Source organism: Luteimonas campi, assembly GCF_051162505.1.
In the GTDB taxonomy this organism is placed as follows: domain Bacteria; phylum Pseudomonadota; class Gammaproteobacteria; order Xanthomonadales; family Xanthomonadaceae; genus Luteimonas.
This window is the reverse complement of the sequence record NZ_JBNWEM010000003.1, coordinates 54,684-107,770: the sequence shown is the minus strand read 5'-3', so window position 1 is coordinate 107,770 and position 53,087 is coordinate 54,684. Positions and strand designations below refer to the sequence as shown.

Annotated in this window: 56 protein-coding genes (2 of these 56 cut by a window edge); 34 read left to right on the top strand and 22 right to left on the bottom strand. The window is 70.8% G+C overall.

Features of this window, described 5'->3' with window-relative positions; all coding sequences use genetic code 11:
- Positions 1 to 1,051 carry the 3' portion of a GGDEF domain-containing protein gene (locus tag ACQYVW_RS10375; RefSeq protein WP_434946957.1) on the top strand. The gene continues 233 nt to the left of window position 1, outside the view, so 1,051 of the gene's 1,284 nt are visible here — the last part of the coding sequence; its start codon lies beyond the left edge, outside the window; the stop codon is at positions 1,049 to 1,051.
- Between the two features lie 7 nt (positions 1,052 to 1,058).
- Here ACQYVW_RS10375 and ACQYVW_RS10370 read toward each other — a convergent pair whose 3' ends face one another.
- Positions 1,059 to 1,640, bottom strand: coding sequence for an SCE4755 family polysaccharide monooxygenase-like protein (locus ACQYVW_RS10370; RefSeq protein WP_434946956.1), 582 nt, complete (start codon positions 1,638 to 1,640; stop codon positions 1,059 to 1,061).
- Between the two features lie 368 nt (positions 1,641 to 2,008).
- On the opposite strand from ACQYVW_RS10370, the gene ACQYVW_RS10365 reads away from it, so the two are divergent.
- Complete coding sequence (locus ACQYVW_RS10365; RefSeq protein ID WP_434933660.1) at positions 2,009 to 3,424, top strand: amidohydrolase family protein; 1,416 nt, start codon at positions 2,009 to 2,011, stop codon at positions 3,422 to 3,424.
- Between the two features lie 174 nt (positions 3,425 to 3,598).
- On the opposite strand, the gene ACQYVW_RS10360 is transcribed toward ACQYVW_RS10365, so the two are convergent.
- Positions 3,599 to 4,138, bottom strand: a complete 540-nt coding sequence (locus ACQYVW_RS10360; protein WP_434933661.1) for a lipocalin family protein — start codon at positions 4,136 to 4,138, stop codon at positions 3,599 to 3,601.
- A gap of 415 nt (positions 4,139 to 4,553) precedes the next feature.
- On the opposite strand from ACQYVW_RS10360, the gene ACQYVW_RS10355 reads away from it, so the two are divergent.
- Both ACQYVW_RS10355 and ACQYVW_RS10350 read left to right on the top strand, forming a co-directional pair.
- Positions 4,554 to 4,979, top strand: coding sequence for an OsmC family protein (locus tag ACQYVW_RS10355; RefSeq protein WP_434946955.1), 426 nt, complete (start codon positions 4,554 to 4,556; stop codon positions 4,977 to 4,979).
- Between the two features lie 122 nt (positions 4,980 to 5,101).
- Complete coding sequence (locus tag ACQYVW_RS10350; RefSeq protein ID WP_434946954.1) at positions 5,102 to 5,920, top strand: MipA/OmpV family protein; 819 nt, start codon at positions 5,102 to 5,104, stop codon at positions 5,918 to 5,920.
- 142 nt (positions 5,921 to 6,062) lie between these two features.
- On the opposite strand, the gene ACQYVW_RS10345 is transcribed toward ACQYVW_RS10350, so the two are convergent.
- Positions 6,063 to 7,379 (bottom strand): Xaa-Pro dipeptidase, encoded by a 1,317-nt coding sequence (locus tag ACQYVW_RS10345; RefSeq protein WP_434933664.1) that lies wholly within the window; start codon positions 7,377 to 7,379, stop codon positions 6,063 to 6,065.
- 293 nt (positions 7,380 to 7,672) lie between these two features.
- On the opposite strand from ACQYVW_RS10345, the gene ACQYVW_RS10340 reads away from it, so the two are divergent.
- Entirely contained in the window at positions 7,673 to 7,999 is a 327-nt protein-coding gene (locus ACQYVW_RS10340; protein ID WP_434933665.1) for a nucleoside triphosphate pyrophosphohydrolase family protein, read from the top strand.
- Positions 8,000 to 8,113: 114 nt separating this feature from the next.
- Here the strand turns inward: ACQYVW_RS10340 and ACQYVW_RS10335 are convergent, their stop codons facing one another.
- On the bottom strand, positions 8,114 to 8,323 hold the full coding sequence (locus ACQYVW_RS10335) for a cold-shock protein (RefSeq protein WP_434933666.1): 210 nt from the start codon (positions 8,321 to 8,323) through the stop codon (positions 8,114 to 8,116).
- A gap of 429 nt (positions 8,324 to 8,752) precedes the next feature.
- On the opposite strand from ACQYVW_RS10335, the gene ACQYVW_RS10330 reads away from it, so the two are divergent.
- From ACQYVW_RS10330 to ACQYVW_RS10315, 4 genes are all read left to right on the top strand, one after another.
- Positions 8,753 to 9,178, top strand: coding sequence for a VOC family protein (locus tag ACQYVW_RS10330; RefSeq protein WP_434933667.1), 426 nt, complete (start codon positions 8,753 to 8,755; stop codon positions 9,176 to 9,178).
- A gap of 187 nt (positions 9,179 to 9,365) precedes the next feature.
- Entirely contained in the window at positions 9,366 to 9,977 is a 612-nt protein-coding gene (locus tag ACQYVW_RS10325; protein ID WP_434933668.1) for a DUF1993 domain-containing protein, read from the top strand.
- A 36-nt stretch (positions 9,978 to 10,013) separates the two neighbouring features.
- Entirely contained in the window at positions 10,014 to 10,394 is a 381-nt protein-coding gene (locus tag ACQYVW_RS10320) for a VOC family protein (protein ID WP_434946953.1), read from the top strand.
- Positions 10,395 to 10,442: 48 nt separating this feature from the next.
- Positions 10,443 to 10,631, top strand: coding sequence for a CPXCG motif-containing cysteine-rich protein (locus ACQYVW_RS10315; RefSeq protein WP_434946952.1), 189 nt, complete (start codon positions 10,443 to 10,445; stop codon positions 10,629 to 10,631).
- 290 nt (positions 10,632 to 10,921) lie between these two features.
- Here ACQYVW_RS10315 and ACQYVW_RS10310 read toward each other — a convergent pair whose 3' ends face one another.
- Both ACQYVW_RS10310 and ACQYVW_RS10305 read right to left on the bottom strand, forming a co-directional pair.
- On the bottom strand, positions 10,922 to 11,779 hold the full coding sequence (locus ACQYVW_RS10310) for a cyclic di-GMP-binding domain-containing protein, MshE-related (RefSeq protein ID WP_434946951.1): 858 nt from the start codon (positions 11,777 to 11,779) through the stop codon (positions 10,922 to 10,924).
- A gap of 38 nt (positions 11,780 to 11,817) precedes the next feature.
- Positions 11,818 to 12,186 carry a response regulator gene (locus ACQYVW_RS10305; RefSeq protein ID WP_434933672.1) on the bottom strand — a complete coding sequence of 123 codons (369 nt, stop codon included), beginning with the start codon at positions 12,184 to 12,186 and terminating at the stop codon, positions 11,818 to 11,820.
- 174 nt (positions 12,187 to 12,360) lie between these two features.
- Between ACQYVW_RS10305 and ACQYVW_RS10300 the strand changes: the two genes are divergently transcribed.
- The 4 genes from ACQYVW_RS10300 to ACQYVW_RS10285 all read left to right on the top strand — a co-directional run bounded on the left by ACQYVW_RS10300 (position 12,361) and on the right by ACQYVW_RS10285 (position 15,714).
- A complete protein-coding gene (locus tag ACQYVW_RS10300) occupies positions 12,361 to 13,488 on the top strand; it encodes a hypothetical protein (protein ID WP_434946950.1) in 1,128 nt (375 codons plus the stop codon).
- Between the two features lie 98 nt (positions 13,489 to 13,586).
- Complete coding sequence (locus ACQYVW_RS10295; RefSeq protein ID WP_434946949.1) at positions 13,587 to 14,450, top strand: RNA polymerase sigma-70 factor; 864 nt, start codon at positions 13,587 to 13,589, stop codon at positions 14,448 to 14,450.
- Between the two features lie 543 nt (positions 14,451 to 14,993).
- On the top strand, positions 14,994 to 15,437 hold the full coding sequence (locus ACQYVW_RS10290) for a carboxymuconolactone decarboxylase family protein (protein ID WP_434946948.1): 444 nt from the start codon (positions 14,994 to 14,996) through the stop codon (positions 15,435 to 15,437).
- Between the two features lie 52 nt (positions 15,438 to 15,489).
- Positions 15,490 to 15,714 carry a hypothetical protein gene (locus ACQYVW_RS10285; protein ID WP_434946947.1) on the top strand — a complete coding sequence of 75 codons (225 nt, stop codon included), beginning with the start codon at positions 15,490 to 15,492 and terminating at the stop codon, positions 15,712 to 15,714.
- 62 nt (positions 15,715 to 15,776) lie between these two features.
- Here the strand turns inward: ACQYVW_RS10285 and ACQYVW_RS10280 are convergent, their stop codons facing one another.
- Entirely contained in the window at positions 15,777 to 16,838 is a 1,062-nt protein-coding gene (locus ACQYVW_RS10280; protein ID WP_434946946.1) for a phage tail sheath family protein, read from the bottom strand.
- A 270-nt stretch (positions 16,839 to 17,108) separates the two neighbouring features.
- Here ACQYVW_RS10280 and ACQYVW_RS10275 point away from each other — a divergent pair, with 270 nt between their 5' ends.
- The gene (locus ACQYVW_RS10275; protein ID WP_434946945.1) at positions 17,109 to 17,462 is read left to right on the top strand and encodes an FKBP-type peptidyl-prolyl cis-trans isomerase; all 354 of its coding nucleotides are present in this window, start codon (positions 17,109 to 17,111) and stop codon (positions 17,460 to 17,462) included.
- Between the two features lie 60 nt (positions 17,463 to 17,522).
- Here the strand turns inward: ACQYVW_RS10275 and ACQYVW_RS10270 are convergent, their stop codons facing one another.
- The 8 genes from ACQYVW_RS10270 to ACQYVW_RS10235 form a co-directional block, all read right to left on the bottom strand.
- The gene (locus ACQYVW_RS10270; RefSeq protein WP_434946944.1) at positions 17,523 to 18,791 is read right to left on the bottom strand and encodes a ComEC/Rec2 family competence protein; all 1,269 of its coding nucleotides are present in this window, start codon (positions 18,789 to 18,791) and stop codon (positions 17,523 to 17,525) included.
- A 38-nt stretch (positions 18,792 to 18,829) separates the two neighbouring features.
- On the bottom strand, positions 18,830 to 20,416 hold the full coding sequence (locus tag ACQYVW_RS10265) for an alkaline phosphatase D family protein (protein WP_434946943.1): 1,587 nt from the start codon (positions 20,414 to 20,416) through the stop codon (positions 18,830 to 18,832).
- Between the two features lie 67 nt (positions 20,417 to 20,483).
- Entirely contained in the window at positions 20,484 to 23,618 is a 3,135-nt protein-coding gene (locus ACQYVW_RS10260) for a TonB-dependent receptor domain-containing protein (RefSeq protein WP_434946942.1), read from the bottom strand.
- Between the two features lie 801 nt (positions 23,619 to 24,419).
- Entirely contained in the window at positions 24,420 to 24,905 is a 486-nt protein-coding gene (locus ACQYVW_RS10255) for a pyridoxamine 5'-phosphate oxidase family protein (protein ID WP_434946941.1), read from the bottom strand.
- 72 nt (positions 24,906 to 24,977) lie between these two features.
- Complete coding sequence (locus tag ACQYVW_RS10250; RefSeq protein ID WP_434946940.1) at positions 24,978 to 27,299, bottom strand: FdhF/YdeP family oxidoreductase; 2,322 nt, start codon at positions 27,297 to 27,299, stop codon at positions 24,978 to 24,980.
- A 141-nt stretch (positions 27,300 to 27,440) separates the two neighbouring features.
- Positions 27,441 to 28,379, bottom strand: coding sequence for a hypothetical protein (locus ACQYVW_RS10245; protein ID WP_434946939.1), 939 nt, complete (start codon positions 28,377 to 28,379; stop codon positions 27,441 to 27,443).
- Between the two features lie 20 nt (positions 28,380 to 28,399).
- Entirely contained in the window at positions 28,400 to 29,449 is a 1,050-nt protein-coding gene (locus ACQYVW_RS10240) for a glycoside hydrolase family 11 protein (protein WP_434946938.1), read from the bottom strand.
- A gap of 546 nt (positions 29,450 to 29,995) precedes the next feature.
- Positions 29,996 to 30,856 carry a type II toxin-antitoxin system RelE/ParE family toxin gene (locus ACQYVW_RS10235; RefSeq protein WP_434946937.1) on the bottom strand — a complete coding sequence of 287 codons (861 nt, stop codon included), beginning with the start codon at positions 30,854 to 30,856 and terminating at the stop codon, positions 29,996 to 29,998.
- A 162-nt stretch (positions 30,857 to 31,018) separates the two neighbouring features.
- Between ACQYVW_RS10235 and ACQYVW_RS10230 the strand changes: the two genes are divergently transcribed.
- Together ACQYVW_RS10230 and ACQYVW_RS10225 are read left to right on the top strand one after the other, a co-directional pair.
- Positions 31,019 to 32,332: a glycoside hydrolase family 2 TIM barrel-domain containing protein gene (locus ACQYVW_RS10230; RefSeq protein WP_434946936.1), complete on the top strand. Its 1,314-nt coding sequence runs from the start codon at positions 31,019 to 31,021 to the stop codon at positions 32,330 to 32,332.
- Positions 32,333 to 32,439: 107 nt separating this feature from the next.
- The gene (locus ACQYVW_RS10225) at positions 32,440 to 32,631 is read left to right on the top strand and encodes a hypothetical protein (RefSeq protein ID WP_434946935.1); all 192 of its coding nucleotides are present in this window, start codon (positions 32,440 to 32,442) and stop codon (positions 32,629 to 32,631) included.
- A gap of 12 nt (positions 32,632 to 32,643) precedes the next feature.
- Here the strand turns inward: ACQYVW_RS10225 and ACQYVW_RS10220 are convergent, their stop codons facing one another.
- Positions 32,644 to 32,895 carry a hypothetical protein gene (locus tag ACQYVW_RS10220; protein ID WP_434946934.1) on the bottom strand — a complete coding sequence of 84 codons (252 nt, stop codon included), beginning with the start codon at positions 32,893 to 32,895 and terminating at the stop codon, positions 32,644 to 32,646.
- A gap of 171 nt (positions 32,896 to 33,066) precedes the next feature.
- On the opposite strand from ACQYVW_RS10220, the gene dbpA reads away from it, so the two are divergent.
- Positions 33,067 to 34,449: an ATP-dependent RNA helicase DbpA gene (gene dbpA, locus ACQYVW_RS10215; protein WP_434946933.1), complete on the top strand. Its 1,383-nt coding sequence runs from the start codon at positions 33,067 to 33,069 to the stop codon at positions 34,447 to 34,449.
- A 25-nt stretch (positions 34,450 to 34,474) separates the two neighbouring features.
- Here the strand turns inward: dbpA and ACQYVW_RS10210 are convergent, their stop codons facing one another.
- The gene (locus tag ACQYVW_RS10210; RefSeq protein WP_434946932.1) at positions 34,475 to 34,873 is read right to left on the bottom strand and encodes a DUF6968 family protein; all 399 of its coding nucleotides are present in this window, start codon (positions 34,871 to 34,873) and stop codon (positions 34,475 to 34,477) included.
- 181 nt (positions 34,874 to 35,054) lie between these two features.
- Positions 35,055 to 35,507, bottom strand: coding sequence for a hypothetical protein (locus tag ACQYVW_RS10205; protein WP_434946930.1), 453 nt, complete (start codon positions 35,505 to 35,507; stop codon positions 35,055 to 35,057).
- 200 nt (positions 35,508 to 35,707) lie between these two features.
- On the opposite strand from ACQYVW_RS10205, the gene ACQYVW_RS10200 reads away from it, so the two are divergent.
- From ACQYVW_RS10200 to ACQYVW_RS10185, 4 genes are all read left to right on the top strand, one after another.
- Positions 35,708 to 35,986, top strand: a complete 279-nt coding sequence (locus ACQYVW_RS10200) for a hypothetical protein (RefSeq protein ID WP_434946929.1) — start codon at positions 35,708 to 35,710, stop codon at positions 35,984 to 35,986.
- Positions 35,987 to 36,083: 97 nt separating this feature from the next.
- Positions 36,084 to 36,458 (top strand): hypothetical protein, encoded by a 375-nt coding sequence (locus tag ACQYVW_RS10195; protein WP_434946928.1) that lies wholly within the window; start codon positions 36,084 to 36,086, stop codon positions 36,456 to 36,458.
- Positions 36,459 to 36,685: 227 nt separating this feature from the next.
- Positions 36,686 to 37,297: a DUF2242 domain-containing protein gene (locus tag ACQYVW_RS10190; protein ID WP_434935194.1), complete on the top strand. Its 612-nt coding sequence runs from the start codon at positions 36,686 to 36,688 to the stop codon at positions 37,295 to 37,297.
- 85 nt (positions 37,298 to 37,382) lie between these two features.
- A complete protein-coding gene (locus tag ACQYVW_RS10185; RefSeq protein ID WP_434946927.1) occupies positions 37,383 to 37,640 on the top strand; it encodes a hypothetical protein in 258 nt (85 codons plus the stop codon).
- A 6-nt stretch (positions 37,641 to 37,646) separates the two neighbouring features.
- On the opposite strand, the gene ACQYVW_RS10180 is transcribed toward ACQYVW_RS10185, so the two are convergent.
- A complete protein-coding gene (locus ACQYVW_RS10180) occupies positions 37,647 to 37,844 on the bottom strand; it encodes a hypothetical protein (RefSeq protein WP_434946926.1) in 198 nt (65 codons plus the stop codon).
- Positions 37,845 to 37,962: 118 nt separating this feature from the next.
- Positions 37,963 to 39,102, bottom strand: a complete 1,140-nt coding sequence (locus ACQYVW_RS10175) for an MFS transporter (RefSeq protein WP_434946925.1) — start codon at positions 39,100 to 39,102, stop codon at positions 37,963 to 37,965.
- A gap of 158 nt (positions 39,103 to 39,260) precedes the next feature.
- Here ACQYVW_RS10175 and ACQYVW_RS10170 point away from each other — a divergent pair, with 158 nt between their 5' ends.
- Entirely contained in the window at positions 39,261 to 40,103 is an 843-nt protein-coding gene (locus tag ACQYVW_RS10170) for a polysaccharide deacetylase family protein (protein WP_434946924.1), read from the top strand.
- Here ACQYVW_RS10170 and ACQYVW_RS10165 read toward each other — a convergent pair.
- On the bottom strand, positions 40,084 to 40,860 hold the full coding sequence (locus ACQYVW_RS10165) for a ThuA domain-containing protein (RefSeq protein ID WP_434946923.1): 777 nt from the start codon (positions 40,858 to 40,860) through the stop codon (positions 40,084 to 40,086). The genes ACQYVW_RS10170 and ACQYVW_RS10165 overlap by 20 nt on opposite strands.
- Positions 40,861 to 40,949: 89 nt before the next feature.
- On the opposite strand from ACQYVW_RS10165, the gene ACQYVW_RS10160 reads away from it, so the two are divergent.
- The 5 genes from ACQYVW_RS10160 to ACQYVW_RS10140 all read left to right on the top strand — a co-directional run bounded on the left by ACQYVW_RS10160 (position 40,950) and on the right by ACQYVW_RS10140 (position 45,058).
- A complete protein-coding gene (locus tag ACQYVW_RS10160) occupies positions 40,950 to 41,321 on the top strand; it encodes a hypothetical protein (RefSeq protein ID WP_434946922.1) in 372 nt (123 codons plus the stop codon).
- A 195-nt stretch (positions 41,322 to 41,516) separates the two neighbouring features.
- Positions 41,517 to 42,635: a GGDEF domain-containing protein gene (locus ACQYVW_RS10155; RefSeq protein ID WP_434946921.1), complete on the top strand. Its 1,119-nt coding sequence runs from the start codon at positions 41,517 to 41,519 to the stop codon at positions 42,633 to 42,635.
- A 215-nt stretch (positions 42,636 to 42,850) separates the two neighbouring features.
- Positions 42,851 to 44,173: a serine hydrolase domain-containing protein gene (locus tag ACQYVW_RS10150; protein ID WP_434946920.1), complete on the top strand. Its 1,323-nt coding sequence runs from the start codon at positions 42,851 to 42,853 to the stop codon at positions 44,171 to 44,173.
- 83 nt (positions 44,174 to 44,256) lie between these two features.
- Positions 44,257 to 44,706, top strand: a complete 450-nt coding sequence (locus ACQYVW_RS10145; protein ID WP_434935210.1) for a GFA family protein — start codon at positions 44,257 to 44,259, stop codon at positions 44,704 to 44,706.
- 139 nt (positions 44,707 to 44,845) lie between these two features.
- Complete coding sequence (locus tag ACQYVW_RS10140) at positions 44,846 to 45,058, top strand: hypothetical protein (RefSeq protein WP_434935211.1); 213 nt, start codon at positions 44,846 to 44,848, stop codon at positions 45,056 to 45,058.
- A 76-nt stretch (positions 45,059 to 45,134) separates the two neighbouring features.
- Here the strand turns inward: ACQYVW_RS10140 and ACQYVW_RS10135 are convergent, their stop codons facing one another.
- On the bottom strand, positions 45,135 to 46,118 hold the full coding sequence (locus ACQYVW_RS10135; protein WP_434946919.1) for a LysR family transcriptional regulator: 984 nt from the start codon (positions 46,116 to 46,118) through the stop codon (positions 45,135 to 45,137).
- Between the two features lie 211 nt (positions 46,119 to 46,329).
- Here ACQYVW_RS10135 and cysG point away from each other — a divergent pair, with 211 nt between their 5' ends.
- The 7 genes from cysG to cysW all read left to right on the top strand — a co-directional run.
- Positions 46,330 to 47,793 (top strand): siroheme synthase CysG, encoded by a 1,464-nt coding sequence (gene cysG / locus ACQYVW_RS10130; RefSeq protein ID WP_434946918.1) that lies wholly within the window; start codon positions 46,330 to 46,332, stop codon positions 47,791 to 47,793.
- A 26-nt stretch (positions 47,794 to 47,819) separates the two neighbouring features.
- Positions 47,820 to 48,797 carry a cysteine synthase A gene (gene cysK / locus ACQYVW_RS10125; RefSeq protein ID WP_434946917.1) on the top strand — a complete coding sequence of 326 codons (978 nt, stop codon included), beginning with the start codon at positions 47,820 to 47,822 and terminating at the stop codon, positions 48,795 to 48,797.
- A gap of 23 nt (positions 48,798 to 48,820) precedes the next feature.
- Positions 48,821 to 49,018 carry a DUF2292 domain-containing protein gene (locus ACQYVW_RS10120; protein ID WP_434935661.1) on the top strand — a complete coding sequence of 66 codons (198 nt, stop codon included), beginning with the start codon at positions 48,821 to 48,823 and terminating at the stop codon, positions 49,016 to 49,018.
- A gap of 81 nt (positions 49,019 to 49,099) precedes the next feature.
- Positions 49,100 to 50,557, top strand: coding sequence for an OprO/OprP family phosphate-selective porin (locus ACQYVW_RS10115; RefSeq protein WP_434946916.1), 1,458 nt, complete (start codon positions 49,100 to 49,102; stop codon positions 50,555 to 50,557).
- Between the two features lie 22 nt (positions 50,558 to 50,579).
- Positions 50,580 to 51,596 (top strand): sulfate ABC transporter substrate-binding protein, encoded by a 1,017-nt coding sequence (locus ACQYVW_RS10110; RefSeq protein WP_434946915.1) that lies wholly within the window; start codon positions 50,580 to 50,582, stop codon positions 51,594 to 51,596.
- A gap of 226 nt (positions 51,597 to 51,822) precedes the next feature.
- The gene (cysT, locus tag ACQYVW_RS10105) at positions 51,823 to 52,686 is read left to right on the top strand and encodes a sulfate ABC transporter permease subunit CysT (protein WP_434946914.1); all 864 of its coding nucleotides are present in this window, start codon (positions 51,823 to 51,825) and stop codon (positions 52,684 to 52,686) included.
- A protein-coding gene (cysW, locus tag ACQYVW_RS10100) for a sulfate ABC transporter permease subunit CysW (RefSeq protein ID WP_434946913.1) crosses the window boundary here: on the top strand, positions 52,679 to 53,087 show its start. 452 nt of this gene lie beyond the right edge of the window; the window shows 409 of its 861 coding nt (coding positions 1–409); the start codon lies at positions 52,679 to 52,681; the stop codon falls past the right edge of the window. The genes cysT and cysW overlap by 8 nt, the downstream gene beginning before the upstream one ends.

The window sequence follows — 53,087 nt, the reverse complement described above, 5'->3', positions numbered from 1 at the left end:
TGCCGTGGGCGGTGCGCGCTTCTTCGGTCGCCGGCCGCCGTTGCTGATCCCGCTGGTGCTGCTGGGCTTCGGCTATGCGGCCGCGCAGGCCGTGGTCGAGGCGGTCTGGGGCACGGTTGCGCGCTATGCGCTGCTCTCGGCGGTATGCGCGCTGTGCTTCGCGGTCATGGTCGGTGCGCTGCTGGTGGGCCTGCGCACCTTCGCCCGCGATCTTCGTGGCGAGGTCGTGGTGTTCGTCCTGCTGATCGGCGGCATCTGCGTGCTGAACGTCGCCAAGCTGGTCAAGCTGCTGTCGGGTGGCCTGGCGGCATTGAGCATGGATGGCCAGTTCCAGATGGTCTTCTACGTGTACATGTGCTCGCTGGCGACCATCATCCCGCCGTCCATCGTATGGCTGGTGCTGCGCCGGCTGACCGACACGCTCCGCAGCGTGGCCGCGCGCGACCCGCTGACGCAGCTGCTCAACCGGCGCGGCCTCACCGAGGCTTTGAACCTGCACTTCCGGCGCAGCAGCGCCGGCGCGCGCCTGTTAGTGATCGACGTGGACCATTTCAAGCGCATCAACGACCGGTACGGCCATCAGGCCGGGGACGCGGCGCTGTGCGCCGTGGCCGATGTGCTGCGGGCGGCAGTCCGCGAGGACGACCTGGTCTGCCGGATGGGCGGCGAGGAGTTCGCGGCGGTCTGCCTGGGGGCCGACGACCGGACCGCCTGGCAGGTGGCCGAGCGCATCCGCTGCGCCATCGCCTCGACGGTGATGCTGCAGGCGCCGGGCCGCGACGGACTGCGCTGCACCGTCACCGTGGGCATCTCGGGGCGCTTCACCGACGAGGCCTCGCTGGCGCGGGCGATGCAGGCGGCGGACGCGGCGCTCTATCGCGGCAAGTCCGCCGGGCGCAACCGGGTGGAGTGGGCGAGGCAGGCAGCCGATGCGCCCTGCCCTCCGGAACACGGACGGGCCAGCTGGCCGGTCGCGCATCCGGAGCGACCTTTGGGCGGCATCGGTGCGGATGTCGTGACGCGGCCCGTGCCCGGCCTGCTCAGCCTGTGAGGCGCGGCTAGCTGTCCCGCCGCAGCCGCAGGTCGATGCACTGGTAGTACAGGTCGTCGGCGTCCTCGGCCGAGGGGTCGTAAGGCGCCTTGTCGAGTTCGGTCATGGCCTGGATGATCTGCAGGGTGCAGTTCTCGCATTCCACGTCGGGCAGTTTGACCTCGACTGAATAGCGCTTGCCGTCCGGTCGATCGTCGTGCCGGCCGAAGTCGTCGATCAGCACGGTCTTGTTGTTGTAGAAGTCGCCCGTGCCGCAGTTGGGCTCGCCCACCCTGCAGGTGCGTCCTGCCGGATTGATGCTGGCGGGATCGCGGAAGTCGTCGTCGCCGTCGTTGTCGAAGGCGATGCGGTAGTAGCCCGGATGCCCGACGTACTCGGTCCAGGCCAGTTCGATGGTCTCGCCGGGCGCGTAGGTGTAGACATTCGTGCCGCGCTCGCCCTCGGGGCGTCCGCAGGGCGCGCTCTTGATCTCGCCGGGCCCGTAGCGCGACTTGTGGGTCTCGCTCATGTCCACGCTGAAGTGGGCGGGGACGCTGCTGGCGCACAGGCCGAGCACGACCAGCAGGCAGGCGGACACCCGGAGGCGCATGGCAGGAATCCTTCGGCGGAAGAGACCCGGACATTACACAATTTCGCCGCGCCCGAGCGCCCGGTGAGGTCGTGTCCTGCAAGGCAAGCGCCCAGGAAAAGTATCAGCTGCAATCGAAACGGTCGTGCTCCCACTCGCCATGCAGCTGCACGGGCAGCGATGGGTGCCGCCGTCGCGTGGCGGTCTTGGGCCGACGCTTCGCCAGCGTGGTCGCGCCGGTATCGAACACCGATGCCGACCGCGGGATGGCGCTTGGGACGCTGTACTGATCGCCGGATCCGGCAAACGGGCTCCAGACCATGCATCGCCATCGCCCGATGCCGCACGCGGCCCTAGAATGCGCGCCCACCTTCCCACCGGATCTCCGCATGCGTTCTGTCCTGCCCCGGGCGTTCGCCGCGCCCCTGCTGCTGGCTGCCGCGCTGGCGCTGTGCAGTACTGCCCTCGCGGCCGCGCCATCGCCGACGCCATCCAGCGCCCTGCTGCTGGGCCGGCTGTTCGACGCCCGCAGCGGCCAGGTGGTGCCGGAGGGCGTGGTGGTGGTGGCGGACGGGCGCATCCGCTGCGCGGGCCCGGTCGATGACTGCAAGTGGGGCCGCGACGCGGCCGTGCACGATTACGGCCGGGCGATGCTGCTGCCGGGACTGATCGACCTGCACGTGCATGCGCGCCCGCACTACATCGGCGCGTTCGTCCCGGCGGGCGTGACCACGGTGCGCGATGCCAACAACACGCTGGCCATGCTGGCCGCGCTTCGGCACAGCGCCGGCGCGCCGCGCATCGTCGCCAGCGGCCCGGCGCTCGATGGCCCGGCCAGCGTGCTGGGCGATGCGCCATCGCCACTGGGCAGCGGGCCGCTGGAGGAACTCATGCCGATCACGGTCGCCGGGGCGGACGACGCCGCCGCCGCAGTGCGTGCGCTCGCCCAGGGCGGCGCGCAGTGGATCAAGCTCTACGACCAGCTGCCGCCCGCGGCGATGGACGCAGCCGTACGCAGCGCGCGCGACGCCGGCCTGCCGGTGATGGCGGACCTGGGCCTGATGCTCACCCGCGGCCTGGACGGCGCGCAGCTGGATGCGCTGCAGGCCGCGCGCGCCGGCGTGTCCACGCTGGAGCACCTGTCGGGCGCGGCCCTGGCCTATCGCCGGCTGGGCGGCGACCCGCTGGCCGCGACGCTGGACGAGGCCCTGCTCGACCGGCTGGCCGGCGAGATCGCAGACAGCGGCATGGCGGTGGTGCCCACCGTCGGCAACTTCCGCCAGTTCGACGCGCCCGGCAGCCTGGCCATCGACGACCTGCCCGGTGCGGCGCGCATGCGCAGCCACTTCGAGGGCTACTGGGATTACCTGGCCAGTGGACTGTCGAGCGAGCGCAATGCGGCGCGCAGCGCGGCCGACCTGCGCCTGGCCGGAGCGCTGCTGCCGCGCCTGGTCGCGGCGGGGGTCGCGGTGGGGGCAGGCTCCGACCTGCCCGCCGCGCCGTGGATGCTGCCCGGCCCCGCCCTGCACCAGGAGCTGCTGGCGCTGGTGGAGGCTGGGCTCAGCCCGGTCCAGGCCCTGCAGTCGGCAACCCACGTGGCCGCCGACATCCTGGGCCGCGACGACCTGGGGCGACTGGAAGCCGGCGCGATCGCCGACATCCTGGTGGTCGAGGGCGATCCGCCGACCGACATCCGCGACACGCGCCGCCTGCGGGCGGTGTGGTTCGAGGGCGGCGAAGTGGACCTGGACGCCGCCTGGGACGGGGTAGTGGACGCGTTGGAAGCCGCGGCCGCGGAGGGCTGAGGCGACGCGCTGTCGCGTTGCGCTGGGCAGGGAGGAGCATGACGCTGCCGGAAGCCGGCAGCGGCTGGCAGTCGACCCTGCCCGCGGCACCGGAACTGGACACGCGCGCGATCGAAGGCGTTGCCGCGGCCGCCCCGCAACATCCAGGTGCGACCCGGCCGCGCCGCCCGCACCTCAGCGCTGCGGCGTGCGGATCAGGCGCGAGGTGTCGTAGCCCAGGCCATTCGCCCTGGCGATGAGCGCATCCAGCTGGTCCTGCGGAAACGCCTGCTCCCGCGTGAGGAACCACAGGTACTTCCTGTCGGGCGATCCGACGATCGCCCAGCGGTAGTCGGGGTCCAGGTCGAGGATCCAGTAATCGCCCCACACCATCGGCAGGAACGACAGGAAGGCGGGGGCGAACCGCACTTCGAGCTTCGAGGTGCTCTCGCCCACCCGGCGTGCGATGGCGCGGGCCTCGATGCGGTTGCCCGCATCGTCGCTGCACTGGTTCACCACGTCGATGCGTCCGTCTTCGCGCAGGCTGTAGCGGGCGGTCGTGTTGGCCGCGCAGTTGCGCTGGAAGAACAGGGGCAGGTGGGCCTGCTCGTACCAGGTGCCGGCATAGCGCGCGAGGTCGACCGAGGGCACGGCTTCGACCTCCTGCGCCTGGGCGTGACCAGGACCGGAGGCCAGCAGCAACAGCGCAGCCAGGGCGAGCATGAGACGGGACATGGCGGGTCCAGTGGCGATGGGACCACGCTGGATCTCATGGCGGCCGTGTCCGAGGCATGAAGAAGCGGGTACGAGGAGCGCCCCGTCCCAGGGCTTCTGGCCGACCGGGACTCGGCGCGAGCAGCCCGGCGCCGCGGGTGTTGCGGTACGGGCCGCGCGGTGCCCGAACCGGGACTGGGGCGACCCACATGTCCGGTGCCGGTCGCATTCGTGTCTCCGTTCGCCGCGGCCGCTGACGCCCTGTCCGCGCGCATGATCGCCGCATGCCGCCACCCGGTGCGGGCAGGCCTCACTGGCGATGCATTTCCGCAGGATCGACCGGATGACGTCTCCAGATGCAGGGCGCGACAAAACTTCGATGGGGTGCCACGCCCGGCATCCCGCGACGATGGCCTCTCTGCGAAGGAACCTGCACATGGAGATTTCAGCCCGCATCCACAGCCGCGCCAGCACGCTCGAGATAAGCGTCGACAGTGCCGGAGCGAGGCGCGCGCTCGCGCTGCCGGCCAAGCCGGACGGGCGCGGCAGCGCCGTCAACGGTGGCGAACTGCTGATGGCGGCACTGGCCACGTGCTATTGCAACGACCTGTACCGGGAAGCCGCACGCCTGGGCATCGGGATCGACGGATGCGAGGTGATCGCCACCGCCTCCTTCGATGGCGTGGGTCTCGGCGCGTCGCGTATCGCCTACTCCGCGCGGGTGGAATCGGCCGCGCCGATCCAGCAGATCGAGCGGCTGCTCTCGGAAACCGATCGCCTGGCGGAAATCCACAACACTATCCGGGGAGGCTGCCCGGTGGAACGTGTTCCCTGGCCCGGGCAGCCTGTCCGCGCCGGATAGGCCCGACGCCTTCGAGCACCAGAAAGCGCACGGTTGCGGCGGGAGCGCTGCGGCGGACGCCCTTCGCACAATCCCATCCATCCTGTCGTAGGGTGCGCGGCCAGTCCTTGCACGAGCCTCCCATGATCAGACTGCTGTCGTCGGCGCTGTTGTCCGGCCTTGCCTGCCTCGCCTCGGCGCAGGAGCGGGGCGACCAGGAGGTCCCTCCCACACGCTCGCCGTGGGGAATCGGCGTGGCGGCGGTGGTGTCCGACAGCCCCTACGCCGGCGAGGGCACGCGGGTGATCCCGGTGCCGCTGCTGTCCTACGAGGGCGAGCGCTTCTACTTCCGCGGCATCACCGCCGGCTGGCGCCTGGTGGACACGCCCGGCTTCGAGTTCTCGGCGCTCGCCCGGGCGCGCCTGGCCGGGTTCGACATCGACGACCTGGACAGCGCGCGGCTGGCGCGCAACGGCGTGGATGCCGCCCTGCTCGAGGACCGCGACCACGGGCTGGACCTGGGCGTGGGCGCGGAATGGAGCGGCGCGGCCGGCGAACTGCAGCTGGAACTGCTGGCCGACGCCAGCGACCGCAGCGGCGGACAGGAAGCCTCGCTGCAGTACGGCTATCCGATCCGGCTGGCGCGCGGCCTGCTCACCCCGATCGCGGGCGTGACCTGGCAGTCCGACGACATGGTGGACTACTACTACGGCACGCTGCCGGCCGAAATCGCGCGCGACGTGGCCGACTACCGGCCCGGCGCCGCCACCATCCCGCACGTGGGCGTGTCGTTCTTCCGTCCGCTCGGCAGCGCCTGGTCGCTGGTCGGCTCGCTGCGCTACAGCCGCCTGCCCGACGCCATCGCCGACAGCCCGCTGGTGGACCGCGGCAGCGACGGCAGCACCTCGCTGTTCATCGGCGTCTCGCGCGGCTTCCGCCCCTGGTGGATGCGGCAGCGCTAGCGAAAGGCATCGCGGTGCGGCGCCGGCGGCCGCGTTCCCGGCCTGCGCGGCGCTGACCGCGGCCGGTGCCTGAAGGCCCCGCCGCAGCGATCGCGGCAAGCCAGCCCGCCGCCGTGTCCGCGATGTGCAGGGGACGCTGCGATCAGCGCGCGTCCTTGACCACCTCGCCGCCCTTCATCACGAACGGCACCTGCTCCAGCAGCGCCACGTTGGCGGTGGGATCGCCGGGCACCGCCACCAGGTCGGCCCAGCGGCCGGCTTCCAGCACGCCGACGTCCTCGCGTCCCAGGGCCTCGGCCGCATGCAGGGTGGCGCTGCGGATCGCCTCGACCGGGCGCATGCCGTAGCGGACCATGACCGCGAGCTGGCGGCCGTTCTGGCCGTGCGGATACACGCCGGTGTCGGTGCCGTAGGCGATCTTCGCGCCCGCCTGGTGGGCGCGGCGGAAGTTCTCGCGCTGGATGTCGCCAACCTCGCGGTCCTTGCGCAGGTTGTCCTCGAGCACGCCGTTCTTCGCACCCTCGGCCTGGGTGTACTCGGTGTTGTAGATGTCGAACACCAGCCAGGTGCCATGCTGCCTGGCCAGGCGGATGCCCTCGTCGTCGATCAGGCTGACGTGCTCGATGGTGTCGATGCCGGCGCGGATCGCGTCCTTGATGCCCGCCGTGCCGTGCGCGTGCGCGGCCACCTTGAGCCCCCACTGGTGCGCTTCCTGCGCGGCGGCGGTCATCTCCGCCAGGCTCATCTGCTGCTGCCCCGGCTCGGTATTGCGCGAGAACACCCCGCCGGTGGCGCAGACCTTGATCACCTTGGCGCCGTACTTGCGCAGCTCGCGCACGCGTTTGCGCACCTCGTCGGGCGTGTCGGCGTTGTAGGGATTGCGCGCCTCGAACGAGGGCGGGAAGAAGGTCGCATCGCAGTGCCCGCCGGTGGCGCCGAAGGAATAGCCCGCCGCCACCACGCGCGGGCCGAGCACATGGCCTTCCTCGATCGCCTGCGCCAGGCCCACGTCGTTCCAGGCATCCGAGCCGAGGTTGCGCACGGTGGTGAAGCCCGCCTCCAGCGTCTGCCGCGCATGCTTGACCGCCAGCATCGACCAGAAGCGGTCGTTGAACTGGTAGCCGGTGTAGCCGCCGTAGGCCGGGTCGCTGTCCAGATGGGTGTGCAAGTCGATCAGGCCCGGCACCAGGGTCATGCCCGGCAGGTCGATGTGGCGCGCGCCGGCCGGCACGCTGGCGGGCGTGCCACGGCCGACCTCGACGATGCGGCCATCGCGCACCAGCAGCGACGGCGAGTCCACCAACCGCCCGCTGCGCACGTCCAGCATCCTGGCCGCAGTGACGAGGACCGTATCGCCGCTGCCTTCCGCAGCCGGCGGCGCCGCCGCGCTGGCCAGCCCCGAGGCAAGCAGGGCACAGGCGAGCAGCCAGCCGCTGCCGTTGCGATTCCAGGCTGTCATTCCCCGCGCCCCCATCTGTGTGCCGGAAGCCGAGTGTAGGAGGTCGCGCAGGGCCGCGTCTGCTTCGCGACGGATCAGGCCCGACGCTTCCCGCTCCGGCGCAGGACCGATGACGCCGGGACGCTTGCCTGCTGCCGGATGATCCGGACACTGGTCGCCAGCACCCGCGCGAGGCGACGGACCGCCTGCAGTCGCTCGCGATACGGGCTGGTGCCGGCGGGCATCGCCACGCTGTTCTGCACCGACAGGCGATCCAACCCATTCCCGACAACCCGATCCAGCCAGGTGGACCCATGCGATTCAGCGATCTGCAGCAGTCAGCGCTTCATCTCAACGCCCTGTACGAACAGCTCGAAACCAAAAAGTGGGGACGCGCCTGGACCACCGGGGAACTGGCGCTGGGCTTCATGGGCGACGTGGGCGATCTGGCCAAACTGATCCAGGCGCATGCCGGCATGCGCGATATCGACGACTGCCAGGCCCGGCTGGGGCACGAACTGTCGGACTGCCTGTGGTCGATCATCGTGCTGGCCAGCAAGTGCGGCGTCGACCTGGAGGCGGAGTTCGTGCGCAACACCGAGGGCCTGGTCGCGCACGTGTCCGGCGAACTGGCCAGGTAGCGGCGTTGTCGCAAGGCGCAGCCTCAGCCCGATCCGGAATCCGAAAAACGGAAAACCCCGGGCGTTGCCGCCCGGGGTTCCGATGCCGCCGACGCGTTGCCGCGCCTGGCGGAATTACGCGACCTGGACTTCTTCGGCCTGCAGGCCCTTCTGGCCCTGCGCAACCTTGAACGTCACCTGCTGGCCTTCCTGGAGCGACTTGAAGCCGCTGCCCTGGATCGATCGGAAGTGGACGAACAGGTCGTCGCCGCTCTGCGGGGTGATGAAGCCGAAGCCCTTGGCGTCGTTGAACCACTTGACGGTGCCGGTCTGACGATCGGACATGGTGTTACTCCTTGGATCAGTTGGGGAAGCACGGCCCGCAACGCGCGAGGCCGGGACTGTATCGAGCAAGGGGTAACGCGAAGCGATGGAGCGGATCGTAGAGAGGGGCCGTTGCCGACCTTGAAGCCAGACCTACCGCATCGGAGTCACGATGTACCGTGATCCCGCCTTGAACAGTGCGCACACCATACACCACTTCGTCGCGGCCCGACGGCCGCGTCGCGTTGCGCAGCGCTTTGCGGCAGCGGGTGTTCATCCTGGCGGCCGCATTTCGCGCGCCTGCCCACCGCGCGCGCGCCAGCGTGGACAACGCAAGGCGCGGCGCACGCACTTCCTCCAGCCCGGCTCGGGCCGGACAATCGCGGCGCAGCCAGGCGCCGCGGCTGGCCCGCACGCGTGCCTGGCTTCCGCCCTGCCCGGAGATTCCTGATGAAGCAGTCGCTTGGCCTCGTGTCCCTGGTCGTGCGCGAGTACGACGAGGCGATCGCTTTCTTCGTCGGCATCCTGGGCTTCCGGCTGGTGGAGGACACCCCGGTGCCGGAACAATCCAAGCGATGGGTGGTGGTGGCCCCACCGGGCGCGGCCGAATGCCAGCTGCTGCTCGCGCGCGCCTCGACACCGGACCAGGTGGCCCGGATCGGTGCGCAGACCGGCGGCCGCGTGTTCCTGTTTCTCTACACCGATGATGTCTGGCGCGACTACGCGTCCTACCAGGCGAAGGGCGTGGTGTTTGCGCGCGCGCCCAGGCAGGAGCCGTACGGCACGGTCGCGGTGTTTCTCGACCTCTACGGCAACCTGTGGGATCTGCTGCAGCCCACGGACGCGCACCTCAGGCTCCGCAGCAGCGTCGAATGACGCGTGGCGAGGGCGCGGAACGCCCGCGTCCAGGCGACCCACCAGATTCGGCAAACCCCGGACCCGCCGCACGGCGTCGACTGTGCACGGATGCATGGAAACCAAGTACTCCGCGAGCGCGGCCGGGGCCAGCGCCGCACGTGTACCACCCTCCACTTTGCCTGCGCAGGCGGTACGGAAACGGCCCATGCGTCCGCGCCGCATCGCGCGCTACACTCCGGCGCGCGAACAACGGCGGCACATCGGGATGGCAGGTCACGGGATCGCGGAAATCAAACGCGTCTTCATCACGCGCCTGGATACGCTGGCGCATATCGTCGATGTTGGCGAGAAGCATCTGCCCGATATCGATGCCGCGCTGCAGGAACGCCTGGCGCCGGACATGTTCCCGCTCGGCACCCAGATCGCCTTCGCCTGCAACCAGCCACGCGGCTTCGCGCAGTGGTGCGCAGCCCAGCCGATCGAGAACCTACCCGTCGAGGTCGGCTCCGCGCAACTGGCGCGCGCGCACATCGAGCACACCCGCGCGATGGTGGACGCGGTGTCGGCCGAGGATGCGATCCTGGATACCAGCAAGCGCATCGTGGTCGGTCCCGGCCTGTACTGCGAGCTGCCGGCGCGCCAGTACGTCGACGACTTCCTGCTGCCCAACCTGTACTTCCACAGCGCGACCGCCTACGCCATCCTGCGCGGCCTCGGAGTGCCGCTGGGCAAGGCGGACTACATGCACTTCCTGGTCCCGCATGTGCGCAGGGAAGAGGTGCCGGAGCCCGAAGGCCTCGCGTCCGAGGCATCCTAGGCGCCGCAGGGCGCAGCACCTGCATCGGAGAGCGGCATGAAACGCGTCACCGGCATCGGCGGCATCTTCTTCAAGTCGCCCGACCCCAGCGCGTTGAGCCGCTGGTACCGGGACCACCTCGGCCTGGACGTGAGCGACTGGGGTGGCGCCGTGTTCCACTGGGGCGGCGAGGACAGTGCGCCGGGCATGACGCTCTGGAGCCCGTTCGCGCAGGACACGGGCTACATGGCACCGAGCTCGGCGAGCTTCATGATCAACTTCCGCGTGGCGGACCTGGATGCACTGCTCGCCGCGCTGCGCGACGAGGGCTGCGATGTCGTCGACCGCACCGAAACCTCCGAGCAGGGCAAGTTCGGCTGGGTGATCGACCCAGACGGCAACAAGGTCGAACTGTGGGAGCCGCCGGCGGGACAGTAGCCGGGCGCAGCCGTGCCCCACCGTACCGGACCATCGCCGGAGAGCGCCATGCTGGACTACCAGGACGTCGAATGCCCCTACTGCAGCGAGGTCATCGGCCTCGCGCTCGACCTCAGCGCCGGCGCGCAGCGCTATGTCGAGGACTGCCAGGTCTGCTGCCGGCCGATCACGGTCGTGCTGGACGTGGAGTCCGACGGCAGCTGCCGCGTGCAGGTGCTGGCGCAGGACGAGACCTAGGCCGGATCCGACCCCCGACACGAGATACGGCGGCGGCCCGCTCCAGGGCCTCGTCCACGCAGGCGATCTGCGCGCCTCGCCGTTCGCCGGACGCAGGTGCGCCGGGCGGACGTCGATGCCCTGACCGGAGTACCGCCCTGCTGGCACGATCGCCAGCCACCGCCGCACCATTACGGAGATTGTCGGGACAGCGCGATACGCGCCCGACTGCAGGCGCCGCCGACCAGGCGTGGCAGGACCTGGCGAGGCGCATCCGGCAGCGCCTGCCGTGCCGGCGATGCACGTGGCCGCTAGGCAGGCCGCCCCACCAGCAGCACGAACGCACCCAGCTGCGAACCCATGCCGATCGCCAGGCTGCGCCCGCGGTCGGCGGCGAGGCTCGCGGCCGTGACCGACGTGTCCGGCGGCAGCGCGCGATAGGACGCGTCGTCGTCGACCAGCACGTCGCGCACCAGGTAGCCCATCAGCACGTTGACCATCTCGCCCAGCGCATCGAGGGCGAGCGCGTCGTCGCAGCGCGCTGGCTCGATGCCGAGCAGGGCGCACGCGAGTGCGCGCGCGGTGCACAGATCGCTGGCCAGGCCGATGTCCAGCGGCTGGTCGCCCTGCACGCGGACGTTGGCCACGCAGGCCCAGCCGTCCAGGTCGTCCGGGGACAATGCCTCGGCCGGCAGGCACTGGCTGCCAAGCATGCGCGGGAACAGCCGGGCGCACACGCCGATCGCGCTGTTGGCGAGGTCCCCGACCGGATGGCTGGCCAGCTCGCTGTCCAGCGCATGGCGGGCCCGCTCCTGGTCGGCGCGATGCTGCGCCAGTTCCGCCTCCAGGCGCCGCGCATCGACCATGCCCTGTTCCAGCAGCACTTCGCCCAGCAGCTTGCGTCCGGCCTTCTGCGCATCGAGCAGGGCGGCCAGCTGCGCCTGGTCGAGCACGCCCATTTCCAGCGCGATGTCGCCGAAGCGCCGGTCCTCGGCCCGCTGGCGCTGGTGGATGCGCCGCGCTTGGGCGGTGTCCAGCATTCCGTGGCGCACGGCCAGCTCGCCCAGCAGCGGGTTGGAGGCGCGCTGCGCCTCGATCGCGGCCAGCAGCTGCGGGGCGGTGATCACACCGCGCTCCAGCAGGAACTGGCCCAGGAATTTCGCTGCCATCTCGTGCCCTCTGTTCGGAAAGTCGTTCGGGTCGCCGCTCAGGCGAGCACCTGGTGGAGCACGCGCTCCATCGCCTCGGGGTCGATGGGCTTCTGCAGGTAGGAACGGGCGCCCAGGCGCAGGCACTCCTCGATGTCGCTGCGCGCGCCCAGCGAGCTGAGGATCACCACCTTCGCCTCGGGATCCAGTTCCAGGATGCGCGCCAGGGCCTCGCGGCCGTCGCATTGCGGCATCACCAGGTCCAGCAGCACCAGGTCCGGGCGCAGGGCCTGGTAGCGCGCCACGGCCTCCAGGCCGTTGCCGGCCTCGCCCACCACCTGGAATCCGGCCTCCTCGAGCTGTCCGGCGGCCAGCATGCGCAGCGCGCGCGAGTCGTCGCACAGCAGCACGGTCGATCCTGCGGTCATCGATGTCTCCTGGTCATGGCGCGGGGCGCTCGCCTCTGTTGCCGTTAGCGGCGCGGGCGCGGGCTCCTTGAGGACCATCGTTGCTGCGCCGCGGCATCCTCGTCGCCCCCTTGTGCCGCTTATGATCGGCAGGCGCCACGCCTGCGCCGTCCGTCCCGTTGTTCGGAGCTGTCCATGTCGGGTCCCTGCTTCATCCGCATCGCCAGCGCCGTGTTCGCCGGTGGACTGGCGCTGGCTTCCGGCTGTACGCCGCCCAGCCCGGCAGCGGCACAGGTGGATGCGAACGAGATCGCGCCCGCAGCGGCCAAGGCTTCGACGCCCGGTGGCGGCGGCGATCCGCCCGCGACGGACGCCAGCGGACAGGCCAGCGCCAGCCGCGAAGCCGGCAGGCCTGCGACCAGACCCTTCGCCTTCGAGGACGGGGATACCGGCGCGCCGGGGCCGGCCAGCTGCAGCCTGGACGGTGTCTCACTCCCGCCCGACGCGCGCGTGTTCGCCGCAGGCGCGTACTCGGGCAGGCGTGCGAACTTCCAGATCGACCAGAGCGGGCACGAGGCCACCACCATGCGGGTGGCGGTCAACCATCCCGACGCACCCGTCGCGCTGCTGCTGGGCGCGTACGAGCCGACCGTCTGGAGCGTCGGCTGGACACCGGGCACGCGCATCGTCGCGGTGGTGGCGACCGGCTACCACCGCCAGCACGTGACCGGCCTGCCCGCCGGCGTGCCACTGCTGGTCAGCACGCACAAGGACCGCGGACCCTGCGGCTACGCCTACGTGGGCGGCGATGGCATGGCGCGGCTCAATCCGCTGGCGCGAGAGGTGTTCGGCCGGCCCGTGGACACCGCCTTCGCCGCGCGCGACGGACAGGTCCTGGTCGGGTCGCCGCTGGCGGGTGCGCAGCTGGAGACGGACGCCGCTGCGGTACCGCCGGAGTCGTTCCGGCTCAGGGATGCGCCGCTGGCCGGCCAGACCGGGATCGATGCCGCGCTGCGCGCTGGCATCCTGCGCGCGGCCACGCCCACCGACGTCGCGGCCTGGCACGCGGCGAACCAGCGCCAGCGCGGCCCCGAGGACGTGCCGCCGGTGCACGGCGCGCGGACCCCCGGCCCGCCCCCGGTGCCACACCGCGCCTACACGGTGCTGAAGGAATTCCGCATCCCGGCGGGCCTGTACGGCGCTCACTCGGCCACGTTCTACATCGCGCCCGGCGTCGCGCAGCCGACCGGCAACCCGGGCCACTCGGCTGTCCACGACATCGCCTCCGGCAGTTGCCGCGGCGCGACCTGCGGCATGCGCTGACGCGCAGCTGGCGGCGCATGGCCTCGGCTGCGCGAAGCCCGGGCACGTCCTCCCGGCGGCGGCTGTCACGCGCGCGCACCCTCGCCCGTCCCACCGTCATGACCCCGCACGAACAGAGCTTCGAAACCCACCGCCCGCGCCTGCTGGCCCTGGCCTACCGCATGCTCGGCAGCCGCGCCGATGCCGAGGACGCGGTGCAGGACGCATGGCTGCGCTGGCGCCAGGCGGATCCGGACGCGATCCGCGACGCCAGCGGCTGGCTGGTGGCCACCGTCACCCGGATCGGCATCGACCGGCTGCGCCTGGCGCAGGTCGCGCGCACCGACTATGTCGGGCCATGGCTGCCCGAGCCGCTGGTCATCGACGAGGCGCCCGGGCCGGCACGTCGCGCCGAGCTCGCCGAGCAGGTTTCGCTGGCCTTCCTGGCGCTGCTCGAACGGCTCGGCCCTGAGGAGCGCGCGGCCTTCCTGCTGCACGAGGTCTTCGACCACGACTACGCCCGCATCGCGGCGATGCTCGGGCACACCGAGGCCAACTGCCGGCAGATGGTGCACCGGGCGCGCCAACGGCTGCAGGCCGGACGCCCGCGCTTCCCCGACGTGGCACCGGAGCGGCACCGCCAGTTGCTGGAGCGGTTCCTGGAAGCCTCCGCCAGCGGCGACAGGGAGGCCATCGCGCGCCTGCTGCACGCCGACGCGCGCCTGCTCTCGGACGGTGGCGGCAAGGCAACCGCGGCATTGCGGCCGCTGCACGGCGCCGATCGCATCGCGCGGCTGTACTGGGCCGTCGCGCGCCGCACCCCGGCGCAGGCGCAGTGGCGGATCGGCCTGGTCAACGGCGAGTACGCCGGCCTGCGCTTCCTGCACGGGCAGCTGCAGATGATCACCACGATCGTCGGCGACGGCGATCGCATCGCCGAGGTGTACAACCAGATGAATCCGGACAAGCTGCGGCTGCATTGAGGCAGGGCCACGTCGGCGGCGAATCAGGTGGGAAGCCAGTGCAGCCGAATCGAGGCGCCGTCCCTTAGCCCCAGCCTGGAACGGCCGCGCCTGCATGGAAGCGGAGCCATTCGGCAGCGAGCCGCGCCGCGGGCGGAGCCATTGCGGTGAAATCGAAGAGGCCGCCACGTCCCGCTGCGGCTGCATCGAAGCCGAGCCACTCCGGCGGCGAGCCGCGCCGCGGGCGGGAGCCATTGCGGCGAAATCGAAGAGACCGCCACGTCCCGCTGCGGCCGCATCGAAGCGGAGCCATTGCGGCGGCGAGCCGCGCCGCGGGCGGGGAGCCATTGGGGCGAAATCAAGGAGGAGGCTGCCGCCCCGGGCGGCAGCCGGGGGACATTCGCCGCAATGGCTCCCCGATCGCGGCGCGGCCCTCTCCGAAGCATGGCCCGTCAGAAGCACGGCCTTCCGAAGCGAAGTGGCCAACAGCAGCCTGTCACGCCGCGGGTTTCCCGCCCGTCCTCCCGGGAAAGCGGCCACGTGGCCGCCATCCCGGAGATCCGCATGTCGCAGCACCCCCGCGTTCCCTACCCCAAGCTCGCCCCGAAGGCGTTCGGCGCCATGCTCGCGCTCGACGAGGCCCTGCACGGCGGCCGCATCGAGCCGCGCCTGGCCGGCCTGGTGAAGCTGCGCGTCTCGCAGATCAACGGCTGCGCCTACTGCCTGGACATGCACGCCCGCGAGGCGCGTGCAGCCGGCGAAGACCAGCGCCGCCTCGACACCCTGGCCGGCTGGCGCGAAAGCCGGCTGTTCGACGCGCGCGAGCGTGCCGCGCTGGGCTGGGCCGAATCGCTGACCCGGATCGAGGCCACGGGCGCCGCGGATTCCGATTACGCGCCCCTGCTGGATCATTTCGACGAGACCGCCATCGCCGAACTGAGCTTCCTGGTGGTCGAGATCAACGCCTGGAACCGCCTGGCGGTGGGGATGCGCACCCCGCTGCCCTGAGACACGCACGACTGCACAACGTCGTGACATGGCCCGCGGCAGCATGCGGGCCATGAAGGACAAGGCCGACATCGACGCCGCCCTCGCCCGCCTGGCCACGCGCCTGGAGGAACTGTGCGGCGAACTGCCGCAGGACCAGGTGCTCAAGGCATTCTCGGGCGAGACCGCGCCGGTGACCGAGCATGTTCCCCCGGAGCACGAGGCCTATGTCGAGGACCGCATCCACGCGATGCTGGCCGCCGCCGGCCTGATCCAGGACGACTCGCCAGGCGGATGACGGATACACGCGGCGTGGCCGTGCCGGGTTCCTGTTCTGGAGTCCGGCACGCCCCGGGCACGTCACGCCGTGCGGCAGGCGCAGCGGAAGATGAGGAACTCGGCCGGCCGCACCAGCGCCACTCCCACCTCGCAGACCAGGCGGCCGCCCTCGATGTCCGCCCCGGTCATCGTGGAGGTGTCGCAGCGCACGAACATGGCCTGTTCCGCCTTGTTGCCCTGCAGTGCGCCCTCGCGCCACCGGGCGACGAGGAACTGTTCGACCGCTGCGCGCACCCGTGCCCACAGCTCCGGGCCGTTGCGCTCGAACGCCACCCAGCGCAGGCCGTGCTCGATGCTGGTTTCGAGCTGGTCCACGAAGCGGCGGACCGGGACGTATTTCCATTCGGGATCGGGCGACAGCGTCCTTGCGCCCCAGACGCGGACGCCACGACCGGGAAACTGCCGCAGGCAGTTCACGCCCTGCGCGTTGAGCCGGTCGCCCAGGGTCGAGGCGACCTCACGCTCCAGTCCCACCGCACTGGCCAGCAGCGCGTTCGCCGGCGCCTTGTGCACTCCACGCTCGCGGTCGGTGCGGGCGTACACGGCACAGACGAAGCCCGAGGGAGGCAGCAGCCGGCCGACGCCCGGTCCCTCCGCCGCGGCCTGCACCCACGGGTAGTAGAGCGCGCCGCGACTGCTGTGGATGCCCGCGGCAAGGGCGCAGGCCGCATCGGGATCCGCACCAGGCGGCGCGTCGAGCACCGCGAAGCGTCGGGCTCCGGCCCGCTCCGCTTCCTCGACCAGGACACGGCAGACGCCCGCCGCGTCGGCGCACCATGCGCTGGCGCCGGGCGCGGCGATGACGCCCACCTCGTCAGGCAAGGTGGCCACCGCGAGCGCCTGCGCGTAATCGGACGCCGCGGGTGCGTCCGGGATGCCTTCGTTCCCGCGCGCCGCGGCCACGGGCAGCACGTACAGCCGGCTTCCGCCTTCGGCGAAGTACGCGCGCACGGCGTGGGCGAGGTAGTGCGGCGTGGGCCCGGCACGGAACATCAGATCGGCGTCCCCGCCCCAGGTCCGCGCGAACTCGTCGAAACTCGCGAGCGGCACCGGCGCCGCGCCCGTCGCGGGTGCTGCATGCACGGGGCCCAGGAATGCACAGGCGGACCGTTCCATAGTCCCGATCGGCGCGGGGCGGCCGACCTCTTCGACATACACGCCCGGGGCGCGGTACTGGGGCATAGCCTTCTCCATCGCGCTGGGCGCCCGGGGGATCACGGAGAAGCGGAAGCCGCAGGGCCAGCAGTGCCGGTGGGATCTCCACATCCGCGGCATGGCGGTCGGCGGATCGCCCCTGCGTCGGCCGTCGCCGTGCGGCGACTAGACTGTGCGACCCTTCCGATGGACATCACCATGGCACTCACCACCACCGCTTCCGGCCTGCAGTTCGAAGACACCCGCCTCGGCGACGGCGACGAGGCGCGCGCCGGACACAACGTCACCGTGCACTACACCGGCTGGCTGTACGAGGACGGACAGCAGGGCGCGAAATTCGACTCGAGCAAGGACCGCGACGAGCCCTTCATCTTCCCGCTGGGCGCCGGCATGGTCATCAAGGGCTGGGATGAGGGCGTGCAGGGCATGAAGGTCGGCGGCCAGCGCACGCTGATCATCCCGGCCGGGCTGGGCTACGGCGCGCGCGGCGCCGGCGGCGTGATCCCGCCCAACGCCGCGCTGAAGTTCGAGGTCGAGCTGCTGGGCACCTGAGCCGCGCGCCGTTCGCGACGCCAGGCAGGCGCTGGCGGGGCCCGTCCCGTCCGCGCCTGCCTATCGCGACACGTAGGGACCATGCACCGACGTGACCCGCATCGATTCGTCGCGGTCGTCGAGCATGAAGACGTGATAGCTCTCGCCACCAGGCGCGACGCGTACCACCACATGCCCCTGGGTCGCGGCCGCCGTGGCACTGCCGTAGGTGGTGGTGGCGGTCGCGGCCGACAGGTGGGTGATGAAGATATCGCGCGCACCAGGCCAGACCCGGGTCGAGGTCATGCGCCGATAGGTGTTGACGGCCGGATGGCCATCGGCGCGGGCGGTGACCACGATCACCCGCGGCTGCAGGGCCGCGAGGAACGACACGCTGTTGGCATCCCAGCTGGCGTGATGATTGGCCTTGAGCACGTCGACCGGGCCGCTTGCCCGCGCGACCGGCGTTTCCACATCCAGCCAGGCGGGCGCATCGGCGCTCGTCTCCTCGTCGATCGAGGACAGGTCGCCACCGCTGAAATAGTCGAAACGGCCGTAGCGCAGGCGGAAGGCGATGCTGAGCTTGTTTTCGTCGAACTGCGGCCCCGCGGCCGCGTCGTGGCCGGGCGGCGCCAGCCAGCGCGTCGCGCTGCCCGCTCCGGTCCAGAGTTCGCCATTGGCGTAGAGATTGCGCACTTCGAACTGCGGATAGGCGGCAGGCTGGTGCAGCAGGCGGATCTGGTCGTTGCGGCCGGGCTGGAAGCGCTCCATCACCAGGCCACGATGACGCACCTGCCAGTCCACGAAGCGCCGGTAGTTGGCCATGGTCGGCGTGTCGATGCGTCGCGGCGCGTCGTAGCCCGGCCAGCCGCGATCGATCAGCCGGCCGATGGGCAGCAGCTCGGCCACCTGGGTGATGCCGCTGAGGCGGTAGTCGCCGAGGCGGCTGGGCGGCGACTGGGCGTCGATGACGCCCATGTGGTCGCCGTGGAAATGCGAGAGCAGCGCGTAGTCGAGACCGCGCGCGCCCCGCGGCAATGCGCGTCGCACATGGCGGGCGACCCATTCGCCAGGCGGCCGCGTTGCATCGGGGCGGGTGGGAAACGAGAACGGCGGCCGCTCGGTGGTCCTGCCGCTGGCGTCCTTGAGCAGGCTGGTGCCATCGGGAAAGACGAAAAGCAGCGCATCGCCGCGCCCGGTGTGGATGTGGTGGATGTCGAGTTCGCCTGTCGACCAGGCCGGCAGCGGCTTGCCGACCTGCGCCTGCCGGGTAGCGCCGCCCTCGGCATGCGCCAGCGCCCAGGCCGGAACCGCGCCAGCCAGCAGTGCCAGCATCAGCGCCAGGCGCATGCCAGACCAGGCATTCCGTGGCCTCGTGCGCAGCCGGCTCATGCGTGCTGCACGCCGGGGCGGCCGTGTTCGGTCACCAGCTTGGCCACGATGCGCTTGTCGCCGCCGGGCACGGACACCTGCTCGACGGCCACCACATCGGTGCGCCACTGCTTGGCATCGAGTTCGAACAGCTGGTAGCCACGCTGGTTGTTGAGCAGGGCGGTATGCGGGTTCCGCGACGGCACCTGCTCCCAGCCGGCCGGGATGTCGTTGCCGTCGCCACCGGAGGCGATCGAGCTGGCGACGTATTCGGTCGCCACCGGCGCGCTGGCGAGGTCGTCCGGGTCGGACGGCACCACGCCGGCGTGGTGCTTGTGCACGTCGCCGGTGGCGATGATCACGTTGCCCATCCCTTGCGCCGCGATCCGGTCGACGAGGCGCTGCCGCGCCTGCGGATAACCGCTCCAGGAGTCGGTATTGAGCGGGCCGGCCGGCCGCGAGTCGGGGTATACGAAGGGCATCAGCATCACCTGCTGCGCCAGCAGGTGCCAACGCGCATCGTGCGCGAGCCCCTCCGACAGCCAGCGCTCCTGGGCCGGCCCGATCACCTGCCCGTCCCCGCCCTCCTCGCCCGCACGGCAGGGGCGCTGCCGCGCCAGCAGGGTGGCGTCGCAACGCTGCTTGCTGCGGTACTGGCGGGTATCGAGCACGTGTACGCGCAGCAGGCCGCCGTAGTCGAGCCGGCGATGCATGGTCAGCCCGTCGGGCCGCGGGAACTGGGCCCGGCGCACCGGCATGTTCTCGTACCAGGCCTGCATCGCCGCGTGCCGCCGCAGCAGGAAGACCTCGGACGGCACCCCGTCCTGGTCCAGCGCGGCGGTCCAGTTGTTGTCGATCTCGTGGTCGTCCCAGCTGCAGAGGAAGGCGGCGGCCGCATGCGCGGCCTGCAGGTCGGGATCGGTCCGGTACTGGGCATGGCGGCGACGGTAGTCGTCCAAGCTGTAGATCTCGCCGCCGACATGGCGGCGGGCGATGCGTGCGCCCTCGACCTCGACCGCGGGCCTGCCCGCGCCTTCGTAGATGTAATCGCCGTAATGGAACACGGCGTCGAGATCGTGTTCACCCGCCAGATGGCGATAGGCGGTGAAGTATCCCGCTTCCCAGTGCTGGCACCCGGCCACGCCGATGCGCAGGCGATCGACGCGCGCACCGGCAAGCGGCGCGGTGCGCACGGTGCCGACCGGACTGCTCGCGTCGGTCCCTGCGTGGAAGCGATACCAATAGCGGCGGTGCGGACGCAGCCCCTCCACCTCGACATGCACGCTGTGGCCCAGCTCGGGTCGCGCCAGCGCCTCGCCCTGCCGCACGATGCGGGCGAAGCGGTCGTCCTCGGCCACCTCCCAGCGCACCGGCACCGCGACCATGGGCATGCCGCCATGTTCGGCGAGCGGCTCGGGTGCGAGCCGGGTCCAGAGTACGCAGCCATCGGGCAGCGGATCGCCGGAGGCGACGCCCAAAGCGAACGGATCGCGCGCAAAGCGTGGCGCGGCCAGCAGCGTGCCGGCCGGGCCGAGTCCGGCGAACACCGCCATCGCGCTGGCGCCGAGCAGGAACTTCCTGCGGTTGAAGCAAGTGGAGTTCATGGCGTATCGGTTCCGGTCGTGTGCCGCGGGCGCATCGCAGCGACGCGCCCGCGGCCGGGATCAGCTGTCAGAAGCGAGCGCGCAGGCCCAGCGAGGCGCGGCGACCGCTGGTGATGTAGATCTGGCTGTGGTGGCCGCGGTCGGCCAGGCCGGTTTCGCCGTTGGAATACACGGTGTGGCGGTTCTGGTCGAACAGGTTGTTGACGCTGAAGAAGGCGTCGAGGCTGAACCAGCCGTCGCGGGTCCGCGGCACCAGGGTGTAGCTGCCGGACATGTTGACTTCGAGATAGTCGTCGAACGGCTGCTTCTGCCGCATCACGACGCCGTGCGCGTTGGCGACGTTGCCGGTGAGGCCACGATCCTTCTCGTCGCTCCAGACGGTATTGAGGTTCAGGCGCACCCGCCCGTGCCGCCAGCCGAAGCCGAGGTTCGCCACCTGCTGGGCCACCCGCGGCATGACCACGGAGGGATTGGTATGCGTGTACGAGCCGCGCACGGTCAGCCCGCCCAGCGCACCGGGCAGATAGTCCATCGCGTGGTTGAACTCGAACTCATAGCCGCTGACGCTGATGTCGTCCTCGAGATTGGCGCGCGTGGACACCAGGTCGATGGCTTCGTCGCCGCCGTAGCCGAACTCTTCCGGCGTCATGTTCACGTCGCTGATCAGATCCTTGATCCGGTTGTGGAACAGGCCGAATCCGACCAGGCCCACCGGCTCGAAGTACTTCACCAGCCGCAGCGACAGGTTGTCCGAGTACTCGGGCATCAGGTTGACGTTGGGCGCGCTGAGCACGTTGCCGTCCTCGGTTCCGTAATCGACCGACCAGACGCCGGCGAGGTCGCTCACTTCCGGACGCAGGATCGTGCGGCTGTAGCCGAGCTGCAGGTCGAAGCCGTCGCTGAAGCTGTACTTCATCGACGCGCTGGGGAAGAAATCGTTGTAGCTGGACGCGTTGCGCCGGCGCGGATTGGTGAAGTACTGGTATTCCAGGCCCTCGATCGTGGTGGCCCGCCCAGTGGCGGCGTTGACCGCATGGCCGGCGGCCGCCAGCTCGCTCGCGCCGAGCGGGACGAAATCGTAGCTGGTGGTACGGGTCTGCTCCCAGCGCAGGCCGCCCTGCAGCTTGAGCTTGCCGGTCAGCTCCGCCGTGCCCATGAAGTAGGCGGCGTTGATGTGCTCGTCCATCCTGTTGTCGTTGGCGATGTTGGCGTTGTACCAGCGCGCCGGCGTGATCGCGTGCAGCCACTGCTCCGGGTGGGCCCGCATCAGCTCGTGGATCCTGCCGAGGCTGTAGACGTAAAGATCGCCGCCGCCGAGGGTGCGCACTTCCATGCCCGACGAGCTGCTGTGCCAGACGTTCTCGCTCTGCACCGCGCGCAGGAACGCGGTGTTGTCCATGGGCCCGTTGTAGGTCCAGATGTTGGCGTCGGAGGTGTTGCCGAAGGCGTAATCGGCGCGGGTCGACTTCAGGCCCGTCTTCCAGGTGACCGGTACCTGGCCGATGTCGCTGTAGAACTCGAGGTTGAGCACGCCGCCGCGATAATCCAGGTCGGCGCGGCTGCCGCTGGTGGTGCGGACCGAGGGCCGGGTCGAATTGCCCAGCGCGCCGGCGTAGGAGCCCAGGCGGTAGCTCTCGGGCAGCGACCAGTCCGGGCCGTCCAGCTGCTGGATCTGCCAGTCCTGGTGCATCCAGCTGCTGCGCGAGGCGCTGTAGTTGCCGCTCGTCAGGACATCGTTGAGCACGTCCGAGACCTGGCCCTTCTTGCCCGAGTCGTAGCGGCTTTCCGAACGCGCGGAGAACAGTGTCCCGTCGAGCTTGAACCGCTCGTTCTGCCAGACGAAGCCGGGCATGAAGTTGCGCGAGTAGCCCAGCTTGTAGGTGTAGGTATTGTTGGTGTTGAGCGTGTTCGCGCCCTGGGGGTAGCGGGTTGTCCAGTCCATCGAGGGGTCGCCGCTGGAGGCGCGGGAGTTGGAGAACGTGGGCGTGATCGTGTTCGGATCGATGTCGCCGCGACTGACGCTGGCGGCCAGCGACAGGATCAGCTCGTCGCTGGCCTTGAAATCCACGCCCAGCTGGGCGACGCGGCGGTTGTATTCGCGGTCGTAACCGGCGCCCGCGATCGAGGTGACCGCATAAGGATGGGGGCTGGTCGCGGCCGGCAGGTAGTTGCGGCCGGCGGTGATCTGGGCGTGCTCGACCAGGCTGGTGACGCTGCTGACGCCGGCGGCGATGCCGAGCCGGCCATCCATGAACACGTCCGAGTAGTTGATCGTGGTCGCGGGCAGGAACTTCGTGTCGTAGCCGCCTTCCATCCAGCCGGTGTTCTTGCTGTCCCAGAGGCCGTCGTGGGTATTGCCGGCCACCGAAACGGTGATGCGGCGGCCCTTGGCGTCGAAGGCGCGCCTGGTGCGGATGTCGATAGTGCCGGCAGGCGCGTTCGCATCCATGTCGGCGCTGGTGGTCTTGTAGATATTGATCGAGTCCACGCCGGCAAGCGCCGATTGCTCGAAACTGAAGGTGCGCGAGCTCGACGAGTTGGCGTCGATTCCGGGCAGGCCGATGCCGTTGAGCGTCACGCCGGTGTACTTGGCCGGCAGGCCGCGCAGCGAGATGTTGCGTGGCGCGTCGTCGGCGACCACGTCGAAGTCCACGCCCGGCATGTACTTGAGGAACTCGCCGGGGTTGGCATCGGCGATCTCGCCGAAGCTGTCCGCCGACAGGGTATTGGTGATGTTCATCGATGCGCGCTGCTCCATGATCGCGCGCGCGTCGCCCTCGCGGGCGCCCACCACCTGCACCACGTCCAGCGATACGGCTTCGGCGTCGGCCTGCGAGCTGTACAGTTCGAAGAGGGGTTCGCTGGTCTCGCCATCGCGCACCGCCACGTGCTGCTGCACCGTGCCGAAGCCGGTGTACTCGACCGTCAGCAGATGCTCGCCGGCCGGCAGGCCGCCGATCCGGAACTCGCCCCGCTCGGCAGAGGTCGCCACCTGCCGTCCATCGAGCTTGATGCGCGCATTGCGCAGGTATTCACCGGTAGCCGGATCGTAGACGCGGCCGAGGATCGCTCCGGTCCCGGCTGCATCGGCGCTACGCCCTGGCGAAGGGGACGAGGTGGCCAGGCCCGCCTGCGCCTGTGCCTGGGCCTGCGCCGGCAGGCACAAGGCGACCATCACCGCGCTGGACAGCGCAGTCTTCATCAATGCTGACATGGGGAAGTGGTTCTCGATCTCGTGGAGGGGCTGGCGGTGGATACGCGCCGGTCCGGACGCGTCTCCACCGCAGGAGTGCTTCCTGCACACGCGTGCGCTCCACCATCTGCGGCCAGCGCGCGCGGACGTCACCCGATCAGCGGATCGCTCCCCGATCCATCGCATGACGCGAGGCCGCAATGATGGGCAGGCCGGATGACAGAGCCTTTACACGGCAGCCGGTCGTCGATCGGTTGCGGTCGCATTCCCGATTGCCTGCGTCCGGTTGAAGATGCGTGCGCTGCCTCGCAGCTTGCGGCGGGTGACCGCATGCATGTCACTGCACCGTTGGCCTTTTCCGCTGCGACCGTTTCGCCAGGCCAACTGGAGACGATGTCGTGCCCTGAGGCGGGTTGGCGGACGCGCCGTCCGCTTTCACTTGCCGGCAGATCGGGCGCCGCCGTTCGACGATCTGCTCCCGCCGGTCCGGGGGAATCCGGGATAGATCGGCCCCGCGCGCCAGACCTGTTCGAAATCGTCGCGAAAGCGCGCGTCGACCAGCTGCTGTGCATACGAACATGGGAACGACGCAGGATCGCGCATGCGGGGACCTGACCCCTAGTGCTCGCGCGCGACGCATCGTGGCTGCCGTCGCGGACGCGCTGCTCAGGCCAGGCGGGGCCAGGCTTCCGGGCGATGGCCAGGCGACCAGGCCACTCGACCATGCAAGGCGCCTTCGCGATTCAATAGAGGCGCTGCGCCGCGGAGGCCGCGGAGACACCGGCCCGCGCAGCGCATTCGGCCAGGCGCTCAGCCCAGGTCGACCTTGGCCACCTTGTCCTGGTAGTCCTTCTTCGGGTCGATGCCCATCAGCATCTTGACCCCGGCCAGCAGGTTGTTCTCGTTCAACCACACTTCGCCCTGGTCCGGGTCGAGCCGCAGCAATGCCAGCTTGGGATCGTCCTTGCCGGTGTACCAGGCCGCGACGAAGGGATTCCACAGGCGCTCGACCACGGCGCGATCGGTATCGACCTGCAGGCTGCCGCCGATGCTGGCGAACAGCGAATGGTTCTTGGCGGCGAAGGCCGCCACGGCGCGGCACGGCGCGCCGACGTGCTGCACCAGGGCATTGTCGACCGAGGTGAAGAACCAGATCGGGCCGTGGCCTTCTTCTTCCAGCTGCGCGGTCATGGGCCGGGTATGGCCATCCTCGTGGCCATCGACGCCGAGCATCACGGTCATGTCCGACTTCAGTGCCTTCCAGAATTTCTGTTCGAGTTCGGCGGGGTCGCTCATCGTGGCTCCAACGGTGGGGATGGACGTGCAAGCTAGCCCCTCTACCGGTTGCGACACCGTGAACGCATTGCGTCAGTGCGGCGCAGGGCCGGCCGGGACGGGCGCGCGACCGTCGTCGCGGCGGATGCGGACCGGGATGCTCTTGCCCGCCGGCACATGCGCGTCGATGGCATGGTGCTGGACGGCCAGCAGCGGATTGCATTCCGGGTAGTAGCCGACCACGCATCCGGCCGGCAGGTCGAAGCGGGTCACGCGTAGGCCGCCAACCGCGCGCTCGATGCCGTCGTCGTAGTCCGCCGCCAGCGTCACCAGCTCGCCTTCCTTCAGCCCCAGACGGCGCATGTCCTCTTCGCCCACGAGCACTACCCGCCGGGTGCCCTCGATGCCGCGGAAGCGGTCGCGGTAGCCGTAGATGGTGGTGTTGAACTGGTCGTTGCTGCGCAGCGTCACCAGCCTGAGGCGTTCGCCGCCCGTGTCCAGACCGCTCGCATCCAGGGTCGCGGGCACGACGAACTCGGCCTTGCCGCTGTCCGTATCCCACTGCCGCGCGCGCGCGGGGTTGGGCCGCGGGAAGCCACCCGGGGTATGCAGGCGCGCGTTGAAGTCGCCGAACTGGTCGGGGTAGGTAGCCTCGATCGCCTCGCGCACGCGTGCGTAATCGTCCACCCAGTGCCGCCACGGGACGCGGGAGTTGGGCGGCAGGGTGGCCAGCGCGATGCCGGCGACGATGGCGGGCTCGGAGCGCAGCGTCGGCGCTGCCGGCTCATGCGTGCCGAGCGAGGCGTGGATGCACGCGGTCGAGTCTTCCGTGGTGACGGTCTGCGCACCGCTGGCCTGGACATCGCGCTCCAGCCGGCCCAGGCACGGCAGCAGCAACGACACCTCGCCGCACACCAGATGGCTGCGGTTGAGCTTGGTGGCCACCTGCACGCTCAGACGCAGGCCGCGCCACGCCGCCTCGAGACGCCGCGTCTCCGGCGCCGCGCGCACGAAGTTGCCGCCCAGTCCGATGAAGCCGCGCACGCTTCCGTCGATCACGCCCTCGACGGTGCCGACCGTGTCCAGGCCCTTGCCATGCGGCGGCTCGAAACCGTATTGCGCGGCCAGCCGGTCCAAGGGCACCAGCTCCGGCTTCTCGCTGATGCCCACCGTGCGCTGCCCCTGCACGTTGGAGTGGCCGCGCACGGGGCAGATGCCCGCGCCCGGGCGGCCGATGTTGCCGCGCATCAACAGCAGGTTGCAGAGCATGCGCACGCTGGTCACGCCGTGCCGGTGCTGGGTGATGCCCATGCCGTAAACCACGATGGCCGAGCGCGCCCGCGCGTAGACGCCGGCCGCACCGGCGATCGCACCGCGGGCCAGGCCGCTATCGCGCTCGATCTCTTCCCAGGTGGTGGCGCGGACGCTGGCTTCGAAATCCGCGAACCCCAGCGTATGCGCACGCAGGAAGTCCGCATCGACCACGCGGGGCCCGCCGGTCCGGCGCGCCGCGTCGTCGAGCTCGAACAGCGCCTTGCACAGGCCCTGCACCAGCGCGATATCGCCGCCCACGCGCACCTGGTGGTAGTCCGACCCGATCCGCGTGGCCGACGCGGTGAGCATCTGCGCGGGCTCCTGCGGATTGGTGAAGCGCTCCCAGCCGCGTTCGCGCAGCGGGTTGAATACCACGATGGGCACGCCGCGCCGGCTGGCTTCCTGCAGCTGGTGGAGCATGCGCGGACTGTTGGTGCCCACGTTCTGCCCGAAAGCCAGGATGCAGTCGGTATGCGCGAAATCCTCCAGCAGCACCGTCCCCACCGGCACGCCGATGCTGCGGGGCAGCCCGACCGACGTGCTCTCGTGGCACATGTTGGAACTGTCCGGCAGGTTGTTGTTGCCGTACAGCCGCGCCAGCAGCGCATACATGTACGAGGTCTCCAGCGAGGCGCGACCGGAGGCGTAGAACACCACGCCCTCGCGCGGCAGCGCCCGCAGCTCCCTTCCGATCAGGGCGAACGCCTCCTCCCACGGGATTGGGACGTAGCGGTCGCTGCCCTGGTCGTAGCGCATCGGCTCGGTCAGCCGGCCCTGGCGCTCCAGATCGTGGTCCGGCCATTGCAGCAGGTCGGAAACCGTGTGGCGAGCGAAGAAGCTGGCGTCGACGCGGTTGGTATCGAGCTCCCAGAACGTCGCCTTCGCGCCGTTCTCGCAGAACTCGAAGCGATGCGGATCGCGCGGCTTGGCCCAGGCGCAGCTCGCGCACATGTAGCCATCGGGCTTGTTGTGCCGCTGCAGCTGGGCGATCGCCGGCAGCTTGGGCACGCTGGAGTCGCCGCCGAAGCGGAGCAGCGAGTGCACTGATCCCCAGCCGCCAGCGGGATGTCGATAGCGCTTGAAACGGGGCTTGCCCGGCATCTGCGTCTCCCTGGTCGCGCACCATGAGTACCGCACCCGGGGTCCAGCGCGGATGAAATCTCGAGATGCGGCAATGCACAGGCGCGAGCATCGCGCGGCCCATGGCGTCGCGCTTCGCGGCCACCGCGGTCGCCGCTGCGCCTATCCCGCGACGGGCGCGCAGCCGGCGGCCGCCTGTGCGGAGGTCATCGGCAAGGGCGGCAGTTCCGCGGCCAGTTCTCGCTCCGCGATGCGGGTGCGTGCCTGTCCGCTGAGCATGCGCAGTTCTTCGACGACGTCCCGGGCTAGCCAGCTCACCGAATCGTCCGGATGCGTCGCCAGGGCCTCGACCGCAGGCACATGCCGCTGGTTGCCGGTGGCGCGCAGCGCGAGCAGTGCGTCGAGCACCACACCGGTGTCGCGGTCGCGCAGCAGCGGCGCGGCGCGATCGGCGGCGGAGGCATGACGCGTCCGCGCCAGTTCCACCAGCGCCTGCTGGCGCTCGATGGGCGTGGCGCCATGCAGGCCGGCGGCCGCTTCGGCCACGTGCAGCTCGATCAGACTGTTGTCGCCGCGCACCGACGCCACCTGGGCGAGCACGCGCCTGAACGTTGGATCCTGTTGCTCGAGATAAAGTGCCGCCAGCGCGGTGTCCGGCAGCACGTCCGGATTCGCCGCCAGTTCGAACACGCCCTTGCTGGCGATGGCCACGCCCTCATCGTCCGCATGCCGGTCGAGGAACTCTTCGAGTTTCTCGCGCATGCTGCGGCGATCGTTCCAGGCCAGGGTCAGCAGGTCCTTGACCTGTTGGTCGACGTCGGCAGGCGCCGCGATGGCCAGGCCGGGAGTGGTGTGCGGCCCACCGCGCGGGTGCGCCGCCACGGGCGAGCCGGCGGCCGCGCCACGCACCGGGGCCGGCGACGCGAACGCCGCTGGCCTGCGCTTGAGTTCCGCCTCCAGTTCCGCGATCCGCACGGCCAGCGCAGCGTCGCCGTGCGGGCAACGACTCGCGTCCCCACCCGCCAGCGCCATGGCGAGTGCGCCTGCACCCAGCCCCATCGATGCCGCGATCGCAAGCGCGGGCAGGGATGCTCGGAGCACGGCCACGGCCGGTACTCGACTCAGAGGTTGCCGAAGCCGATCGCGCCGGCGCAGTGCAGCCACTCGCTGCGGCCGTTGCCGCCACCGCACTGGCCGTTCTGGTAGACGCCGGTGTTGTAGGTCTGGTCCTCGGCCTGGCGGACCGCGCCATTGACGCTGAGGTAGTCCACCTGCACGTCGCGATTGCCGCCATCGTTGGAGAATTCGACCAGCGACCCGCCCGAGGCCGAAGTGGTGGCGGTGTAGTTGGCCATGCTGGTGGTCAGCGTCCAGCTCGCGATGGTGGCGTTGTTGACCTTGAGCGAGATCGTCTCGCCGCCGGCGGTGCCCCGCGCGCGCACCACGATGGTCTTGCTGCCGGTGTTTCCACCGCCGCCACCGCCGCCGCTGCCGGAACTCACGGTGATGTCGCTGCTGCCCTGGCTCTGGTAGCCCTCGGTGGCGAACACCATGTAGTCGTGGTTGCCCAGATTGAGCCCGCGGCTGGCCCAGTAGTTGAAGTGGTTGGCCACGGTGATCGTGCCGGAGATGTTGCCGAAACCGCGCTTGGGATTGCGCACGCTGAAGTACTGGTAGAACGTGCTGTTGTTGCCCTCGATCGATGGCGCGTTCTGGCGCAGGCAGCGGCGCACGTTGTAGGTGGCGCCATCGCTCTGGAAGCTGCCGTAGTCGACGCCGCCCGCGCAGCTGGCCGGGTTGTAGGAACCGTAGCTTTCGATCACGTAGTACTCGATCAGCGGATTGCGGGTCCACCCGTACAGCGCCAGGTAGGAGTTCTGGCTGTTGTTGACGCCGTAGTAGCCCGAGTAGTTGATCACCCTGGGACCGCCGGGATTCCAGCCCTTGCCGCCCACCCAGTTGTTGGTATTGCTGGTCCACTGCGACTGGTAGCGGCCGCCGGGCTGCAGCGTCATGGTGGCGCTGCCGGAGTCCTTCCAGAAGGTGTAGTAGTAGCCGTCGTGCGTGCCGGTGCCATTGCTGCCGAGCGTCTGCGCCTGCGCGGTGCCGGCCATGCCGATGGCGCAGGCCAGGATGGCGAGGGCAAGGCTGTCGCGGCGATTGAGCTTCATCATCGTGATTCTCCAGATGCGGGGTTGGCCATGGCGGCGCGGGTGCGCCGGAGCATGGGACCGTTGGCGGGATTGCATGGAGGATGGATGCCCTGCGGAAGCAGGACCGGGGGCATTGCCGCGCCGACAGGCGGGGCCGTTCCACCGGGACGTCGCCGGGAAACGCGATGGCACCGCGCCTGACGGCGCGGGACTGGATGCTCTCAACACGACAGCCCCTCCCTGGGTACTGCGAGTGCACACGCCCTGCTGCGTCCAAGCTGAATGGTAGCGCTACCATTTCAGCGCGCGAATTAATAGCAGGAAGCATCGCGCACTAACGCGAACTGGTTCGCGTTTCAGCACATCGTGGCCTGCGCGCGGGCGATGCGGGCCGATACTGCGATGCGATCGCCGTGCGCGGCGATGTCGGATCGACGTCGGCCAGCGCTGTCATGTGCACCGCAGCAAGCCGAGCGCGACGCGCCGCGCAGCGAGGCCGCACGACACCGGCGGATCGAAGCCGCGCCTGTTGCTCGTTGCGGCTGCGCGCGCTTTGTCGTGCCGCTAGCGGTAGGGCCTCGGCCCGCGCCAGACCAGCTCGCCGCGGCGATACACCTGGTGCATGGTGATGACCTGGCGCGCATCGCCAATCGCCTCGAGTTCCGGCGCGTCCGGTGGCAGCAGCCGACAGGGGCCGGACTCGCGTCGCAACGCCGTCTCCAGCGGACAGATCATGTAATCGCGGGTGCCGGGCAGCGGGATGAAGACCTCCGTCATGCCCTGGTCGCGCCATTCGCGCAGGCGGCGTTCGCTGGCCAGGTCGTAGTACACCTGGTAGCCGCCCACTTCCATGCTCGGCTGCGCCGAGGGGCTGTCGCGCCGGCGGCTGCGGTCGTTGTCCGGGCCGCTGGTGGGGCCGGCATGCACCGGTGCGGTCTCGCGGGGCAGCATGCCCGGCGGCTGCCCCCAACGGTGCTGCGGGCGACGCGAGGCCGGCGACGGCGCGGACGGCGGCGCCACGGCCGCCTGCGGGCGCGGCGCTGCGCTCGGCTGTGCAGGGCTGGGGGACGGGCGCTGGGCCTGCGCGGGATCGCTGGCCACAGGCGGCACCGGCGCCTCTGCGAGCGGGACCGGCGTGGACTGCAGCCGCGACGCGGCCGGCGGCGCAGGCGACGCGCGCTCGGGCGAAGCGGGAGCGGCGCGCGTGGGCAGGGGCTGCGGCGGCGTCTCGCCGATGAAGTCGACCAGGGTCACGCTGCCGCCCGAGGCGCCTTGCGGCGTACTGGTGGTGATCGGCGGCGCCAGCAGCGCCAGCAGCAGGCAGGCCAGATGCAGCAGCACGCTCAGAAGCGCGGCGATCCAGGACTGCAGGCGTTCGATCCGGGGCTCGGCCCTGGCATCGGCCAGGCGCGGCGCTTGGCTCATGCCACCGGGGGCGGTTCGGGGAGATGGGCCTTCATGCGGATCTGGGGGACGGCCGGCGGCGCAGCATCGTAACGCGTCGCGCCGCCACCCGCGCGCCGGCGGCGGGCGATGGCGCACAGGCCGTTAACATGCCGGTCTCCCACCGGCTCGAGCGGAGTGAACATGCGTGCAGTGATGGCGTGCCTGCTGGCGCTCGGGTCCTGCCTGGCGACCGTGCAGGCGGACGATGCCCTGCAGCCCGGCCCCTCCGAGGTCCGGGTGGTGCAGCACGACGGCGCCTGGCGCCTGCTGGTGAACGGCCAGCCCTACCAGGTGCGCGGCGCCGGCCTGTCGGGGGGCGATCTCGAGCAGCTTGCGGCGCGCGGAGGCAATTCCTTCCGCACCTGGAGCACCGGCACCGACGAAACACAGGTGCGGGCGATGCTCGATCGCGCGCATCGCGCCGGGCTGACGGTGGCGATGGGCCTGGCCGTGGGCAAGGAGCGGCACGGCTTCGATTACGACGATGCCGACGCGGTGGCGCGGCAACTGCAGCGGCTGCGGCAGGAGGTGCGGTTGTACCGCGACCATCCGGCCGTGCTGATGTGGCTGGTGGGCAACGAGCTGAACCTGGAATCGCGCAACCCGAAGGTCTGGGATGCGGTCGGGCGGATCGCCGACATGATCCACGAGGAGGATCCCCGCCATCCGGTCATGACGCCGCTGGCCGGCTTCGACCGCGCGCTGATCGATCTGATCAAGGCGCGCGCGCCCTCGCTCGACCTGATCGGCGTACAGCTGTACGGCGACCTGGACGCGCTGCCGGAGAAGCTGCGCCAGGCGGACTGGACCGGCCCCTACGTCGTCACCGAATGGGGCCCGACCGGCCATTGGGAGAGTCCGCTCACCGCCTGGGGCGCGCCGCTGGAGGACGATGCCTCGCGCAAGGCCGCGCTGCTCGAGCGCCGCTACCACGACATCATCGCCGCCGATACGCGCCAGTGCCTGGGTTCGTACGTGTTCCTGTGGGGGCAGAAGCAGGAACGCACGCCGACCTGGTACGGGCTGTTCCTGCCAAGCGGCGAGTCCACGCCGGGCGTCGATGCGATGCAGCGGCTCTGGACCGGGCGCTGGCCGGACAATCGTGCGCCCTCGATCGGGCCGGCGACGATCGACGGCAGGCCGGGCGCGGACAGCGTGGTGCTGGCGCCCGGTGGCGTCCACGAGGCGGCAGCGCCGGGCGACGATGCCGATGGCGACCCGCTGCAGTGGCACTGGTACGCGCGCGAGGAAAGTACGGCCACCTCCATCGGCGGCGATCCCGAGGCCGTGCCGGCGCACGTGGACATCCACGCCGAGGTTTCGCCCGACGGGCGGTTGCGCTTCACCGCGCCCAGCGCGCCGGGCCATTACCGGCTGTTCGTGGAGGTTCGCGACGGACAGGGCCATGCGGCCTACGCCAACCTCCCGTTCCGGGTCGAGGGCGGCGCACGCTGAGCCGATGCCGACCGCCGGCCGCGCCGGAAGGTCGCCACGGCGGTTCACGCCTGGCGACGCGGGCGCCGGCTAGGGTGCGGTTTCGTCCGCTTTTCACGGAGAACCGCATGGCGTCCCCACAGCGCGAGATTCCGGGACAGGTCCCGCATCCGGCCCGCGATCCGATTCCGGACCGGCCCACCGACCCGATCCCCGACCGGCCCATCGATCCGGTCCCGGACCGGCCGACGGATCCGGTTCCCGACCGCCCCATCGACCCGGTCCCCGACCAGCCCATCGATCCCACCGTCCCCAGGTAGGCGCGGCCGGCCCTACATCGGCGGCTCGATGACCTCGTCCAGACGGTCGGACGGCACCATGTAGCCGCCCTCCTCGACCGCCGTGCGCACCTCCAGCAGCGCGCCCTCCAGCGCGTCGAGCTCGCCGGCGTCGGCAGCGCCCACCAGCTGGATGCAGCGGTCGTTGAACCATGCCCAGAACTGGCGGAACGTCCTGCCATGCCAGTGGTGGTGGCTGATGCCCTGGTGCAGTTCGCCCACGGCGATGATCAGTTCGTTGCGCATCGCGCGGCCTCGAATGCTTCCCGGAGCGTGGATTGTGGGCCGGAACAGGCCGGGCGTCGCGGCCTGCCTGCGGCGGATGTGCCTGGTCGGTGGCCTTCGGCGGTCCACGCCGCGCGGGGCGCATCGGCCCCCGCGCGGCGCCGGGCCTCCCGCGACCTGCGATCATGGCGCATGAGTACAGCCCCCGCCTTCACCATCCTCGACCTGCCGCCCGCCCTGCTGCTGGGCATCGACGCGCTCGGATACGCGGCGATGACGCCGGTCCAGGCGCAGTCCCTGCCGGTCATCCTCTCGGGCCGGGACGTCATCGCCCAGGCGCCCACCGGCAGTGGCAAGACCGCGGCCTTCGGGCTCGGCCTGCTGTCGCGCGTGGATGCCGCGCGCGTGCAGACTCAGGCCCTGGTGCTGTGTCCCACGCGCGAACTCGCCGACCAGGTCGGCAAGCAGCTGCGCCGGCTGGCGACCGGCATTCCCAACCTCAAGCTCTCGATCCTGTGCGGCGGCATCCCTCTGGGCCCGCAGCTGGCCTCGCTGACCCACGATCCCCACGTGGTGGTCGGCACGCCCGGACGCATCCAGGAACTGGCGAAGAAGAAGGCGCTCCACCTGGGCGGGGTACGCAGCCTGGTGCTGGACGAGGCCGACCGCATGCTCGACATGGGCTTCGAGGAGGCGATCGGCGACATCGTCAGGCGCCTGCCGAAGGAGCGGCAGAGCCTGCTGTTCTCGGCCACGTTCCCCGACGCGATCCGCACCATGGGCAGCGCGATGCTGCGCGACGCGGTTGAGGTCAGCATCGAGGGCGGCAGCCAGCCGGCGACGATCGAGCAGTTGTTCTTCGAGGTCGACCCCACGCGGCGTGCGCCGGCACTGGCGGCCCTGCTGCTGCGCCATCGCCCCGAATCGGCGGTGGTGTTCTGCAACACGCGCGCCGACACCGTCGAGGTGGTCGGCTCGCTGTCGCACTATGGTTTCTCCGCCCTCGCCCTGCACGGGGACATGGAGCAGCGCGATCGCGACGAGGTGCTGGTGCAGTTCGGCAACCGCAGTTGCAGCGTGCTGGTGGCCAGCGACGTGGCCGCGCGCGGCCTGGACGTGGAAGACCTGGGCGCGGTGGTGAACTACGAGTTGCCCACCGACGCCGACACCTATCTGCACCGCATCGGCCGCACCGGGCGCGCGGGCCGCGACGGGCTGGCGCTCAGCCTGTGCGCGCCGCGCGAACTGCCGCGCGCGCGCATGATCGAGGAACGGCAGCGGCAGGCGCTGCGCTGGGAAACGCTGCAGCCGTTGTCTGGCAAGGCGAGCAACGTGCCGGCCGCGGCCATGGCCACCCTGCGCATCGACGCCGGCCGCGGCGACAAGCTGCGCGTGGGGGACATCGTCGGTGCGCTCACCGGCGAAGCCGGCCTGCACAAGGACGCGATCGGCAGGATCGACGTGTTCGCGACCCGCAGCTATGTCGCCATCGGCCGCAAGCACGCGGCACGCGCCCTGTCGGCGCTGCGCGCGGGCAGGATCAAGGGCCGCAGGTTCCGCGTCAGCCCGCTGTAGCACGTCGCCCGGGCACGGTCCCGGCTTAGTCCGCCGGGTCCCGGTCGCGGCGCCGCAACGTCAGAGACGCGCGCACCTGCTCCTGGTCGGGCAGCTGCGTGCGAACGTCGTAGGGGAAGTCGAGGAACTGCAGGCGGACGCCTTCTTCGCCGGCGAGGAGCTCCAGATCGATCCGGACCGACTCCAGCGCCAGCTGCAGCGCCTGGAACGCGTCGATGCCGCATGCATCGTGTACGCGCACCTGCTCGCCCTCCCGCCAGCGCACGGGGCAGCGCCAGTCGGTGCGGGCGACCGTCTCGACATCCTGCACCGGAGCGCCGATCTCGATGTGCAGCGGCGATGGCTGCCCGTGGCGGATCACCGTCATCTCGCGCACGGCGATGGCATGGACGAACGCAGTGGGGATGCGCGGCAGCGTGGACATGCGCACAGGATGCCTGGACGGGTCGCCGATGATGCCAGTGGACGCCACTGCCAGGGCACGGCCGGCGACACGCCCGGCCCCGGCATTCAGCCGCGAAGACGTCGAGGCGCCGGGCGCGCGCCGTCGGCGCGATCATCGCCGCGGCGACATCCGCCCCGTGCCCGCCCCCGCCACGCGCGCACTACTCCGCGGCAGCCGCCGGTCCGGCGGCAGCGGCCACGAGCTCACACAGGTGGTTCATCACCGACTTCTTGCTGGCGATCTGGCCACCGGCGATGGAGAACTGCAGCGACACGTTGACCCCGCCCGCGTCCAGCGGCTTGACGTAGATGCGCAGCGGCGCGCTCGCCCCGCCACCTTCACCGCCCTTCACTGGATTGGCCGCGCGGATGTAGCCGTTCTTCTCCTGCACCGCGAGCACGTGCAGTCCCTGCTCCTCGATCTTGTCGCGGACGCGGTGGAGCGCGGGCAGGTAGGCCACGCCAGCGACATCGGTCTGGGTGGCGTAGGTCTTGCCGCTGCCCCAGGAGCCATCCACGGTGAAGTTCTGCTGGCAGGCCTCGGTCGGCGACGCCCACAGGGGCGCGGCGACCACCAGTGACAGGGCGGCGGAAATGAGTCGTAGGTGCTTCATGCATCGTCCTTTGCGTTGGCGGGAATCCTTCCCTGGGAGCCATGGCGGCCCTGCGCGCGGGAATCCCCGGTCGTCCGCGCGCGGGGCGAGTATAGGCCGGCCGGCGGCAGACACGCGAGCAGCGCGCGCCCGTAGAATCCTGAGCAAGGCGCCACTGCCCTTGGCATTGCGTGGCGGAGCACTTCCCTGGAGACAGCCCGATGCCCGCCGACCCGCCTTACCGTCCCATCAACTGCGATTTCCACGACATCCTCGAAGCCACGGCAACGCGTCGCATCCGCGCGCGCATCGAGTTCGTGCACGAGGGCGGGGGGCACCGGAGCGTCGAGTCGCGCATCGTCGATATCGGCGGCCGCAACGGCGCGGAGTACATGACCCTGGAAACAGGAGAGAGCGTGCGCCTGGACCGGATCGTGTCGGTGGACGGGGTCCGCCTCGCGACGTTTCCTGGCGACGGGTCCACCGCGCCGGACGATTGACGCTCGCGTCGGCGCTGTCCACGGTCGCCAGTGGGCTGCCTGATCCCCTGATTACGTCCGGATCGACGAGCAGGCGGGAGTTCCTGCGCCCGTTTGCATGCGGAAGACCGGCCGTGCGGCCGGTCCTTTCCCGACGCTCTCCTACGACTGCCTGGGACTCGTCTTCTTTGCAGACTTCTTCGTCGCCTTTTTCGGCGCCTTCCTGGTGGCCTTCTTCGTCGCTTTCTTCGTCGCCTTCTTCGTCGCCTTCTTCGTCGCTTTTTTCGTCGCCTTCTTCGTCGCCTTCTTCGTGGCCTTCTTCGTGGCCTTCTTGGTGGCCTTTTTCGCCGCCTTCCGCCCACCCTCCTTGCCGCCACCGTCCTGCTTGTTGACGGTCGCCCAGGCGATGCGCTCGGCGGTGTCGGTGGACCTGCCGCGGGCCTTCTCGCTCTCCTCGATGTGCTCGGCCTGCCGCTTCTGCTTGTCGGTGTAGCTGGACTTGTCTCCGCGTGGCATCGTCTGTCTCCGGTTCCGGCCGTCGCGACTCTGCGGGTCCGGCTGTGAAACCTGCGGCAAGCGACTCGGCGCCACCCACGTCCGCAGCCGCATGCGCAGCGCCGCCCGCCGGTTTCCATCGTTCGGGACCGGCCGTGTTCAGTTGTCCTGCACGGCCGCGTGGCTAGACTCCAGTGTTCCCCCTCCGCCGGACCCGCACCGACGATGCGCCGCTACCGCATGCCCCTGCTCATGGCCTTCGCAGCCCTGGCGCTGGTCGCGTGCGGCAAGGATCGGCTGCGTTCGCAGGCGCCTCCGCTGGGCGAGGTGTTCGGGGCCGAGGACACCTATTCGCGCAGCTATCCCGTGGCCCCCGCCGTGGCCTGCGAGGCCACCCGCCGCGCCTTGCTTGGACAGGGCTACATCATCCGGCGGATGGACGAGGACTCGCTGGAGGCCGCAAAGCACTTCCAGCCCGATTCGGACATCCACACCCAGCTCGACGTGCGCGCCACCTGCGTGCCCCGCGTGGACGGCAGCGCCATCGTCTTCATCAATGCGGTGCAGGAGCGCTACGCGCTCAAGAGCCAGTCGAGCTCGGCCAGCGTCGGCGTGAGCATGATCGGTTCGGTGTCGGTCCCGGTGCCGATCGGCGGCGGCAACGCCAACCTGGTGCGCGTGGGCAGCAATACGGTGCAGAACCAGGAGTTCTATACCCGCCTGTTCGATCGCGTCGGCTTCTATCTCCCCGGCACGCCGGGCAAGCCGGCCGCTCCGGCCGCGCCGCCGCCCGAACCCGAAGGCCCGCCCGACCCCGTGCTGCCGGACGCAGGCTGAGGGCAGGCGCGGCTGCGTCGAACGGGTGGACGAGGGGCAAGACCGCTTCACCTGCCAATGCGCGGGCCTGCGCGATAGTCCTGGCATGACGCTCGAGACCACCCTCTACCTGGTTTACCTGGAGGCCGGCGATGCGAGTCCGGCACCGGACCCCAGCCTGCGGCCACTCGCGCAGAACCTGTACCTGGCCGAATCCACGCGCAACCGGTCCCAGCTCTACCACGCGCTCAAACGTCGCCTGCAGCCACGGCGCCTGCTGGTGGCCGCGCTCGACGGGGATCCCAAATTCAAGGACATGCAGCCCGGCACGCACGCCTGGCTGCGCGCACGGCATGCGCGCTGAGCGCGCTCAGGCCGACGGCGGCGGCGAGGCCGTCAGCAGGCTGACGGTGATGCCCGCCCGGCGCGCGCGCTGCGCACAGGCGCTGGCATAGTCGTTGGCCGCGGCGACGTCGATGAAATAGCCGTCGATGATGCAGTCGCGGGTGACCGCCCAGCCACCCTCGACGTCGGGTTTCACTTCGATCCTGATGCTTGCGGGACTCACCGGCACACCTCTCGCGGATGCTTCCGCCGTTTGCGGGCGGCGCATCGTAGGCGCGGCAATGTCAACGCGCCGTTGCCGATCCAAGAAGAACGGATGACAACGTGCCGCCGGGCACGGATCAGCCGGCGCGGCGCCCGATCCGCGCACCCAGGGTGGCGGCGACCGCCAGCGTGGCCGCCACCAGCAACAGCGCCACGGTGAGCGATGCGCCCTGCGCCACGAAGCCGATCAGGGCCGGGCCGGCCAGCACGCCGGCGTAGCCCAGGGTGGTGACGGCCGGGATCGCCAGGTGTTCGGGCATGCGCCGCTGCTCCCCGGCCAGGGTGAACATCACCGGCACGATGTTGGCGCAGCCCACGCCCAGCAGCGCATAGCCGACCAGGCCGAGCCCCAGGCCTGGCGCCAGCATCGCCAGCGCCAGGCCCGCGGCGCCCAGCCAGCCGCCCGCCAGGACGGTCCACGTGCGCCCTGCCCTGGCCACCACGGAGTCGCCGGCCAGCCGGGTCGCGGTCATGGTGAGGTTGAACACCACGAAGGCCCAGCCGGCGCGTTCCAGTTCGACACCCTTGACCTCGTGCAGGAACACCGCGCTCCAGTCGAGCATCGCGCCTTCGGCCAGGAAGCTGACGAAGCACACCAGGCCGATCCCCAGCACCACGCCGCGCGGCACCGCGAATACCGCCGCCCCGCCCGGCGCACGCTCGCCGCGCCAGGCGCGCGAGGACACGGCCGCCAGCAGCAGCACCACCGCCGAGACCGCCAGCGTCGCCGCGAGCACCGGTGCACCCGCGCCCAGCATCAGCGTCACCGCCACCGCACCGGCGAGGCTGCCGATGCTGTAGTAGGCATGGAAGCCCGACATCATCGGCCGCGCGGCTTCGCGCTCGACCACCACCGCCTGGATGTTCATGGTGCAGTCCATCGCACCCATCGACGCGCCGAGCAGCAGCAGCACGCCGCCCAGCAGCCAGGCATCCGACACGAAGGCCAGCAGCGGCAGCAGCGCCAGCATCAGCAGCGACGAGGCCAGCATCACCCGCCGGCAACCCTGCCGCGCCGCGAGGGCGCCGGCCAGCGGCATCGCCGCCAGCGAGCCCAGGCCCAGGCACAGCAGCACCAGGCCCAGCTGCGCGTCGTCGAGGCCGGCGCGCAGCTTGGCGAAGGGCACGATCGGCGCCCAGGTGGCGATGACGAAGCCGGGGATGAAAAAGGCGGCGCGGGTCGCGCGCTGCTGCGCGCGGCGTGGATCGGAGGACAAGGACGGCACCGGCTGCGGAAAGCGGCACACGATAACCGCGCACGCGACCTTGCGAAACGCCCGCCTGCAGGACAGACCGGGCCCTCGACCGGAACCTGCGCGCATCGCGGCGCGGTCTGCGGCACCATGCGGGCTTCGGCAAAGAAAAGGGGATCGCCATGCGCACTGCACTACGCACCGTCCTGGCCTGCACGACGCTGGCCCTGTCGCTGGCCGCAACGGCGGCCTTCGCATCCGGCCGTCCTGCGTTCGCCTGGCCGCAGGGACAGCGCGCGGCAGTGAGCCTGGCCTATGACGATGCCGTCCCGACGCACCTGGACGTGGCGATCCCGGCGCTCGACCGGCACGGCCTCAAGGGCAGCTTCTACCTCACCCTGGCCGCCGCGCCGGTGCGCGAACGGCTCGAGGCCTGGCGCGCCGCCGCACGCAGCGGCCACGAGCTGGGCAACCACAGCCTGTTCCACCAGTGCTCGGCGCGCGGCCCGGGGCGCGAATGGGTGCAGCCTGCGCAGGACCTGGACACCACCAGCGTGGCGCAGATGCGCGCCCAGCTGGAGGTCGCCAACACGATGCTGCGGGCGATCGACGGCAGCACCGAGTTCACCTTCACCGCGCCCTGCGGCGATCGCATGGCGCGCGATGGCGACTACATCGGCGAGGTGGCCGGGCTGTTCGTGGGCATCAAGCTGGTGGGCGGCACGGTGGTCCCCGACATGTGGACCCTGGACCCGGCGGCGGTGCCGGTCACCGTTCCGGTCGATGCGCGCGGCGCGGATCTCATTGCACTCGTGGAGGAGGCCGGCCGCCTCGGGACGATGGTCAATTTCACCTTCCACGGCATCGGCGGAGACCACCTGTCGGTCAGCCGCGAGGCGCACGACGAACTGCTGGCCTTCCTGGCCGCGCATCGCGACCGCTACTGGACCGACACCTTCCGCAACCAGATGCGCTGGGTGCGCGAACAGCAGGCCCGCGCGCCGCTCAGTCGGACGTCGCGCTGATGCCGCGGCCGGTGGCCGCCCACCACAGGCCGCCGTACAGGTGCTGCAGGTAGGCCGCGTCGTCGTAGGCCGCCGGTGGATGGCCGAGCGCGGTCACGAACACCCGGCCACCGTCGTAGGCGTGGTACCAGGCGACCGGGTGTTCGCGCCCCATGCCGCGGGCGACCTGCCCCGGCCAGATCCGGGTCGGGTCGTAGCTGGACTCGTCCACCGACAGCACGGTACGCAGGCCATCGACCAGCGGCGGGCCGAACTCGTACCACTCGTCGCTCCAGATCCAGCGCGCGGGCAGGCCGAACGTGGCCGGGAAGGACGCGTCCTCGATCCGCACCGTCGCCGTCTGCACCATCGGGTGGATGCGGAACGCGCGCCCGATCATCCGCTCGAACCACGGCCAGTCGCCCGGCGGATTGAAGATCAGCGCGCGATGCACCGCGACAACGCCGCCGCCGGCGCGTACGTAGGCCTCGAGCGCGCCTCGCTGGCCCTGCGCCAGCGCATCGCCGGGCGTGTTGAGCAGCATGATCGCCGCGTACGCCGACAGGTCGCCGTCAAAGGGTGCCGTGTTCCAGCTCCAGTCCAGATCGAAGCCGTGCTGGCGGGCCATCTTCTCCACGCGCGGCTTGGCCACCACGGTGTAGTCGTGGTGGTAGCGGTTGGGCACGGCCAGCACCAGTACGCGGAACTGGCCCTGGGCGAACGCCGGCCAAGCCGGCAACAGCAGCGCGAGCGCCAGCAGCAGAACGATCTTCCTCATGCCCGCATGATAGCCAGCAGCGGCCGCGTCTTCGCGAGGCCTTCGCGCCGGATTGCGATCATGCGGCAGCCCCCACGCCGACACCCCCAATGAGCACCCGCCGCAGGCGTCGCACCGCCAGTTCCTCCGCCCGCCTGCTCGAGTTGGGCATGCTGGCGCCCGCGATCGCCGGTACGCGACTGTCGCGAATCGTGCTGGAGGGCGCCACGCCCTCGGCGCAGGGTCGCAGCGAGCTCTTCGCCATGGTGCTGGAGAAGCAGGTCGCCTTCGCCCAGTCCTGGTCCGCGATCTGGACCGAAACCCTGCGCATGCAGATGCAGTTCGCCACGGCGTGGATGTCGTCCATGCCCACGGCCGCGCAACATGCGCGCATCGCCCATGCCGGACTGCAGCGCATCGCCGACCAAGCGCTGTCGCCGGTCCACCGGAGGGTGGTGGCGAACGCCCGCCGCCTGCGTTAGGGCCGCACCGCGGGCCTTGGCAGCGCGGCAAGCGGGTGGACAGTTCCGGCAAGGACCGGGCAGGCGGGCCGAGATGTCATGCGGCCCCGGTGCGGCACCTGGCCGGATCCCGCCTCCTGCCCCGGTACACTGCGGGTCCGGCTGGAACATCCATGTGCGGTGGCGGTCGAAGAGCGCGGCAGACAGGGGGAGGCGGTGCACGCGGACAAGCTTCATTGGGTCGTCACGCTCAACCGGCGCAACCGGTCGCTGTTTTTCGCGATCGGCCTACTGGTGCTGGGCACGCACCTGGTCTACCTGCAGGCCGGGCCGCTGATGTGGACGCTGCTGGCCCTGCAGCTGCTGGTGTACCCGCAGCTGGTGTACTGGCGCGCCGCGCGTGCCGCCGACCCGTTGCGCGCCGAGCTGCAGAACCTGCTGATCGACGGCCTGCTGCTGGGCGTCTGGATCGCAGTCTGGGGCCTGCCGCTGTGGATCAGCTTCATGCTGTTCGTCGGCGTGTGCCTCAACGTGGTGATCTTCATGGGCATGCCGGGCCTGTGGAAGGGCATGGCGTCGCTGGGCGCCGGCGTGGCGCTGGTGGCGGCGGTGCACGGGCTGGAGTTCCGCCCGCATACCGAACTGCACACCTCGCTGCTGTGCATCGTGCTGCTCACCAGCTACCTGTTGTTCTTCGCCAACGACGCCTATCGCCGCGGCATCAAGCTGCGCGACAGCCGCCAGGAGCTGGGCGAGCGGCTGGCGCAGATCACCCTGCTGCAGTCGCGGCTGCAGGAGCAGGCCGAGCGCGACCCCCTGACCGGGCTGCACAACCGCCGCTTCCTCGACCAGGCGCTGGAACGCGAGCTCGCGAACTGCATGCAATCCGGGTTGCCGTTGACCCTGGTACTGATCGATATCGACCGCTTCAAGCGCATCAACGACACCTATGGGCATCCGGCGGGCGACGAGATGATCCGTCGCCTGGCCGACCTGCTGCGCGAACGCGTGCGCGACGCCGGCCTGATCGCCTGCCGCTATGGCGGCGAGGAGTTCCTGATGATGTTGCCCGGCACGGCGGTGGTCGAGGCCCTGGAGATGGCCGAGGAACTGCGCGCGACCTTCGAGTCCCTGCAGGTGGTTTCGGCCGGACAGGTGATGCGCACCACGCTCTCGATCGGCGTGGCCGGTTGCCCCGAGCACGGCCGCGACGCCCAGCCGCTGGTGCTGCGCGCCGACCAGGCGCTGTACGAGGCCAAGCTGCGCGGCCGCAATCGCGTCGTGCTGGCCAGCGATGCACGCGCGTCCACGCGCGCCCGGCCCACCCCCGCCTGACGCGCGGCCTGCGGCCGGGCGGCCGCCATCCCGCAGCCACGCCGCACGCGTCGGCCGCCTGCTGACCCGCTACGGCGATGCTTGTCGCGAGGAACATCCCAACGATGGTTTCCATCCGCATCGACGCTGCGCTGCAGCGGGAGCCCGCGCACGGCGAAAGGCATACTCGCGCGGCGCTGGCGCCGGCACGTGCGCCGCACCTTCCGGGGACCCACATGAAATTCCATCTGGCGGCCGTGCTCGGCCTGCTGCTGGCCGCCTGCCAGCCCGCCCCGGACGAGGGCGCCACTGCCCCTGCGCCCGTGGCCACCCACGATGCCGATGCCGCGCGATCGATCGTCGATGGCGCACATCTGGACGCGGTGCTGCAGGCCATCGTCGACGAAGGCCGCGCCGTGGGCGTATCGGCCCTGGTGCACGAACGCGGCCGCGAGACCTACTTCGGTGCCTTCGGCATGGCCGACCGCGAAGCCGGCCGGCCGATGGCTCGCGATACGCTGGCCCAGGTCTATTCGATGACCAAGCCGGTCACCGGCGTGGTGCTGATGTCGCTGTACGAGGAAGGCCTGTTCGAACTCGACGCGCCGCTGGCGACCTACCTGCCCGAATACGCCGACGTGCGCGTGCACGCGGGCGAGGATGCGCAGGGCCAAGCGATCCTGGTGGCGCCCGACCGTCCGATCCTGGTGCGCGACATCCTGCGCCACACCGCCGGCTTCGCCGCCTCGTTCGAGGACGATGCCGCCGCGCGCCTGTTCCGCGAATCGGGCGTGGATTCGCGCGACATCACCCTGGCGCAGATGTCCGAGCGCCTGGCCGCGCTGCCGCTCGCCTACCAGCCGGGCACGCGCTGGCTGTACGGCATCTCGGTCGACGTGCAGGCGCGACTGGCCGAGGTGCTGGCCGGCAAGCCCTATGCGCAGCTGGTGCGCGAACGCGTGCTCGAGCCGCTGCGCATGGCCGAGACCGCCTACCACGTGGCGCAGGATCGCCGCGGACGCATGGCCGCGATGTACGAATACGCGGACGGCCGCTTCACCCGCCTGCCCGACTCGCCGGCGCTCGACCACGCCTATCGCACATGGACGCTGGAAGCGCCCGGCGGCTACGGGCTGGTCTCGACCCTGGACGACTTCATGCGCTTCGGCCGCATGCTGCTCGACGGCGGCAGCTTCGATGGCGTGCGCGTGCTGGATGCGCAGACCGTACGGCTGATGGCCACCGACATGCTGCCGGCCGGGATCACCGACCGCTCGTGGCTGCCGGGCAAGGGCCAGGTCGGCTTCGGCATCGACTTCGCCGTGCGCCACTCGCCACCGGCCAGCGCGGAAGAAGCCTCGGGCGCGGTCGGCGAGTTCTTCTGGGATGGCTACGCCAATACCCTGTTCTGGGTGGATCCGGCGCACGACCTCGTCGCGGTGCTGTTCACCCAGTCGATCCCGCCGGGCGGTACCGATCTGCACAAGCGCTTCCGCGACGCGGTCTACCGCGGCGTAGCGGAGGCCTCCGCCGCGGATCGCGGTCCAGCGATGCCCTAGTCGCCCGCGGCGAACCCGCCCGGCCTGTCGATCCGGGCCGCGCTCGCCCGTCGTGGCGGGACATTCCTGCGCAGGAGACCTGCATGATCCAGTCCCGTACGGGCAGCTGCCACTGCGGCCGCATCCGCTTCCGCTGCGAGGTGGACCTCGCGCCCGAGGGCCAGCGCTCGCCCCAGTTACGCCCGGGCACGTGGTACGCCTCGACCCTGCGCTGCAACTGCAGCTATTGCCGCAGGATCCGCATGTGGAAGGCGCACGTGCCGTCGGAAGCGTTCGCCCTGCTCACGGGCGAGGCGGCCCTGGGTCGCTACCGCTTCGGCACCTGCGCGATCGAGCACTGCTTCTGCCCCGACTGCGGGGTCAACACCTTCAGCCGCGCCGACTTCGAGGTGATGGGCGGGGCCTTCGTCTGCGTCAACCTCGCCTGCCTGGACGATGTCGCGCCGGCCGAACTGGCGGCGGCGCCGGTGCGCTACGAGGACGGCGCCGCGGACGACTGGGATTCGACGCCGGCTTTCACCTCGTATCTGTAGCGACCTGGCGCGTCCGGCAGGCGCCGATGCGGAGCGGCGCCCGCGGCGTACGCGGCGCTTAACGCCGCAGGCCTGCTTTCTTCACGGAATTCTCCCGATGCGGCGCTAGCGTTGACGCTCCGTCACAGGAGCACCGTGGATGACACAGACGCTCTATGCACAGGATGAAGCCGGCAACCGCCACAAGGTGATCCAGCGCCTGGAGGCGCCTGAGGGCGGGGGTACCGCTCCCGACCACGGCGCCGCACGCTTCGTGTACACGCTTGCCGACGGCAGCGCGGTGCGGCGCGTGGACAACGACACCTTCCAGATCGTCAGTACCGGCGCCTACATCTCGGCCGTGCAGGACTGAGCGCCGCGGGCATCGCCACCTGGCGATGACGTGGCCGTCGCTGCGCGGCACGACAGCGCGCGCCGGGCCCGGTGCGCTAGATGGTGATCGCCTGGCTGAGTTCGCGCCAGCTCGGAGGACGCGGCCAGTCGGCATCGAGATTGCCCTCGATCACGCGGCGCAGGTCGCGGCGGTCGAGTTGTGGCGCCACGCCGTGCAGCAGGGCCAGCGCATAGTCGCGCAGTACCCGTCCGCGCGGGATCACCGCCCAGGTGATGCATTCGGGGATCTCGGCCGGCGCCTCGAGGATGCGCAGGTCGTCGTCCTCGCGCGGCCCCACCGCCATCTCGGCCAGCAGGCCGGCACCGAGCCCGGCGCGCACATAGGTCTTGATGAGGTTGGCGTCGCGCGCGGTCATCGCGATCTGCGGCTCGACGCCAGCGGCGGTGAAGGCGCGGCGCATCGACGAATCGCCGCGGGTCGAGGATTCGTAGCTGATCAACGGGTGCCGCGCCAGTTCCGCCAGCGTCGGCGCGCGCTGCAGGGCCGCGAGCGGATGCGACAGGGGCAGCAGCAGCACGCGCCGCCAGCGGTACAGCGGCACCGGCAATCCGCCCGACGGCGTACTTCCGGCGGTGCTGATCAGGGCCAGGTCGGCGCCGTCGTGCAGCTGCTGCAGGACCTCGGCGTCGCTGGCGGCCTGCAGGTCGACGTCCACGCGCGGGAATTCGCGCCGGATCGCGGCAATAATCGGCGGCAGCACGTAGCGCGCCTGGGTATGGGTGGTCGCCAGCAACAGGCGCCCGCTGTACTCGCCGCGTTCGTTGGCGGCGTAGCTGCGGATGTTGGCGGCTTCGGCCAGGATCCGGCGCGCGTGTTCGAGCACGCGCTCGCCGGCCGGGGCGATGGAATCGAGACTGCGCCCGCGCCGCACGAACAGCTGGAAGCCGAGTTCGTCCTCCAGTTGCTTGAGCTGCTTGGACAGCCCGGGCTGGGTCGCGTGCACGCGCTCGGCTGCCAGGGTGATGTTGAGCCCGGAGTCGGCGATGGCGACCAGGTAGCGCAGCTGGGTCAGGGTCATGGCGGCGGTCCGCGACCTGGTTTCGGCCGCAACTTCATCCTTTCATCATGATGGAAAGATGGAAGAGGCGATCATAGTCGCGCCCGCACGGGCTGTCCACGCCGCGCCGCCATTGGCTTATGCCCAGCTGGAATAAGCGCAGCACCCGTCGCCATTTCCGCAGCTGGCGGGGCACTCGCTAGCGTCGCCACATCCCGACCCGCCTGCGCCGATGCCTGACACGCCCGCCACCGCCCGGCTGTTCCCCCTGTTCGCCGACCTGCGCGGCCGCGCCGTGCTGGTGGTCGGCGGCGGCGCGGTGGCCGCACGCAAGGTCGAGGCGCTGGCGGGTACCGGCGCCCAGGTACGGGTCGGCGCCCCTGCCCTGTCGCCGGCGCTGGCCGCGCTGGCGGCCGAGGGCGGGATCCAGCACCTGCCCGGGCGGTTCGACACCTCCTGGCTCGACGGCGCCTGGCTGGCGATCGCCGCCACCGACGACGCCGCCGTCAACCGCGCCGTGGCCGAGGCCGGCGAGGCACGCGGCATCTGGGTGAACGTGGTCGACGATGCGGCACTGGCGCGCGCGCACCTGCCCGCGCGGGTCGAGCGCGGCCCGCTGCAGATCGCGATCTCCAGCGGCGGCGGCGCGCCGATGCTGGCGAGGCTGGTCCGCGAGCGGCTGGAAGCCCAGTTCGACGACTCCTTCGACGCGCTGGCCGGCCTGCTCGCCCGCCACCGCCCGCGGATCACGGCGCGCTGGCCGGACACCGCCGCGCGCCGTCGCGCCTTCGAGCGGCTGCTGTCGGGCCCGCTGCAGGGCCTGCTGCGTCGACACCGGCACATCGAGGCCGAGCGCGAGCTGGAGCGGGCCCTGGCGCCAGCGTCCGAGCCGACCGCACAGGCAGTGGCGTCCTCGCGGGGCTCGGTCGCCCTGGTGGGCGCCGGTCCCGGCGATGCGGGCCTGCTCACGCTGCGTGCGCTGCGCCTGCTGAACGAGGCCGACGTGATCCTGTACGACCGCCTGGTCAGCGAGGACGTGCTGCAGCTGGCGCGTCGCGATGCCGACCGTATCGAGGTGGGCAAGCGCGCCGGCCACCATGCGGTGCCGCAGGAGTCGATCAACGCGCTGCTGGTCGAACACGCCGCCGCCGGCCGGCGCGTGGTTCGGCTCAAGGGAGGCGATCCGTTCGTGTTCGGACGCGGCGGCGAGGAACTCGAAGCCCTGCGCGCGGCCGGCATCGCCTACGAAGTGGTGCCCGGCATCACCGCCGCGGCCGCCTGCGCGGCCTATGCCGGCATCCCGCTCACCCATCGCGACCATGCGCAGTCGGTGCGCCTCGTCACCGCCCACGCCAAGGACGGACCGGACACCCTGGACTGGCCCGCCCTGGCCCAGGAGCGGCAGACCCTGGCCTTCTACATGGGCGTGGCGCGGCTGGACGTGGTGCAGGCGCAACTGATCGCGCATGGGCGCGCGCCGGACACGCCCTTCGCGCTCGTCGAGAACGGGGCGCGTGCCGACCAGCGCGTCGTCCACGGCCGGCTAACCGATTTGTCACACCTGGCGCGGCACCACGCCGTACAGTCGCCTGCGCTGCTGATCGTCGGCGAAGTCGCCGCGCTGGCCGGCGCGCTGCACTGGTTCGGCGCCGCACCGCTCGGCACAGGCGAGGTTCCGCTCGCCGACGCCGCCTGACCGCCCACCCGCATCGAGACCCGACCATGGCCCTCTACGACAGCATCCTCGACACCATCGGCAACACCCCGATCGTGAAGCTGCACCGCATCGCGCCGGCGCACGTGACCCTGTACGCGAAGGTGGAATCCTTCAATCCCGGCGGCTCGGTCAAGGACCGCCTGGCGCTGGCGATCGTGCTCGACGCCGAGGCGCGCGGCGTACTCAAGCCCGGCGACACCATCGTCGAGGCGACCTCGGGCAACACCGGCGTGGCGCTGGCGCAGGTGGCCGCGGCGCGCGGCTACCGCTTCGTCGCGGTGATGGTGGAAACCTTCTCGATCGAGCGGCGCAAGCTGATGCGCGCCTACGGCGCCAAGGTGATCCTCACCCCCGCCGCCGAGCGCGGCACCGGCATGGTGAAGCGGGCGAAGGAACTGGCCGAGAAGCATGGCTGGTTCCTGGCCTCGCAGTTCACCAACCCGGCCAACCCCGCCTACCACCGCCAAACCACGGCGGCCGAGATCCTGCGCGATTTCGCCGGGCGGCGCCTGGATTATTTCGTCAGCGGCTGGGGCACGGGCGGCACCCTGACCGGCGTGGGCGAGGTGCTGAAGGTCGCGCGTCCGGAGGTGAAGATCATCGCCACCGAACCGGCCGGCGCTTCGCTGCTGGGCGGCAAGGAATGGACGCCGCACAAGATCCAGGGCTGGACCCCGGACTTCCTGCCCGATGTCCTCAGCCGCACGGTGCACGACCAGTTGCTGCCGGTGACCGACGACGAGGCGCTGGACACCGCGCGCCGGCTGGCCGCGGAGGAAGGCGTGTTCGTCGGCATCTCCGCCGGCGCCACGGTCGCGGCCGCACTCAAGGTGGCGGCGGACGCGCCCGAAGGCTCGGTGCTGCTGGCCACCCTGCCCGACACCGGCGAACGCTATTTCTCGACCCCGCTGTTCGCCAATCTCGTCGAGGGTTCCGACGACGAATGGCTGGCCGGAATCGAGGGCGCGCGCGACGCCGCCTGACCCGTCCCGCCGAGGGCATCGCCATGAGCCTGTCCCCCACTCATCCCCGCAACGCGGCGCCCGGCCCAGCCGAACACGGCGAACCGGCGGCGATCAGCGAAGCCGAGCGCGCCGTCCTCGACGCCGTCCGCGACCTGGCCTATGGCCAGGTCGAGGTGGTGGTCCACTCCTCGCGCATCGTGCAGATCACGCGCAGCCAGAAGCTGCGGCTCGGCGACTGACGCCAGCCGCGATCCCGCAGTTCCACGGTGCCGACCGGACGACCGGAGGCGCTTTTCCCGACGACATCCGAGGAAAACGCCATGCGATCGTTCAACCCGCCGCCACCCGGCACACCCACCGCCCCACGCCGCGCCGCCCTGGCCCTGAGCCTGGCCCTGCTGTCCGTCCCGGCCTTCGCGCGGCAGGCGCCGACCGCCGACGAGATCGCCGAGCGCCTGCGCATCGTCGAGCGCAGGCTCGGCATCGCGCCCGGCGATACCGCCGCGCAGTCCGATCTGGCCGAACTCGACCGTCGCCTGCGCGCGGTCGAGCTGGGGCTCGAAGACCGCGACCGCCAGGCCGCGGCCGCCGTCGCGGCCACGCCGGCCCCGGCCCCGGCGATCACCCTTGCCGCCGACAAGGGCGCTTCGATCCGCAGCGCCGACGGCGCGGTGCAGCTCAGGCTCGGCGCACTGGCGCAGGCCGACCATCGCGTCTTCATCGACGACGACCAGCGTCCGCAGAACGATTCCTTCCTCTGGCGCCGCATCCGCCCGACGCTGGAAGGCAGCTGGGGCGACCTGGTCGGCTTCCGCATCACGCCCGAGTTCGCGGGCGACAGCGCCTCGATCGTCGACGCCTACGTCGACCTGAAGCTCAGCCCCGCGGCCACGCTGCGCCTGGGCAAGGTCAAGGGTCCGATCGCGCTGGAACGGCTGCAGGGGGGCGGCGCCACCGCCTTCATCGAACGCGGCTTCCCGACCGAGCTGGCGCCCAACCGCGAACTGGGCGTGCAACTGCAGGGCACGCTGGCGGATTCCAAGCTGAACTACGTCGTCGGCGTCTACAACGGCGCGCCGGACGGCCGCGACAGCCCCACCACCAATCCCGACAGCGATTACGAACTGGCCGGCCGCCTGTTCCTCGAACCGTGGAAGGGCGGCGACACTGCGCTGTCCGGCCTGGGCTTCGGCGTCGCGGCCAGCAGCGGCGACAAGCACGGTGCCGGCAACAGCTTCCTGCCGCGCTACCGCACGCCGGGCCAGGCGACGTTCTTCAGCTACCTGGCCACCGTCGCCGCCGACGGCCGGCACACGCGCTGGTCGCCACAGGCGTACTGGTACGCCGGTTCGGCCGGCGTGCTCGGCGAGTACATCCGCTCACGCCAGGACGTCGTGGACACGGGCTCGGGCAGCCGCGCCGCGCTCGAGCACAGCGCCTGGCAGCTCACCGGCAGCTGGGTGCTGACCGGAGAGAAGGCCAGCTATCGCGGGGTCAAGCCGAACCGCCCGTTCGCGCGCGAGGGCGGCTGGGGCGCGTTCGAACTGGTCGCCCGCTACGGCGAACTGGACGTGGACGACGCCGCCTTTCCGCTGTTCGCTTCCGCCACCGCCTCGGCCTCGGAAACCACGGCCTGGGCGCTCGGCCTGAACTGGTACCTGACCGGCAACCTCAAGCTGGTCGCCAACTACGCGCAGGCCGGCTTCGACGGCGGCGCGGCCGGCGGCGATCGCGAGGACGAGAAGACCTTCTTCACCCGCGCCCAGTTCTCCTTCTGACTCCCATTCGAGAGCACATGCCATGAACATCAATGCCAGGCACCTCCTCGCCGTCCTGCTGATCGGATTCGCGGCCAGCACGGGTTCCGTCGCCGCACAGGAGGTCGAACTGCTGAACGTGTCCTACGACCCCACCCGCGAGCTTTACGCGGAGTTCAACGACGCGTTCGCAAAGAAATGGAAGGCCGAGACCGGCCAGACCCTCACCGTGCGTGCCTCGCACGGCGGTTCGGGCAAGCAGGCGCGCTCGGTGATCGACGGGCTGGAGGCGGACGTGGTCACCCTCGCGCTGTCGGGCGACATCGATGCGATCGCGCAGAACACCGACCTGCTGGCGAAGGACTGGCAGTCGCGCCTGCCCCACAACAGCTCGCCCTACACCTCGACCATCGTGTTCCTGGTGCGCAAGGGCAATCCCAAGCGGATCGTGGACTGGGGCGATCTCGCCAAACCGGGCGTCGGTGTGATCACGCCCAACCCCAAGACCTCGGGCGGCGCGCGCTGGAACTACCTTGCCGCCTGGGCCTGGGCATCGCGCGAGTACCGCAAGGGCGATCTGGTGGTGGACTACCTGAAGAAGCTGTTCGCCAACGTGCCCGTGCTCGATACCGGCGCACGCGGCTCGACCACCACGTTCGTCGAGCGCGGCATCGGCGACGTGCTGCTGGCCTGGGAGAACGAGGCGCTGCTGACCCTGGCCGATGGCGATACCGCGGCGAAGTTCGAGATCGTCTACCCGAGCCTGAGCATCAAGGCCGAACCGCCGGTGGCGGTGGTGGACGGCAACGTCGCCAGGCGCGGCACGCAGCAGGTGGCCGAGGCCTATCTGCAGCACCTGTATTCGCCCGAGGGCCAGCGCCTGGCGGCCAGTCACCACTACCGTCCATCGCGTCCCGAGTCGGTGCCGGCGCAGGCGATCGCGCACTTCAAGCCGATCCCGCAGATCACGATCGACGACGCCTTCGGCGGCTGGGCCAAGGCGCAGCAGCTGCACTTCGCCGATGGCGGCTTCTTCGACCGGATCTACCGGCCGCGGTGATCCTCGCGCGTTCGCAGCCGGGCTGGCGCCGCCATGCGAACACGAGAACAGGTCCGCCGGCGACAGGCGGATCCCTCGTGCAGCGAACGGCATCCGCTGCGGTCCGGCGAGCGCAGCGGGCGAGCCTCCGGATGCATGCGGACGCGCCCCGTTCGAGCCTTGACAAACGTCATCGCCCCGGCCCCTCCACCCATACTGACGCTCCATCACCTGCCCTGATGCGCCCATGAACGCCCTCGCCCTTCCACTCCCCCGCCCGCGCTGGCGGCGACCACTTCCCGGCTTCGGGCTGAGCCTCGGCCTGGGCATGGCATGGCTGGGCGTGGTGGTGCTGCTGCCGCTGGCGGCGCTGACCTTCCGCGCCGCCGGGCTGGGCAGCGACGGCTGGCTGCGCGCGATCCAGGACGAGCGCGTGCAGGCGGCGCTGAAGGTGAGCTTCGGCACCGCCTTCGTCGCCGCCCTGATCGCGTTGTTCGCCGGCGCGCTGGTGGCCTGGGTGCTGGTGCGCTACCGCTTCCCGGGCCGGCGCCTGCTGGACGCGCTGGTCGACCTGCCCTTCGCGCTGCCGACCGCCGTGGCCGGCATCGCGCTGACCGCGATCTACGCGCCCAATGGCTGGATCGGGCAGTTCCTCGAGCCGCGCGGCATCCAGATCGCCTACCAGTTGGCCGGCATCGTGATCGCGCTCGTGTTCATCGGCCTGCCGTTCGCGGTGCGCACCGTCCAGCCGATCCTCGAATCGCTGGGCCGCGAACAGGAGCAGGCGGCCGCCTCGCTGGGCGCGTCGCGCTTCACCACCCTGCGCCGGGTGGTGCTGCCGGAGCTGCTGCCGGCGCTGCTGACCGGTTTCTCGCTTGCGTTCGCGCGCGGACTGGGCGAGTACGGCTCCGTCATCTTCATCGCCGGCAACAAGCCCTACCAGACCGAAATCGCGCCGCTGCTGATCACGATCCGGCTGGAGGAGTACGACTACAACGGCGCGATCGCGCTTGCGGCGCTGATGCTGGCCGCCTCGTTCGCCTGCCTGCTCGCGATCAACCTGATCCCGCTGCTGTTCCGCCACGAGCGCAGGAGCGGCCGCGATGCCTGAGCACGCCGTCGCCCACGGACTGGACACGCCGCCCTGGCTGCGCCGCACCCTGATCGGCGCGGCGGCGCTGGTGATGGCCCTGCTGGTGGTGCTGCCGCTGCTGATGGTGCTGATGTCGGCCTTCGGCGAGGGCTTCGCCACGTGGTGGGGGGCGCTGACCACGCCCGACGCGATCTCCGCGCTCAACCTGACCCTGCTCACCGCCGCGATCGTGATCCCGGTCAATGCCGTGTTCGGCGTGATCGCGGCCTGGTCGCTGACCCGGTTCGAGTTCCGCGGCAAGCGCGTACTGCTGGCGCTGGTCGACCTGCCATTCGCCGTGTCGCCGGTGGTGGCCGGCCTGTGCCTGGTGCTGCTGTTCGGCTCGCAGGGCTGGTTCGCCGACCTGCTGCGGGCCTGGG

What these genes read in the sequence shown, in the direction of transcription:
- ACQYVW_RS10370 (WP_434946956.1), bottom strand. Translation starts at nt 1,640, where the DNA reads ATGCGCCTCCGGGTGTCCGCCTGCCTGCTGGTCGTGCTCGGCCTGTGC.
- ACQYVW_RS10365 (WP_434933660.1), top strand. Translation starts at nt 2,009, where the DNA reads ATGCGTTCTGTCCTGCCCCGGGCGTTCGCCGCGCCCCTGCTGCTGGCT.
- ACQYVW_RS10360 (WP_434933661.1), bottom strand. Translation starts at nt 4,138, where the DNA reads ATGTCCCGTCTCATGCTCGCCCTGGCTGCGCTGTTGCTGCTGGCCTCC.
- ACQYVW_RS10355 (WP_434946955.1), top strand. Translation starts at nt 4,554, where the DNA reads ATGGAGATTTCAGCCCGCATCCACAGCCGCGCCAGCACGCTCGAGATA.
- ACQYVW_RS10350 (WP_434946954.1), top strand. Translation starts at nt 5,102, where the DNA reads ATGATCAGACTGCTGTCGTCGGCGCTGTTGTCCGGCCTTGCCTGCCTC.
- ACQYVW_RS10345 (WP_434933664.1), bottom strand. Translation starts at nt 7,379, where the DNA reads ATGACAGCCTGGAATCGCAACGGCAGCGGCTGGCTGCTCGCCTGTGCC.
- ACQYVW_RS10340 (WP_434933665.1), top strand. Translation starts at nt 7,673, where the DNA reads ATGCGATTCAGCGATCTGCAGCAGTCAGCGCTTCATCTCAACGCCCTG.
- ACQYVW_RS10335 (WP_434933666.1), bottom strand. Translation starts at nt 8,323, where the DNA reads ATGTCCGATCGTCAGACCGGCACCGTCAAGTGGTTCAACGACGCCAAG.
- ACQYVW_RS10330 (WP_434933667.1), top strand. Translation starts at nt 8,753, where the DNA reads ATGAAGCAGTCGCTTGGCCTCGTGTCCCTGGTCGTGCGCGAGTACGAC.
- ACQYVW_RS10325 (WP_434933668.1), top strand. Translation starts at nt 9,366, where the DNA reads ATGCGTCCGCGCCGCATCGCGCGCTACACTCCGGCGCGCGAACAACGG.
- ACQYVW_RS10320 (WP_434946953.1), top strand. Translation starts at nt 10,014, where the DNA reads ATGAAACGCGTCACCGGCATCGGCGGCATCTTCTTCAAGTCGCCCGAC.
- ACQYVW_RS10315 (WP_434946952.1), top strand. Translation starts at nt 10,443, where the DNA reads ATGCTGGACTACCAGGACGTCGAATGCCCCTACTGCAGCGAGGTCATC.
- ACQYVW_RS10310 (WP_434946951.1), bottom strand. Translation starts at nt 11,779, where the DNA reads ATGGCAGCGAAATTCCTGGGCCAGTTCCTGCTGGAGCGCGGTGTGATC.
- ACQYVW_RS10305 (WP_434933672.1), bottom strand. Translation starts at nt 12,186, where the DNA reads ATGACCGCAGGATCGACCGTGCTGCTGTGCGACGACTCGCGCGCGCTG.
- ACQYVW_RS10300 (WP_434946950.1), top strand. Translation starts at nt 12,361, where the DNA reads ATGTCGGGTCCCTGCTTCATCCGCATCGCCAGCGCCGTGTTCGCCGGT.
- ACQYVW_RS10295 (WP_434946949.1), top strand. Translation starts at nt 13,587, where the DNA reads ATGACCCCGCACGAACAGAGCTTCGAAACCCACCGCCCGCGCCTGCTG.
- ACQYVW_RS10290 (WP_434946948.1), top strand. Translation starts at nt 14,994, where the DNA reads ATGTCGCAGCACCCCCGCGTTCCCTACCCCAAGCTCGCCCCGAAGGCG.
- ACQYVW_RS10285 (WP_434946947.1), top strand. Translation starts at nt 15,490, where the DNA reads ATGAAGGACAAGGCCGACATCGACGCCGCCCTCGCCCGCCTGGCCACG.
- ACQYVW_RS10275 (WP_434946945.1), top strand. Translation starts at nt 17,109, where the DNA reads ATGGCACTCACCACCACCGCTTCCGGCCTGCAGTTCGAAGACACCCGC.
- ACQYVW_RS10270 (WP_434946944.1), bottom strand. Translation starts at nt 18,791, where the DNA reads ATGCGCCTGGCGCTGATGCTGGCACTGCTGGCTGGCGCGGTTCCGGCC.
- ACQYVW_RS10265 (WP_434946943.1), bottom strand. Translation starts at nt 20,416, where the DNA reads ATGAACTCCACTTGCTTCAACCGCAGGAAGTTCCTGCTCGGCGCCAGC.
- ACQYVW_RS10260 (WP_434946942.1), bottom strand. Translation starts at nt 23,618, where the DNA reads ATGAAGACTGCGCTGTCCAGCGCGGTGATGGTCGCCTTGTGCCTGCCG.
- ACQYVW_RS10255 (WP_434946941.1), bottom strand. Translation starts at nt 24,905, where the DNA reads ATGAGCGACCCCGCCGAACTCGAACAGAAATTCTGGAAGGCACTGAAG.
- ACQYVW_RS10250 (WP_434946940.1), bottom strand. Translation starts at nt 27,299, where the DNA reads ATGCCGGGCAAGCCCCGTTTCAAGCGCTATCGACATCCCGCTGGCGGC.
- ACQYVW_RS10240 (WP_434946938.1), bottom strand. Translation starts at nt 29,449, where the DNA reads ATGAAGCTCAATCGCCGCGACAGCCTTGCCCTCGCCATCCTGGCCTGC.
- ACQYVW_RS10235 (WP_434946937.1), bottom strand. Translation starts at nt 30,856, where the DNA reads ATGAGCCAAGCGCCGCGCCTGGCCGATGCCAGGGCCGAGCCCCGGATC.
- ACQYVW_RS10230 (WP_434946936.1), top strand. Translation starts at nt 31,019, where the DNA reads ATGCGTGCAGTGATGGCGTGCCTGCTGGCGCTCGGGTCCTGCCTGGCG.
- ACQYVW_RS10225 (WP_434946935.1), top strand. Translation starts at nt 32,440, where the DNA reads ATGGCGTCCCCACAGCGCGAGATTCCGGGACAGGTCCCGCATCCGGCC.
- ACQYVW_RS10220 (WP_434946934.1), bottom strand. Translation starts at nt 32,895, where the DNA reads ATGCGCAACGAACTGATCATCGCCGTGGGCGAACTGCACCAGGGCATC.
- dbpA (WP_434946933.1), top strand. Translation starts at nt 33,067, where the DNA reads ATGAGTACAGCCCCCGCCTTCACCATCCTCGACCTGCCGCCCGCCCTG.
- ACQYVW_RS10210 (WP_434946932.1), bottom strand. Translation starts at nt 34,873, where the DNA reads ATGTCCACGCTGCCGCGCATCCCCACTGCGTTCGTCCATGCCATCGCC.
- ACQYVW_RS10205 (WP_434946930.1), bottom strand. Translation starts at nt 35,507, where the DNA reads ATGAAGCACCTACGACTCATTTCCGCCGCCCTGTCACTGGTGGTCGCC.
- ACQYVW_RS10200 (WP_434946929.1), top strand. Translation starts at nt 35,708, where the DNA reads ATGCCCGCCGACCCGCCTTACCGTCCCATCAACTGCGATTTCCACGAC.
- ACQYVW_RS10195 (WP_434946928.1), top strand. Translation starts at nt 36,084, where the DNA reads ATGCGGAAGACCGGCCGTGCGGCCGGTCCTTTCCCGACGCTCTCCTAC.
- ACQYVW_RS10190 (WP_434935194.1), top strand. Translation starts at nt 36,686, where the DNA reads ATGCGCCGCTACCGCATGCCCCTGCTCATGGCCTTCGCAGCCCTGGCG.
- ACQYVW_RS10185 (WP_434946927.1), top strand. Translation starts at nt 37,383, where the DNA reads ATGACGCTCGAGACCACCCTCTACCTGGTTTACCTGGAGGCCGGCGAT.
- ACQYVW_RS10170 (WP_434946924.1), top strand. Translation starts at nt 39,261, where the DNA reads ATGCGCACTGCACTACGCACCGTCCTGGCCTGCACGACGCTGGCCCTG.
- ACQYVW_RS10165 (WP_434946923.1), bottom strand. Translation starts at nt 40,860, where the DNA reads ATGAGGAAGATCGTTCTGCTGCTGGCGCTCGCGCTGCTGTTGCCGGCT.
- ACQYVW_RS10160 (WP_434946922.1), top strand. Translation starts at nt 40,950, where the DNA reads ATGAGCACCCGCCGCAGGCGTCGCACCGCCAGTTCCTCCGCCCGCCTG.
- ACQYVW_RS10150 (WP_434946920.1), top strand. Translation starts at nt 42,851, where the DNA reads ATGAAATTCCATCTGGCGGCCGTGCTCGGCCTGCTGCTGGCCGCCTGC.
- ACQYVW_RS10145 (WP_434935210.1), top strand. Translation starts at nt 44,257, where the DNA reads ATGATCCAGTCCCGTACGGGCAGCTGCCACTGCGGCCGCATCCGCTTC.
- ACQYVW_RS10140 (WP_434935211.1), top strand. Translation starts at nt 44,846, where the DNA reads ATGACACAGACGCTCTATGCACAGGATGAAGCCGGCAACCGCCACAAG.
- ACQYVW_RS10135 (WP_434946919.1), bottom strand. Translation starts at nt 46,118, where the DNA reads ATGACCCTGACCCAGCTGCGCTACCTGGTCGCCATCGCCGACTCCGGG.
- cysG (WP_434946918.1), top strand. Translation starts at nt 46,330, where the DNA reads ATGCCTGACACGCCCGCCACCGCCCGGCTGTTCCCCCTGTTCGCCGAC.
- cysK (WP_434946917.1), top strand. Translation starts at nt 47,820, where the DNA reads ATGGCCCTCTACGACAGCATCCTCGACACCATCGGCAACACCCCGATC.
- ACQYVW_RS10120 (WP_434935661.1), top strand. Translation starts at nt 48,821, where the DNA reads ATGAGCCTGTCCCCCACTCATCCCCGCAACGCGGCGCCCGGCCCAGCC.
- ACQYVW_RS10115 (WP_434946916.1), top strand. Translation starts at nt 49,100, where the DNA reads ATGCGATCGTTCAACCCGCCGCCACCCGGCACACCCACCGCCCCACGC.
- ACQYVW_RS10110 (WP_434946915.1), top strand. Translation starts at nt 50,580, where the DNA reads ATGAACATCAATGCCAGGCACCTCCTCGCCGTCCTGCTGATCGGATTC.
- cysT (WP_434946914.1), top strand. Translation starts at nt 51,823, where the DNA reads ATGAACGCCCTCGCCCTTCCACTCCCCCGCCCGCGCTGGCGGCGACCA.